Source organism: Paraburkholderia sp. CNPSo 3076 (genome assembly GCF_026343935.1).
GTDB lineage: Bacteria > Pseudomonadota > Gammaproteobacteria > Burkholderiales > Burkholderiaceae > Paraburkholderia > Paraburkholderia nodosa.
Genome location: NZ_JAPMAL010000001.1, coordinates 455,281 through 510,688, shown reverse-complemented (window position 1 = coordinate 510,688; position 55,408 = coordinate 455,281). Strand labels below are relative to the sequence as shown.

Below are 55,408 nucleotides of genomic sequence, written 5' to 3'. Positions count from 1 at the left end.
CGGCCGCCGCTGTCCTCTGGTGTGGTCGCAACCATGTCGAATTTGCGCCAACCCGCCTGGAAGCGTTTCCAGGCGGGTTTTTGCATTCCAGCAACCCCAACGTAATTCAGGTGAGTGATGAGTCTCAAAGACCAGATCAACGACGACATGAAAACCGCGATGCGCGCGCGCGAAAGCGAACGCCTCGCCACGATTCGTCTGCTGCTCGCCGCTATCAAGCAACGTGAAGTCGACGAACGCGTGACGCTCGACGACGCCGGCATCACGGCCGTCATCGACAAGATGATCAAGCAGCGCAAGGACTCGATCAGCCAGTTCGAGGCCGCGGGCCGCACCGATCTCGTCGACAAGGAAGCCGCCGAGCTGACCGTCCTGACCGCCTACATGCCCGCGCAGCTCTCGGACGCCGAGATCGCCGCCGAGGTGCAGGCCGCTGTCGCGCAGGTGGGCGCAGCCGGCCCGCAGGACATGGGCAAGGTGATGGGCGTGCTCAAGCCGAAGCTGGCCGGGCGCGCCGACATGACGGCCGTGTCCGGGCTCGTCAAAGCCGCGCTCTCGAAGTAAGCGCACCCGGCTCGCACACGGCGCCGGCCCGGCCCAAGGGCGACGCCGCGAGGCCCGTACGTCACGCGTATGTCACGTATCGGGCCGCGCGAGCCCCGGCTGCCCAAGCGCGCTCGCTTCGATGATTCCGCATTCGTTCCTGCAAGACCTGCTGAACCGCGTCGATATCGTCGACGTGGTGGGTCGCTACGTGCAGCTCAAGAAGGGCGGCGCGAACTTCATGGGCTTGTGTCCGTTCCATAACGAGAAGAGCCCTTCGTTCACGGTTAGTCCAACCAAGCAGTTCTATCACTGCTTCGGCTGTGGCGCGCACGGCACCGCCATCGGCTTCCTCATGGAGCACGCGGGGCTGACGTTCCCCGAGGCCGTCAACGAACTCGCCCAGTCGGTCGGCCTGACCGTGCCGCAAGAGCCTTCGCCCATGCGCGGTGGCGGCGGTGGGGCCGGCGCGGCGGGCGGCTATGCTCCGGCTGCCTCGAAGGCCGTTACCACCGCGCTTTCCGACGTCATGCAGACCGCCTGCGACTACTACCGCAAACAGCTGCGCAGCGCGACCAACGCCATCCAGTACCTCAAGAAGCGCGGCCTCACGGGCGAAATCGCCGCGCGCTTCGGCCTGGGCTACGCGCCCGATGGATGGCAAAACCTCGAAACGGCGTTTACCCACTATCGCGACGATGCGCTGGTCGAGGCGGGCCTCGTCATCGTCAGCGAAAAGCAGGACGCGCAAGGCCAGTCGCGCCGCTACGACCGTTTCCGCGACCGCGTGATGTTCCCGATCCGCAATGTCAAGGGCCAGGTCATCGGCTTTGGCGGCCGCGTGCTGGACGGCGGCGAGCCGAAGTATTTGAATTCCCCGGAAACGCCGCTATTTAACAAGGGCAGCGAACTGTACGGGTTGTTCGAGGCGCGCCTCGCGATCCGGGAACAGCGCTATGTGCTGGTGGTCGAGGGGTATATGGATGTCGTCGCGCTCGCGCAGCTGGGTTTCCAGAACGCCGTGGCGACGCTCGGCACCGCGTGCACGCCGATCCACGTGCAGAAGCTCATGCGTCAGACCGACACGGTGATCTTCAGCTTCGACGGCGACTCGGCGGGCCGCCGCGCCGCGCGCCGTGCGCTCGACGCGTGCCTGCCGCACGCGGCCGACAACCGCACGATCCGCTTCCTGTTCCTGCCAGAGGAGCACGACCCGGACAGCTACGTGCGCGAATTCGGCACCGAGGCGTTCTCGGAGCAGGTCGAGCGGGCCATGCCGCTGTCCCAGTTCATGCTCAACGAGGTGCTGGCGGACAAGGAGCTCGACCAGCCGGAAGGGCGCGCCCGGGCGCTGTTCGACGCGAAGCCGCTCCTGCAGGCGCTGCCGGCGAACGCCCTGCGGGCGCAGATCATGCACATGTTCGCGGACCGACTGGACGTGCCGTTCGAGGAAGTGGCCGCGCTGTGCGAAGTCGACGCGCGCATTGCCCAGGCGGCGCGTCAGGCGCCCGCACGCAGGGACCGGCACCTTGTGACCGGTATCGAGCGCAAGGCGCTGCGCAACCTCGTGATGCACCCGCGCATCGTGCTGCAACTGGACGACGAGGCCGAACAGGCGCTGATCGGACTGACGCGCCACGGCGAGTTGTTCGAGGAAGTGACCACTCACGCGCGGGCACTGGGCGACTCGGTGGAATTTCAGCTGCTTTCGGACCTGCTGAGAAATGGGGCCAATGCTCCAACCTTCGAGGAGATTTTTCGCGAAATTCTGGACTATGATGAAAACGTTCGGGATTTGCTGATGAAAAATCCGGAAGATGGCGCTGCGGTGGAGGAGCGCCGCGAGCAGGAGCGGCTCGTGAGCGAAGAATTGACGGCGGCAATCCTGAAAATGCGGTACGACGCCTGTTGCGATCGCCTGGACGCGCTTTCGCGGCAGTCGCGACATACGCCTGAGGAACTTGCCGAATTGATGTCACTGAATCAGACGCGGGCTGACATGAAACGTCAGCTCGGTTTGTAAGGGAAGGACCGCGCGGGGGGATTATTGCCCTGCGTGGTAAAATAACAGGTTTTCAGCGGTTTGTTTTTGTTTTTTCCGGGTGGGCATAATGGGTTGGGGTAATCCGTGAATGTCCAGTTTTCCAGCAAGGGGCGGAATGGCAATGGCAAAGACTACAGGCGGAAAAAAGGCAACAGGCAAGGGCTCGACGGAGCCGACCAGCGAGGTCACAGCGACCACAGTTGCCCGTTCTTCCGCCCGGTCGTCGGGCAGTGAGTCCACCAACCGTTCTGAGCCGGCTACCCGGAAGAGGTCGATGACTGTTTCGGCTGCGCGAGCAGCGCCTGTCCGTGCGGCGAAAGCCGCTACGCAGCCGGCAACGAAGCGGTCCGGTTCGAGAAGTGCAAGGGAAGTGCCTGCCGTCGAGGACGATGCGGCAGAGCGCGAGGCTCAAGCATCCACGGTTCAAGAGGCTGTTGTCCAGCAGCCGCGAGTCGAGACACTAGCCGGTACGGCGAACTCCATGACGAAAAAGCTGAATGAAGTACCCGTCGATGACGACGCAAACCAGAGCGAAGACAGCCCCCCCGCCGCGGGCAAGGTCGAAAAGACGACCCGTGCGCGCGACCGGCGAGCGAAGGAGAAGGCGCTGCTGAAAGACGCGTTCGCGTCGTCGCAGCCCGGCACCGTCGAGGAGCTCGAGGAGCGGCGCACGAAGCTGCGTGCGCTCATCAAGCTCGGCAAGGAGCGCGGCTTCCTCACCTATGCGGAAATCAACGATCACCTCCCGGACAACTTCACGGAAACCGAGGCGATCGAAGGCATCATCAGCACGTTCAACGACATGGGCGTGGCCGTCTATGAGCAGGCGCCCGACGCCGAAACGCTACTGCTCAACGACAACGCACCCAACGCTTCTTCGGACGACGAAGTGGAAGAGGAAGCGGAAGTCGCGCTGTCCACTGTCGACTCCGAATTTGGCCGCACGACCGACCCGGTGCGTATGTACATGCGCGAAATGGGCACGGTTGAGCTCCTCACGCGCGAAGGCGAAATCGAAATCGCCAAGCGCATCGAAGACGGCCTCAAGCACATGGTCATGGCGATCTCCGCCTGCCCGACCACTATTGCCGACATCCTCGCCATGGCCGAGCGCGTGGCGAACGACGAGATTCGCGTGGATGAACTCGTCGACGGCCTGATCGATCCCAACGCTGAAGACACCGACGGCTTCAACGCCAAGGAAGCGGAAGAGATCGAAAACGAGGACGAAGAGGAAGAAGCGGAAGAAGAAGAAGAGGAGGAGGAGGAGGAAGAGGACGACGGCGCGGCGCAGGCGACGGCCAACGCGGCGCAGCTCGAAGCCCTCAAGCGTGCCTCGCTCGAAAAGTTCGCCCTCATCAGCGAATGGTTCGACAAGATGCGCCGCGCGTTCGAGAAGGAAGGCTACAAGTCGAAGTCTTACCTCAAGGCGCAGGAAACCATCCAGAACGAGCTGATGTCGATCCGCTTCACGGCGCGTACCGTCGAGCGCCTGTGCGACACGCTGCGTGCGCAGGTGGACGAAGTGCGCCAGGTCGAACGCCAGATTCTTCACACGGTCGTGGACAAGTGCGGCATGCCGCGCTCGGAGTTCATCGCACGTTTCCCGGGCAATGAAACCGACCTCGAGTGGTCGGAAAAGATCGTCGACGAGAGCCATGCGTATAGCGGCATCCTCTCGCGCAACATTCCGGCCATCCGCGAACAGCAGCAGCGCCTGCTCGATTTGCAGGCGCGCGTGGTGCTGCCGCTCAAGGACCTGAAGGAAACCAACCGCCAGATGGCGGCCGGCGAACTCAAGGCGCGCCAGGCGAAGCGCGAGATGACCGAGGCGAACCTGCGTCTCGTGATCTCGATTGCGAAGAAGTACACGAACCGTGGCCTGCAGTTCCTCGACCTGATCCAGGAAGGCAACATCGGCCTGATGAAGGCGGTGGACAAGTTCGAATATCGGCGCGGCTACAAGTTCTCGACCTACGCGACGTGGTGGATCCGTCAGGCCATCACGCGTTCGATCGCGGACCAGGCGCGCACGATCCGCATTCCGGTTCACATGATCGAAACGATCAACAAGATGAACCGCATTTCGCGGCAGATCCTGCAGGAAACCGGTCTCGAGCCGGATCCGGCAACGCTCGCCGAGAAGATGGAAATGCCAGAGGACAAGATCCGCAAGATCATGAAGATCGCGAAGGAGCCGATCTCCATGGAAACGCCGATCGGCGACGACGACGATTCGCATCTGGGCGACTTTATCGAGGACAACAACACGGTGGCGCCTGCCGACGCCGCTTTGCACGCTTCGATGCGCGACGTCGTGAAGGATGTGCTCGACTCGCTCACGCCGCGCGAGGCGAAGGTGCTGCGCATGCGCTTCGGTATCGAGATGAGCACCGATCACACGCTCGAAGAAGTGGGCAAGCAGTTCGACGTGACGCGCGAACGCATTCGCCAGATCGAAGCGAAGGCGCTGCGCAAACTGCGCCACCCGAGCCGCTCGGACAAGCTCAAGTCGTTCCTCGAAGGGAATTGAGTCTGGTTAGATTTAATGCACGTAAGTCACGTGCACGATGACCAGGCCGACCCGCTTTCGTGTAGTATGTCGGCCTGTCGTCGAAAAGCCCGGCCTTTGGGTAGACCGGGCTTTTTTGTTGGCACGTCATCGTAGTTTCGTTTGTCGCTACGCTTCGTAGCTTCGTGGGCCGGACGCCGTGTTGGTTGCAGGCAGCGGACTCATAATCCGCCTCCGAAAGGACGTCGTGGGTTCGAACCCCACCCGGCCCACCAAGGGTTCAGCGATTACTGGATGCAGATCCTTCAGACTCTCGCTCCACACAACCCTGACCCTCCAGAATTCCTCTCATCTGGTCGGATCGACCTTTTCCCTCGCCTTTCCGTTTCTGCCTTGTTCTCCCCGGGCTCACCCCTGCAGCCGATAAAAGCCGGCAGGGCGACGGGCGTTGGCCATCCAGCACCAGGGACATTCCTGGGGCGGTTTTTTGGGATCCGCCTTGACCTCCAATATTCCTGTGTGTGAATATTCATTCACCGCAGTGAATTTAAAAGCGTACACTCGCGTTGAGCCGGTACACGACGTAACGGTTCTCCACTGCTGGATACCTGTCGGCTGTTTACCAGCCGGCCGCACCGGCATGGGTGATTGCGCGATTTCAGTTCCAATCAATCAGTAGTGCAGATAAAAATGGACATTCCTTCACTTTCAACGGCTGGATCGCTACACGGCTTGCGCGTCGTGGACCTGTCCCGTGTCCTCGGCGGCCCATACTGCACGCAGATTCTCGCCGACCATGGCGCGGAAGTGATCAAGATCGAGCCGCCTGGCGGCGATGAAACGCGCGGCTGGGGGCCGCCGTTCGATGGCGAGACCGCTTCGTACTTTCAGGGCGTCAATCGCAACAAGCTGGGCGTCGTGCTGGATCTCACACAGCCTGCGGAGCGCGAACGGCTGCTCGCACTGCTCGAAACGGCCGACGTCCTGGTCGAGAACTTCAAGATCGGCACACTCGAGCGATGGGGGCTCGGTTACGACACCGTGCTCGCCACGCGCTTTCCCCGTCTCGTGCATTGCCGCGTGTCCGGCTTCGGCGCGGACGGTCCGCTCGGCGCCTTGCCCGGCTACGACGCGGCGATCCAGGCGATGACCGGGCTCATGAGCGTCAACGGCGAGGCAGGCGGTGCGCCGCTACGTGTCGGCGTGCCGATCGTCGATCTCGTGACGGGTCTCAATGCGGCCCTCGGCGTCCTGATGGCGTTGCGCGAACGCGAGGTTAGCGGGCGGGGCCAGTTCGTCGAATCGACGCTGTTCGATTGCGCGCTCTCGATCCTCCACCCGCACACGCCCAATTACTTCTACTCGGGCAAGGAGCCGCAGCGCACCGGCAACGCCCATCCGAACATTACGCCTTACGACATGTTCCACACCGGCAGCGGCGACATCTTCCTCGCGGTCGGCAACAACACGCAGTTCGGGGCGCTCTGCCGGCTGATCGACGTAGCGCACCTCGCCGACGACCCACGCTTTGCCGACAATCGCTCGCGCAGCCAGCACCGCAACGAACTGCGCGCGGAACTCGAACAATGTTTCGCCGGCTGGGATGGCCCACAGCTTGCCGACCTGCTCGTGCGCCACGGCGTGCCATGTGCGCCGGTGCTTGGCGTGGGGGCGGCGCTCGCGCATCCCCACGTCGACCACCGCGCAATGAAGGTCGAGATGGGGACCTACCGCGGCATCGCATCGCCGATCAAGCTTGGCCGCACGCCGGCCACTTACCGGAGCAAGCCGCCGGCACTCGACGAACACGCGGCGCAGGTCTTCGGCGAGCGAACACGCGAGACCTAGCCAGCGCATCGACAGGCAGCCGGACATCACCACAACGGCGGCGCACGCAACGCCGCGCAGGAGACTGAAATGACACTTACCCACCAGGCAAGCAGCCTCACACACAGGGAGACCGGTTCATGCTCGCGCTAATCGGAACGCTCGCGATCATCGCCCTGTTCACGCTGATCATCACGAAGCGGCTCTCGCCGCTCGTCGCACTGATCGCCGTGCCCATCGTCGCCGCGCTCGCTGCGGGATTCGGGCTCTCCACCGCGAAGTTCATTGTTCACGGGGTGCAGAACATCGGTCCGGTTGCGGGCATGTTCGTCTTTGCGATTCTTTTCTTCGGCATCCTGACTGATGCGGGAATGCTCGACCCGATCATCAACGGCGTGCTGCGCGTGGTGGGCTGCCATCCTCCGCGCATTGTCATGGGTTCCGCACTGCTTGCGCTGCTTATCCACCTCGATGGGTCGGGTGCCGTCACGTTCCTCGTCACGCTGCCTGCGATGATGCCGCTCTATACCGGCCTCGGTCTCGACCGCCGGATTCTTGCGTGCATCGCCTCGATGGCCGCGGGCGTGAACTTCCTTCCCTGGGTCGGGCCCATGCTGCGCGCTTCCGCGGCCCTGCATATTCCGGGCACCGTGATCTTCTATCCGATGATTCCGGTGCAGATCGTCGGTCTGGTTTTCGTGTTCGGCACGGCCTACGTGCTCGGCAAGCGCGAGGAAAAGCGCCTTGGTCTCACACGCGAACATGCGGCCGGCATTGCCGCCACGCCGCGCGTGCTCACCCCGGAGGAACTCGCGCTGCGCCGGCCTGAGCGTTTCTGGATCAATCTGGTGCTGACACTGGTCGTGCTCGTGACGCTCGTGTCGGGCATCGTCGATCCCATGGTCATGTTCATGATCGGCACGGTGCTGGCGTTGGTCATCAACTATCCCGATGTGAACCAGCAGCGCGAACGCGTCGACGCGCATGCGAAGGCGGCCCTGATGATGGCGAGCGTGCTGCTTGCGGCGGGGGCTTTCACCGGCATCATGACCGGCACCGGCATGCTCAATGCCATGGCCGAAGTCGTCGTGCAGCATGTGCCCGCCGATCACGCCCGCCACATGCCATTCGTGCTGGGACTCGTTTCGATGCCGCTCAGCCTGCTTTTCGACCCCGATTCGTTTTACTTCGGCATCCTGCCGGTTCTGGCGAAGAGCGGGGAAATGCTGGGTGTGCCGTCCGTGCGGATGGCGCAGGCGGCGCTCCTCGGTCAGATGACCACCGGCTTTCCCGTCAGCCCGCTCACGCCGGCAACGTTCCTGATCGTCGGGTTGACGGGCGTGGAACTCGCCGAGCATCAGAAGTTCACGATTCCATTTCTGTTCGCCGCCACGGTGCTGATGGTGTTCACCGCGGTGCTGGTGGGCGTGTTCCCGCTCTAATACCGTTTTCGTTTATGCCTCGAGAGGAAGTCCGCATGAATTTCAACCTCAATGAAGACCAGCAGTCGATCGTCGCTGCAATCGAAAAGATCTGCGAGCGCTTCGACGACAGCTACTGGCTCGAACGCGACCGCGAAGGCGGCTTCCCGCACGACTTTCACCGCGCACTCGCCGATGCCGGCTGGCTTGGCATTGCGATGTCGCCGGACTACGGCGGCTCGGGGCTCGGCATGACCGAGGCGGCGCTGATGATGCGCACGATCAGCGCGTCCGGTGCGGGGCTTTCGGGCGCGTCGGCCGTGCATATGAACATCTTCGGACTCAATCCGGTGCAGGTGTTCGGCAGCGAAGCGCAGAAGCAGCGGTTTCTTCCGCCGCTCATCGAGGGCCGCGACAAAGCGTGTTTCGCTGTGACCGAGCCCGACGCCGGCCTCGACACGACGCACCTGAAAACGCAGGCGGTGCGCGACGGAGATCACTACGTCGTCACCGGCCGCAAGATCTGGATCTCGACGGCGCAGGTCGCGAACAAGATGCTCATCATCGCGCGCACGACGCCGCTGGATCAGGTGGCGAAGCCGACCGATGGTCTGAGCCTCTTCTATACCGACCTCGACCGTACGCGCGTCGAAGTCCGCGAGATCGAGAAGATGGGCCGCAAGGCCGTCGATTCGAACATGCTCTTCATCGACGGCCTGCGCGTGCCGGTGGACGACCGCATCGGGGAGGAGGGCAAGGGCTTCCACTATCTGCTGCATGGCCTGAATCCGGAGCGCATCCTGATCGCCTCGGAAGCGGTTGGGCTCGGCCAGGCGGCGTTGCGCCACGCAACGCAGTATGCGAAGGACCGTGTCGTGTTCGGACGTCCTATCGGGCAGAACCAGGCCATCCAGCATCCGCTCGCGCAGGCGTGGATGGCGCTCGAGGCCGCGAACCTGATGGTGATGAAGGCCGCCACGCTGTATGACGCGGGCGAGCCGTGCGGCGCCGAAGCCAACGCCGGAAAATACCTTGCCGCCGAAGCCGCGTTCCAGTCGTGCCAGACGGCCATTGCAACGCTGGGCGGCATGGGTTACGCGAAGGAATACCACGTCGAACGCTTTTTGCGGGAGTGTATGATTCCAAGGCTCGCGCCCGTCAGCCCGCAAATGATCATGTGCTTCATCGCGGAAAAGGTGCTCGGGCTGCCGAAGTCTTACTGAACAGTGCAAGGCGCATCGCGCCGCCTTGCGATCCAATGCCCGACCCACGCCCGACCCATGGACGTCAAACTCGTTGCCCGCACGCTCGACCTGTTCGAGCTCTTCGCCGCCGAACAGAGGCCGCTGGCCCTTGCCGAAATGGCGCGGCTTCTTGAGGTGCCGTCGTCGAGTTGCCTCGCGCTTGCCCGCACGCTCGTGAGCCGTGGCTATCTCTACGAAGTGCGCAAGCGGGGCGGCTACTATCCCACGCGGCGTCTGCAGCTGCTCGCCAACGCGATCAATGCCGTCGATCCGGTGGTGCAAATGCTGCATCCCCGGCTTGTCGAACTGCGCGACGCGACGGGAGAAACCATCGTGCTCGGCAAGATTCATGGCACGCAGGTCATCTATCTCGACGTGGTCGAATCGGAGAAGGCCGTGCGCTATGCATGCGCGCCAGGGTCACTGCGCTCGTTGCATGCAAACTCGATTGGCAAGGTGATTTGCGGCGAACTCGACGCGTCGACACGCGAAGCACTCTGCGCAAAGCTCCATTTCGAGCGATTCACGGCTGCCACGGTCGCCGACTGCGCCACGTTCATCGATCAGGTCAGTTCGGCGCACGAGCGAGGCTGGTACGCGAATATCGGCGAGAGTGCGCCCGAACTTTCGGCGGTGGCCGTTGCTCTCGATTTCGGCGGCGACCTGTACGGACTCTCGATCGGCGGCCCGACCGAACGGATCCGCGAGCAACTGAGCGAGCACGTGGCAACGCTGACCACCGCGAAGCAGCAGATTCTTTTGACCTGGCAAAAAAGCGAGGCGGACTGAGCGGCAGCGTTGTGACGCTGACGTACTGATCCAGTACCCAGGGAATCTGCGCGCTAGCCGTGCGTGTCGACCCACGCCTTTGCCCAGGCAATTCCCGCGTCCTGCGCGTCCTCCTCCGAATCGAACAGATCCAGGACGCCGGAAGTGCAGATGAGCTTGTTACCCTGGATGATGGTCCCGCCCCCCGCGTAGCGCTCTAGCGTCAGCAACTCTGCCTGTTGCGCGATGGCGTGACCCCACAAGTCGTAGCCTTTGTATGTCTCTCGTTCCATCTTTCTGGTGCCTGAAGAGGGGAGCCGTTGCCTATCTCGCTCTCATCTTAACTTCTCTCATGGACGATGGCGTGCCGTCAGCCGCCGCGGCGGCAGCGTGCGCTTTTAAATCGCCGGCCCGGCAAGGCTTTCGTCCTGTCGGCGTTGTTTAAGCTCGATTTAAGTGACGCTACGTACTCTTCGAAAGAATCCTTGAGTGGACAACGACTCCAGGCACCCCGGACAGAAAGAGGCGGAGATGGTGTACTTGATTACCGACCTGAAGATGGTCGAAAGCTACGGCCGCATCAAGGCTGACAGCGGCAAGGATGCGCTGGAGGCGTTTGCGCTCAGCGAGGGCTTCCTCAACCTGATGGAGTTCGCTTCGGCCCAGCCCACGTTCGTCAACGACTTGATGGCTGTTCAACTGCAATAAGGAATACTGACGTGGCCATGACTTTGGGGCAGGCCCTGGTGCACGCTGAGCAGCTGGAAGTCCACGGTGTGATTTCCAGAACGGCGCAGGCGCTCATCCGGCTGAAGCAGGAGTACCGCGAGGTAGTTGGCGCGGAAAAATACGAGCAGATTATCGAGGAAGCGGGCCTGGCGCATCCGGGAGCGCAGTGACCCTGGCGCCCCCGGCCGCTACTTTTGCGACTCGAGCATGTCGAGGTTGGCTTGCGCGGTCTCCTCGGGATGCTTCGAGCAGTAAGCGTCGAAGAGGGTCGAGCATAGTTGCGCGAGTGCCGCGAGATTCACAGCCTGGCCCGCATGTTCAACTTCCCCGGCGTTGAGAACGTCGTCAACGACGGGGGCGAGACGACGCAGTCGCCGGAAAGTCTCCGCATCGATTTCCATTGCACTTCTCGTGTTCAAGCGCCGGGGCGCACTCGACAAACTCTTACGGTAACACTTCACCGACGCGCGCGCAGAATGCGACTTCGGCAAGAGCTAACTACCAAACGCCGATATTACCCTTTGCGGTGACGTTGATGCGTTGCACAATAAAGACGATTGCCAGTCAGATTCGGCCGCGATGTCACCATGGGGCTCTGGCGCAAGACCTCCAGATATGGCACCGATAACGATGCAAAATCGAAGCTATGCATATTGCGTAGTCTATGGTGCGACGCACAGAAACAATGGCTTTTCAGCAATCGACAAAGGGAATACCCTTAGATAATTCCCCTATCGGAGGCTTGTGGTTGTGTCGACTCTTCTCGAGCAGGACGGGCTGGTAGCGACCTGGCGTCGGATGCACCCCAGCGCTGATTCCGGGGCGTGGGAATGCTGTGAACTCGATGGCCGCGGTGAAGCGGTGCCGCATCCTCAACCCTCGGCACGGCGCCAGATTGTTCTCACCGACGTGTACTGCCAGATCGCCGAGCAGATTGGTCACGTGGCCGCGATGTCGGTTGCCGTAGCGACACCGTCATTTGGCATCCGCGTACCTGACGTCGTCTGGATGCCGCCTGAAAAGTGGGAAGGGTTTGACCGGGACGATCCCGTTCCGTTTGTGCCGGATTTGTGCGTCGAGGTGCTCCTTGACCGCAAGTTTGCGCATGACATCGGCGCCCGGGTCAGGGCGTACCTGGAGGGCGGCGCCCAGGAGGTCATTGTTGTCGGCCAGCGCGGAGAGCTGCAATTCTGTGGCGCCAATGGACTGCGGCAAACTTCGCAGTTCGGCATAACGCTCGCACTCGAGCGCATGTACTTCGAAGCGTTCGCCCCGTCGTCGCACTGATCCAATGGTGAGCGTCAGTCGACGCTCACAACTCCACCAGCAGTACTGACTAGTCCAGCGCGAAATCCGCCGGGGCCTCCGGCTCCCTGGCGTAGCGGAACACGTTCAAATCTTCGTGCTCGATAGCGGGCTTTCTGCCTGAAATCAGGTCGGCGAGAAGCTGCGCCGAACCGCACGACATGGTCCACCCAAGCGTGCCATGGCCCGTGTTCAGGAAAAGGTTGGGCACGACGGTGCGGCCGACAATGGGCGTGCCGTCCGGTGTCATCGGCCGCAGCCCGGTCCAGAACGTCGCCTTCGACGTGTCGCCCCCGCCCGGGAACAGATCGTTCACGCACATTTCGAGTGTCTCGCGCCGAGCCTCGCGCAGGCGCTTGTCGAACCCCACGATTTCGGCCATGCCGCCCACGCGGATTCGTTTATCGAAACGCGTGATGGCGATCTTGTAGGTCTCGTCGAGGACAGTCGAAACCGGCGCGCGTGCCTCGTCCACGATAGGCGCCGTGATGGAATATCCCTTGAGCGGGTAGACCGGAATCTTGATGAGGCCGGACAGGAAACTCGTCGAATAGGCGCCAAACGCGACAACGAACGCGTCGGCATGGATGAGCCTGGTTCCGTGACGGACGCCAACGACCTTGCAGTCTTCGACGACGAGCGTATCGACGGTCGTGTCGTAGCGGAACGTCACACCGGCCTCTTCGGCGAGAGCGGCAAGCCGGGTCGTGAACAGCTGGCAGTCGCCTGTCTCGTCGCCGGGCAAGCGAAGACCGCCGGTCAGTTTATGCGAGGCCGCGGCGAGGGCCGGCTCGGCCCGCGAGAGTTCGCCTGCAGTGAGCAACTCGTAGGGAACGTTCGCCTCTTTCAGGACAGCGATGTCCTTTGCCGCGCCGTCGAATTGCTGCTGCGTCCGGAATACCTGCAGCGTGCCGCCGGTTCGTCCTTCGTACTGGATGCCCGTTTCCGCGCGCAGCGCCATCAGGCAATCGCGGCTGTACTGCGCGAGCCGCACCATCCGGTTCTTGTTGATGGCGTAGCGCTCCGCTGTGCAGTTCTGCAGCATCTGCCACATCCACTGAAGCTGGAATTGCTTGTCCGCGTCATCCGGGCGGATGGCGAGTGGAGCGTGCTTCTGGAACATCCACTTAACGGCTTTGAGCGGAACGCCGGGTGCCGCCCACGGCGCCGCGTATCCCGGAGAAATTTGCCCGGCGTTTGCGAAGCTTGTCTCAAGCGCAGGACCGTGCTCGCGGTCGATGACAGTGACTTCATGGCCGGCGCGCGCCAGATAGAACGCGCTCGTCACGCCGACGACCCCGCTACCCAATACCAGAACTCGCATATCCGTCGTCTCCCCAGGAGGCCGCCAATACCTGATAAACGCTGCCTGTATTCGATTTGGCAGTCGATGAATGAATGCTAGCGACATGCGAGCAGTTTTCAATAATGTTTAGTTGGCCCTTTCTGGTTGAAATAGCCATGCCGACTGGAGAGGGCGCCGAAGTTTCCAAACCACACGACTCTGTCGATTCCCGACCGTGTGGGGAAGCGACAAGGTTGCCGTGCGCCTTGGGCCGAGCGGGTCGTGGGGCGATATGTCGGATAGCGATCCTGTCGGCCTGTTCACGTATGTTGCGCGAGAACTCGCGAAGCTGAATCTCGCGTATCTGCACCTCATCGAGCCCCGCATTCTCGGCAATGTGGAAGACGAGGGCGCCGATCCGAATCCGGTTGCTGCGCAGCTCATTCGCAAGCACTATGCGGGCACCATCATCGCGGCCGGCGGTTTCGATGGTGATAAGGCCGAGGCTATCCTGCAGGCCGGCGATGCCGATCTGGTTGCATTCGGTCGCCACTTCATCGCGAACCCCGACCTTCCGGAGCGGCTGCGTCGCAAGCTGTCGCTCAATCCGTACGACCGCCCGACGTTCTTTGGCGGCACACACATCGGTTATACGGACTACCCGTTCTATCGGTCCGAAGCGCAAATGCTAGCCTGAACAGCGAGGCAGCCCAATTGCGCGAACTCGGCGCGATATTGGGCTCGTTTCGGGCAATTGTTTCGTCCCGTCTACGTCTACACTGTCTTTCATGGAGCGAGACGTTGGCTCCATCCCAGGATTCCCCTCCTGCGGTCGAGTTGGACCATACCGTGTACCCGTTGCAGAACAGCAGTCCAGCAGCAGTAGTCGTATGTGGCAGAGTTGATCGGTTAATGTCGAAGCAGCACGCTGTTGAATCAATGAGGAGTGCAGGGCAACTCGTAGTTGAAGTGCAGGGCAGCATGCAGTTGAAGAGCAGGGCATCACGCAGTTGAATCACGCAGTTGAAGTGCGGAGCAACACGCAGTTGAAGTACCGCGTCATCCAGGCATTATGCGATTGCAAGTCCAGGCCGCTTACATCGGAACGGGTGTAGGCGGCCGCCGTTCGTCTGCCGGGGTGTCGTGTACCGGGTGCGTGTTCCCGGCCGAGCATTGATTCGCTCGGCCATTAGCGCTACCTTTACGTTTGTCCTGTTCGTCGAGTGCTGGTCAACGAGGGGAGAATCGTTTCGTGAAAAGAGCGTGGGTTTTCCCTTGCGTCGTCGCCTTGAGCGCGATCCTTGGCGGTTGCGGCAAGGACAGTTCGCGAAACGTCACCGAGGCGTCGGGCGCATCCGCGAGCCAGGCGCCGGGTCAGCCAGCGCAGGGCGCAAGCGGCACACCTGCCGCATCAGGCGCGCAGGTTGCGGGCGCGCTGGGTACCGTCACCATGAAGCAGTTGCCGGGAGAAGCGGCCGAGACTCTGCGGTTGATCAAAGCGGGCGGCCCCTTTCCTTTTGCGGACGACGGCGTCTTGTTCCGTAACACCGCGCAATTACTGCCGAAGCATCCGCGCGGCTACTACCACACATACACGGTTCGCACCCCGGGCATGACGGATCGTGGGCAGCGCCGGGTCGTATGTGGTGGACCGCGCAAGCAGACCGGCGACTGCTACTACACCGACGACTACTACGTCAGTTTCAAGCGCATTGCCGAGTAAAGGCCAGATCGTCGTCGTGCCTGAGCGCACGCTCAGGCGCTAAATCAATAGCTCCAGGGTTTTGAACAAGGCGAGGTCTTCTTTCTTCGCCGAGCGCGCGTGCCGGCGTATCACCAGCAGCAAACTTTCGATGAAAGCAACGGCCGCGCGGCTCAGCGTGCTGTTGCGGCGCGTGACGATGCCCAGTTGTCGGGGTTCGAACGCCTCGCGCAACGGGAGCGAGCGCAGGCGGCCTCCGAACGGCGGCACGTGGCTCAGGATCGTCGGGCTCCACGTGCACATGTCGGCCTGCTCCACCATGGTTTGGAGCGTCGCTACCGACTGCGCGCGCACAATGCGGCGCTCGTCGATCTGCGCGCCGTGGCGCGTGAACAGATAGTCGACCAGGTCGCGTTTGCCGTCCGGTGCGAAATTCAGCACCCAGTCTTCATCGAGCAGTTCGTGGATCGAGCGCGCCCGCACTTTCCGGTGTCCTTCCCGCACCATCACCGACGATTCGTAAGTGAGTACAGCCTCACATGCGAACTCCTGCTCGCTCGCGCCGGGCTGCAACTGGCCGACGGCGAAATCCATGCTGCCGTCGCGCAGCAGCGGCTGGGCGACAGCCATCAATCCTTCGACCAGTTCCAGACGGATATCGGGCATACGCTCGCGAAACAGCCGTACGGCCTCGGCCAGAAAGGTCAGCGTAATCCACGGCGTGACGCCCACCGTGAGACTGCCTTCCACGCGGCCCCGCAGTCGCTCAAGGTCACTGTGCGCGTGTTCGAGTTGATTGAGCACGATGCGCGCGTGCGTGAGCAGCACCTTGCCGTGCTCGGTGAAGGTAATGCCTTCGGGCGCGCGGATCAGGAGCGGCAGGCGCTCGTTTGCCTCCAGTTCGCGCAGCGCGCGCGTGACAGCCGCCTGCGAGAGCCCAAGCGAACGGGCCGCGCCGCGAATACTGCCGGCGTCCGCGCTGGCGACCAGCGCTTCCAGTTGGTGCAGTTTCATGTCAGGGTGCGCGGCGAGAGGCGGGTGACAACGGTGGGTTGTCATCATAACAAAACGCTGGCTGTTCCCCGGAATTTGCGCTGCATACGATTCGCTCCACGATGTACGAATGGACTGAGGAGGCGAATTGAGCAGACAGTGGGTTTTGCCCGAGGTGGCGGCAATCGAAGCCAACATGATTGCGTTGCGCCGCCAGTTGCATGCGCAGCCCGAACTGGGCTTCGAAGAACATGTGACGAGCGCGCTTGTCGCCGAAAAGCTCGAAGCTTGGGGCTATCGCGTGACGCGGGGCGTGGGCGGCACGGGCGTGGTCGCCACGCTCGAGCGCGGCAAGGGGGGCAGCCTCGGCCTGCGCGCCGACATGGACGCGCTGCCCATACGCGAGGCGACGGGCCTTCCCTACGCCAGCGGCAACGAAGGCGTGATGCATGCCTGCGGTCATGACGGCCACACGGCGATACTGCTGGCAGCCGCACGATGCCTCGCGCAAACCGCACAGTGGCGCGGCACGCTGCACCTGATTTTTCAGCCGGCCGAAGAAGGCCTGGGCGGCGCGCGCAAGATGATCGAGGATGGCCTCTTCGAGCGCTTTCCTTGCGACGCCGTGTTCGCGATGCATAACGTACCTGGCTTTCCGGCAGGACGAATCGGCTTTCACAGCGGCGCCTTCATGGCCAGCGCGGACGAGGTGACGATCCGCGTGATCGGCCGCGGCGGCCATGCGGCCGCCCCGCAGCAGACGATCGACCCTGTCGTGGTCGGCGCCTCGATCGTCATGGCGCTGCAAAGCGTGGTGGCGCGCAACGTGGCGCCGCACGATCAGGCCGTCGTCAGCGTCGGCGCGCTCCATGCGGGGAGCGCCTCGAACGTCATTGCATCGCACGCCGATCTGCACCTGAGCGTGCGCGCGCTTTCTGCGCCGGTGCGCGAGCTGCTGGAGCGTCGCATCCGCGAAGTGGCGCAGGGGCAGGCCGCGAGTTACGGCGCGCGCGTGGAGATCGACTATCGCCACGACTACCCAGTGCTCGTCAACCACAGCGACGAGACCGAGATGGCGCGCCGCGTCGCGCTCGAATGGGGCGGCCCGGAGATGCTGATCGACGGCCTGCGCCCGCTGATGGCGAGCGAGGACTTCGCGTACATGCTGGAGCGCTGCCCCGGCAGCTACCTCTCGATCGGCAATGGTGACGGCGCGCAGCACTGCTCTCTGCACAACCCCGGCTACGACTTCAACGACGCGAGCCTTGCCATCGGCGCGAGCTACTGGGTCAAGCTCGCAGAGCACATTCTGCAATAGCACCACAGAAATCGCAGAAACCACCGAAGCAATTGAAGCAACCGAAATGACACGAAGGAGACAGGCAAATGAAGCAATGGACGATGGCGCTTTCGCTGGCGCTCGCTGCCGCGGCAACGGCGGGACAGGCGCACGCGGTGGACCTGAAGGGCCGGGAGATCCGGCTCGCGGTCGATCCCACTTACCCGCCGCTCGAATACAAAACGCCGGACGGCAAGCTTACTGGCTTTGGCGTGGACATTGCCAATGCGTTGTGCGCGCAACTGAACGCGCATTGTGTATGGGTGGAAACGAGCTTCGACGGCATGATTCCAGGCCTCATCGCGCGCAAGTTCGACGTCATCTCTTCGTCGATGACGATCACGCCCAAGCGCGCGGAGCAGATCGCCTTCACGAACAAGATCTCGAATGCGCCCGCGCGGCTCGTCGTGCGCCGCGGCTCGCCGCTCCTGCCCGATGCCGCCTCGCTCAAGGGAAAGCGCGTGGGCGTGGAGCAGGGCACGAGTCAGGAAGATTACGCGCGCGCGAAGTGGCAGCCCGCGGGCGTGGAGATCGTCCCCTATCAAAACCAGGACCAGGTCTATGCCGATCTGACGTCGGGCCGTCTGGACGCTGCGTTTCAGGCGTCGATCGCCGCAAGCGACGGCTTTCTGAAGCGCCCTGAAGGCAAGGACTTCACCTTCGCGGGCCAGGCCATCGACGACCCGAAGTTCTTTGGTCAGGGCGACGGTCTCGGCCTGCGCAAGCAGGATACCGAACTGCGCGAAGCCTTCAACGGCGCGCTCGCCGACATTCTTGCAAACGGCACCTACGCGCGTATCAACAAGAAGTACTTCGACTTCGATATCTACGGTTCGAAATAACGCCCGACGGGCCGCGCAATTGACCACAGCGGGCGCAAGGCGTGCGGTCCGCCATGGCGAGGACAAGAGGGCTGTGTATTCGGTTGATAGTTAGTATGGCTTATAAAAATGGAAGACATATGAGAAAGAGGAAGATCGTTTGCGTCATGGCGCTGTGCGGTGCGACGGCGCCAGCCTTTGCGCAAAGCAGCGTGACCCTGTACGGTCTGATCGACGAGGGTATTGACTATACGAACAACGTGGGCGGTCACGCCGTCTACGAAATGACGAGCGGCTACGCCCAAGGCAGCCGCTGGGGCCTGAAGGGCACTGAAGACCTGGGCGGCGGCAACAGCGCGGTCTTTCAGATCGAAAGTGGCTTCAATGCGAGCAACGGGGCGCTGGCACAAGGCGGCCGCGCCTTCGGACGCCAGGCGTATGTCGGTCTCGCCAATGAACGCTACGGCACGCTCACGCTCGGGCGTCAGTACGACGCCGTGGTGGACTATCTCGCGCAGACGACGGCGAACGGCAACTGGGGCGGCTACCTGTTCTCGCACCCCTACGACAACGACAATACCGACAACACCTTTCGCCTGAACAACACGATCAAATACGCGAGCCCGACGTTCGGCGGCTTCTCGTTCGGCGGCACGTACAGTTTCAGCAACGACACGAACTTCGCGAACAATCGCGCGGTGAGCGTGGGGGCGCAATACACGGTGGGCGGCTGGCTCATCGCCGCGGCCTACCTGAACGCCAGCAACCCCGCGCTGACCTCGGGCGGCGCGATTGCGGGCGCGAGCAGTACGAACGGCGCGGACGGCAATTTCGCTTCGTCGCGTCTGCAGATTTTTGGCGCTGGCGTGAGCTACACGGCTGGGTCGGCAACGGTCGGCTTCGCGTACACCAATACGTACATCGGCCAGCCTGTGGCGAACGTTGGGTATCTCACCGGCGACGAGACGATCCAGCCGGTGGCGGGGCCGCTCGCCGGCGGCCGGGTGACGTCGCTCAGGTATCAGAATTTCGAGGTGAACGGCAAGTATCAGCTGACGCCGGCTTTCTACGTCGGCGCCGACTATGTCTACACGCTCGAACACTATGTCGCGACGACAGGCAGCGTGAAGCCATCGATCCACTCCGTGGGTCTGATGGCCGACTACAACCTCTCGAAACGCACGGACGTGTATCTGCAGGGCGCATTCCAGCTCGTGGCGGGCGACAAAACCGGCTCATCGCTCGACCAGGCTTATGTGCCCGGCGCGCAGGATCTCTCGTCCACTTCCCGCCAGGTCGTGGTGCGTGCCGCCATTCGTCACAGCTTCTGACCTCGTAGCCTGCACGCGGCGCTCTGCACGGTCTGAGCGCCGCCCGCCGTGACTTTACGAAAGACTCAACACGTCGGCGTTTTAATTCAATAGCCCAAGTATTTACCCTGGTGTCGAATACTAACTTCGTCGCTGCAGCAAGCGCTGCGGCTAGCCTAAAGCTAGAAGTGTAAGAACATGAACTTGTCGATCAAAGCCGCTTTCGTCATCGCCGTCGCTCTGGTTCCGGCGCTCGCATTCGCGCAGTCGAACTTTTTGCCGCTAGATAGCGGGCGGCAGGCGGGGCATTAGCGTTTTCCCGCACGCGCCGCCATGCGCCCCCGCCGGCCGCCGAGCGGCTTTTTCCGGGATCCTCGGTGAGCTCCCGCCCGGGGCGTCTAAACCGTCGTGGTGAGGGTGCTTCGGAGATTGATCGGATAACTAAGCATTCCGGTGAATCGGCGTATGCCGCATTGCGGGAACGAAGCCGAATCGCCCCCGTTTTTTTTGCCAGCATTTCTGCGCCGTTCCCCTTAAAATTGCATGATCCTGCAGTACCGGAGCACTACCATGGAACGAAAGAAAGCTGAACACATCCTGCTCGAAGCCGACGAAATCGCCGGCCTGGTTCTCAACGGCTTCGACATGACGATGGAAACCAACGCCGGGCGCGCGCTCTACGATCGTACGTTTACCGCCTATATCCATAACGAAATCGGCGACTCGCCCGTTGGGGAGCTGTACGACGCCTTGAACGGCTCGCCCGAAGCCTTTACCGCCACCACGCCGCAGTAAGCCGGCGCCCTCCCAGAAAATCACCAACGAGCCACGCTGCGAAAGCGCAAGAAGTCGCAGCATGGCCTCATCTCGTCGTTACGCGTTCACTTCACGTCGAACGAGTAATGCCCGGTCGTACGATGCCCATCGGCGGCAACCGCGACCCACACCACCGAATACTTTCCCGGCGTCAACGCGTTCAGCGCAACCGACATGCGCTTGTTGTTGCCCGCATCGACCTTGGCCTTGTCGCGAATGACGGATTTGCCCTGTGTGTCGGTTACGTCGATGGAACTGAAGGTGGGTTCGAGCCCGTCGTCGAAGTCGATCACGACGGCGTTGAGCGTGGCCGGCGCGGTCGATCCAGCAGGCGGTTCCTGATGCTTCGGATAGGCGTGCGCCCACGCGAGGTGGGCGGCGAGCAGCGCGACCGAAGCGACGGCCGTGCGCAATGTAGCGAGTTTCATGGCGATATTCCTGTGTGAATGTGCGGGCTTACTGGAACAGCGGCTTGCCGATCGTGCGCGGCGCGACATCGTCGAAGAAGATGTGCACCTGCGCGAGGATGCCGACATGCGAGCCGCTTGCCCGGTTGATCGGGATCTGCGCTTCGATGCCGAGCTGGCCGTAACGGTTCATCCAGATGAAGCCGGGGTTGACGGTCCCGGTCATTTGTCCCTGGCTGCGCGAGAGGGGCACTTCGACCAGCGGGATGAGGCTGGAAAACGGCTGCGGCAAGCCGAGGTCGTGTACGTGCTGTTGCAGGTAGGGCAGGCTGTACTGGAACGTGAATCCATAGTCGAACGAGTTCGGCTGGCCGCCGCCGGTCGTGAACGACGGTCCCGCTTCGCCCGTGATGGCGATGGGCCGCAGCCATGCGAGCGAGTCGGGCAGATCGCCCATGCCCTTGCCGGCGAAGACCGTGGGCGAGATCGTCGAGAAGTTGGCGGCGATCGCGCGGCTGCCTGTGCCGCCGAGTTCGGCGTTCACGCCGACCGACGTCATGAATTCATGCGCGTCGTTCACGTAGAGCAGGTACTTGAGCCCCACGCCGAAGTTGTCGAAGCCGCGCGCGGTGGGGTTGTTCTGCATGACGTAGCTGCCGTCCACGGAGAAGGCGAGCCGCGGCGTGATGAGCTTGTCGTACTCGAAGCTGAAGGTGTTGATGCTTTGGTCGCCGGCGTCGCCCGGCACGCGCTGGTGCCCGAATTCGAGGTTGGCTTCGTCGCCGACGCCGGGGTCGTCGACGGAGAGCGTGGAGGGGAAAACGCGGTCGCCCGCGATGGCGTGAGCATGGGCCGCGCACGGTCCGAGCAGCAGCGCGCAGCCGATGAACCGGGTCAGCGCGCGAATGGGGGCAAGCACGCCCGGCGCCATGCGGCCGGACGGCGATTGGTCAGACATGAGTTGTCCTGTCGAGGAGCGAGGCACGCGCGCGAGCCAGGGCGGCGCGCGTGCAGGCCCGGCGACACGCTGGGCGCGTCGTCCGGGGTTGGCCGGATCGATCCAGTCAGGACAGGGGTGGGGCGCGTGCGTGGATGTGGCTCGCGGGCGCGACGAGGCGAACGCTTTCGAACTGCGCCGCGATGCGCGACTGCACGAGCCGGCCGACGACGAACAGCGCCACGGGTACGCCGGACACGACGGGCAGGTGCGCGAAGAAGCTGCAATAGCCGCAGTCCTGCATGTCGCCGGACGTCGCGTTCGTGGCGTGCGCGCCTGATGTGCCGCTCGTGCCGTGAACGTGGCGCTCCATCGAAGGCATGCCGCAGGGCGCGCGTTCCACCGTGCCGGGTGCCGTCTGCATGGCCTGGGCGGCAAGCAGGTGCGAAACCAAGGGCGCGAGCGTCGCCATGAGGAGCGCAAGCGTCCCCAGTAGACTGCCCAGCCTGAGATGGAATCGGCGCACGGCGTGAAGTGGCGGAAATAGTGCGGGAATTATGCCACGCGAGCCGCCACCCCCGCCGCGCCGCCTACGGCCGCGCCGCCCGTCAAAGCGTCGCCGCCGCGCACCTTGCGTGCGAGGCCGCGATCCAGCCCGCGCGAGGCGGGGCATGAAGCCGGCATGAAGCGGTCAGGCGCGCAGGCCGACCGTGTGCCGCAATTCCTGGTAGCTGCGCAAGCCCGCGACGCCCAGTTCGCGGCCGATGCCGCTCAGGCCGAAGCCGCCCCAGCACACTTGCGGAAAGATCAGTTGCGGGGTGTTGACCCAGACGAGCCCGGCGCGCAGCTGTGCCTTGTAGCGTCGCGCGGCCTTTTCGTCGCTCGTCACGACCGTGGCGACCAGTCCGTAACGCGTATCGTTGGCGAGGGTAATTGCTTCGTCATCCGAACGGAATGATTTCACGCACGCGACAGGACCGAAGATCTCGTCGGTCCAGAGCACGTTGTCCGCCGCGGGTTCCGCGATGACGACGGGCGCCATGAAGAAGCCATCGGCGCATGCGGGATCGAGCTGGCCGGCGAACGCGATCTGTGCGCCCGCCTCAACGCCTTGCGCCACGAGCGCGGCCACGCGCGCGTGCTGCGCCGCGCTGATGAGCGGTCCCATCGCTGCGTCCGCACCCTGAGGCGACGCGACCACGATGGCTCGCACCGCTGTCTCGAACGCGGCCATGAACTTGCGATACACGTTGTCGTGCACGAGGATGCGCGCGGTGGCCGAGCACATCTGCCCGGCGTTGGTGAACGCGCCGCCCACCGCGAGCGAGACGGCCTGCACCACGTCGGCGTCTTCGCGCACGATCAGCGCGGACTTGCCGCCCAGTTCGAGCGTGAGGCGCTTCATGTCCTGCGCGGCGGCCTGCATGACCTTGCGGCCCGACGCTGTGCTGCCGGTGAACGAGATCTTGTCGACGAGCGGATGCGTCGTCAGCCATGCGCCGACTTCGCCGCCGCCGTTGACCACGTTCACGACGCCATCCGGCACGCCCGCTTCGCTCACGATCGCGGCGAGCATGTGCTCGGAGGGCGAGGTGAGTTCCGAAGGCTTGATGACGACCGTGCAGCCCGCGGCCAACGCGGGTGCGAGTTTCCATGCCGTCGTGACCATCGGGAAATTCCACGGCACGATCAGCGCCGCGACGCCAACCGGTTCGTGCAAGCGTTCGGCCAGCAGCGCATCGTCCGGCAGCGCGACCGGTTCCGCGGCGAACACCGACGCGTCTTCGCACAGGCCAGCGTAGTAGTTGAACGTCGCGATGGCGTCGCTCACGTCGAGGTCCGCTTCGAACGGTGGCTTGCCGCTCACCTGCATCTGCATGGCAGCGAGGCGTGCGCGGTCGGCTTCCAGCAACTCGGCGATCTTGCGCAGCAGCCTGCCGCGCGCGGCGGGCGTCGTGTGCCGCCACGCGATGAGTGCATCGTGCGCGGCGTGCACGGCGCGATCGACCATCTCGGCCGTGGCGTGCTCCTGCCAGCCGATCGTTGCGCCCGTGGCCGCGTTGCAGATGCGCGAGCACACTTCGCTGTCCGCTGCGCGAAAAGTTGTGCCCGCAATCATTGCGGCGGGCAGCACAAAGGCCTCGCCGTCGATCTGACGTTCGGTATTCGTAGCCATGATGTGTCTCCTCGCGTCCTAACGGTAAGCCACGCCGGGCATGATGCAAAGCATTTCGAAGGCGAGATTCGCGCCTACGAGCGCGGTCGTGCCGGCCTGGTCGTACGGCGGCGAGACTTCGACGAGATCGGCGCCCACCACGTTGAGCCCCTTCATGCCGCGCACGATTTCGAGGCCCTGGTGCACGGTCAGTCCGCCCACCTCGGGCGTGCCGGTGCCGGGCGCGAAGGCGGGGTCGAGCCCGTCGATATCGAAGCTCAGGTACACGGGCGTGTCGCCCACGCGTGCGCGCACCTCTTCCATGAGCGGCGCGAGCGAGCGGTTCCAGCAGTCCTCGGCCTGCACGACGGTGAAACCCTGCTTGCGGCACCAGTCGAAATCTTCGGCGTGATAGCCGGTGCCGCGCAGGCCGATTTGCGTGACCTTGTCGCATTGCAGGAGGCCATCCTCGACGGCGCGGCGAAACGGCGTGCCGTGCGCGATCTTTTCGCCGAACATGGTGTCGTTCACGTCGGCGTGAGCGTCGATGTGGACGACGGCGACCTTGCCGTATTTCTTGTGCAGCGCGCGCAGGATCGGCCATGCGATCGTGTGGTCGCCGCCGAGCGTGATCGGGCGGCAACCCGTCTCGACGATGCGGTCGTACGCCGCTTCGATCAGACGAATCGAATCCTTCAGGTCGTACGGATTCGTTGCGACGTCACCGATATCGGCCACCTGCAGCGAATCGAACGGCGCCGCGCGCGTGGCCATGTTGTACGGCCGCAGCAGTACCGATTCCGAGCGGATCTGGCGCGGCCCGAAGCGCGTGCCGGAACGGTTCGAGGTGCCGATATCGAGCGGCACGCCCACGAAGCAGACGTCGAGGCCCTCGGTGGTCTCGGCCTGCGGCAGGCGCATCATGGTGGCGATGCCGCCGAACCTCGGCATCTCGTTGCCGCCCTGCGGCTGGTTGAACTGGCGCTCCATCTGGTGTGTCTCCGATCGTTAGAGTCAAATCGATCGGGCGATGGTAGGGGAGATCCCGCGCGGCCAAATATTTAAGTTGAGATGTTTACATCGATGGAAATCGATGTATGTGCGCTCTTAATTGACTAAGCAGCGTGGCTAACCACCGTGGCTAAACGGCGGCGTGGCCCCAGGCGATCAACTCGCGTTTGGTGCGCACGCCCAGTTTCGCGAAGGCGCGCTTCACGTACGATTCGGCAGTGGCCACCTGCACGCCGAGGATCTGCGCGGCTTCGGGCACAGTCTTGCCCGTGATGAGGTGCGCGCAGGTTTCGTATTCGCGTTTGGAAAGGCGCACGCTGTCTGCCGCAATGCGCGCGTCGAACTGCGCGAGCGGATGCATGAACGGAGCCGCATGGGCGATGCGCCGGGCCGCGCTCGTGGAGGCGTGCAGTTCGAGCAGCGGAAACAGAAACTCGCTCACGCTGCGAAAACGGTTCATTTCCATGAGCGTAAACGGCGGTTCGCGCAGCCCGCGTTCGAGCGCGATGGAATCCTGCGCGTGGCGCGTGCCGCGTGCGAGCACGCATTCGTGGGCAATGCGCGCCTCGTCGAAGAGCCGCTGGCGGAATTCGCCCGGCGGTATCGCGCCGATGTCGCGCACCACCAGCATCGTGCCGAGCTTGCCGCGAATGCCCGCGAACAGCGGATCGCTTTCGTAGAAGCGGTCGTAGTACAGGGTCATCACGTCCGAGATCGCACCCGAATCCATTCCGACCCCGCCACTGCCGATCCATTCGCAGCGAAAGCCCGTGGGCATCGTGCTGTCCGCGCGCGAACGCTCGATATGCACGACATTGACGGGCACGACCTCGTTGAGCAGCAGCGTAAGACGCGGCACGAAATCGGGCGTGCCGACGGCCTCGATTACATTGCCGAGGGTCTTGAACGAGAGCGGAAAGTTCGGTTGATCGCGGTTGAGCGGAGGGACGTTGAGCAGCATGGCGCGCCCATTCTTGATGGCTGATTCATTATAGCCGAAGGCTATTGGCTGCCAAAAACGCAAAATTGGGCAGCAAAACATCGCTTGCCCCCCCTGAGGGGGGGCATACCGCGGCCGCGCCAGTCGGTAACTTTGGCGTCACTCAATCAACCGGAAGCGACGCAAATGAGCAAACTGATTCAGGACATCGTGCCGCTGGGCGCTGGCATCGGCGAATTCACCAGGCTGGAGTACGGCATGGACGAAAGCGACTGGCGTGCCACGGTCGGCAAGAACAACAACTACGTGATCGGCTGGTGGGAAGGCAAGGTCGGCGCGGTGGATTTCCCGGCCACGACCGCCGACGAAGCGGTATGGCTCGTGGAAGGCAAGATCGCGTTGTCCGACGCGAACGGCGCTCGCAAGGAATTCACGGCTGGCCAGGGCTACCTCCTGCCCGCCGGCTTTGCAGGCCGCTGGGAAACCCTCGAGGACGCGAAGAAGTTCTACGTCGTGCTCGAACAGGACTAAGGACCATGGCGAGCCGCCTCCCACGGGAGGCGGCTTTGTTTCTCCCGTTTCGTGCAGTGAAGCCAATCATGAGTACCCCTGCAGAAGTTGAAGTCGAATCGCGCCCGCGTGTCACGCTCAGCGTGCAAGAGGCGCTTTCGCGCACACGGTTCTTTCCGTACTGGCTCGACAACCCCGCCGAGCCGCCGACCGAATCCAGGCTCACCGCCAACGTAGAGGCCGATCTGCTGATCGTCGGCGGCGGCTTTACGGGGCTCTGGGCCGCCGTGCAGGCCAGGGAGCAGATGCCGCATCTGAATGTCGTGCTGATCGAGGCGGGCAAGGTCGCGCACGGCGCGTCAGGCCGCGCGGGCGGCATCATCTCGACTTCGGTGATGCATGGCTTGCCCAATGCCGTGCGGGTATTCCCCAACGATATTGCGCAGCTTGAAGAATTTGGCCATCACAATCTCGACGGCTTCGAAGAAACGCTCAAGCGCTACAACATCGACGCCGACATCGAATGGAACGGCGAAATGACGGTGGCGGTCGATCCCGGGCACATCGAGCACTTGCGAGGCGACTATGAACTGCACACCCGCTACGGGCACGATGTCGTTCTGCTCGATGGCGATGCGACGCGCGCGCAACTCGATTCGACGCTGTTCGCCGGCGCGCTGTGGTCGCGCAATCGCAGCGGCATCGTGCATCCGGCCAAGCTTGCGTGGGGCCTCAAGCGCGCGGCGCTTTCGCTCGGCGTGAAGCTCCATGAGCACACGCCCCTCATCGATGTCATCGACGAAGGCCAGACTGTCTACGTGAAGACGCCCGAAGGCAGCGTGCGCGCGCCGCGCGTGGTGTTCGGCAGCGGTACGGCAAAGGTTGGCATTCCTGATATCAACCGGCGCGTGCTGCAGGTGCGCGACCACGTGCTGGCCACCGAGCCGCTCACCGAAGAACAGCTCGCGCGTATCGGCTGGAAGAATCGCCAGGGCATTTACGACACGCGTACGCAGCTCAATTACTTCCGCCTCACGAAGAACAACAACATCATCTTCGGCGGACTCGTGAGCTATCACTTCGACGGCGATCCGAATCCCCCGAAGGACCAGAAGGCGGAGACCTACTACCGGCTCGCGCAGGCGTTTTACCGCACCTTCCCGCAGCTTGCCGACGTGCGCTTCTCCCATGCGTGGGGTGGCCCGATCGACTACTGCTCGCGCGGCTCCGTGTTCGCGAAGCGCTATCTGAACGACAAGGCCGTTTTCGTGGCGGGCTACACGGGCTTTGGCGTCGCGGCAAGCCGCTTCGGCGCGTTCATGGGCCTGAATATCCTGTTCGACCGCAACAGCCCCGAGCGCGCGCTCGATATCGCCAACCAGAGCCCCACGTATATCCCGCCGGAGCCGGCGCGCTGGCTGGCCGCCAAGGTCACGTTCCATGCGTTCGACGGCGCCGACGCCGAAGGCGGCTGGAAGCGCGCGTGGATCAAGGGTATCAAGGCGATGGGCTTTCCGATGTGAGGGATAAGCGGCATGTTCTCCAATACCTCCGATCTCGACCTGCGGCTCATCCGCGTGTTTCTCGCCGTGGTGGACGCGCGCGGCATCACCGCGGCCGAAGCGACGCTAGGCGTGCGGCAGTCCACCATCAGCACGCAGCTCTCGGCGCTCGAGGCGCGCGTGGGCTTCAAGCTCTGCGAGCGCGGACGCGGCGGCTTTCGTCTCACGTCGAAGGGCGAACGCTTCGTGCCCTCGGCACGCGCGCTCGTTGCGGCCACCACCGAGTTCGTCGCGAGGGTGCGCGATATCGACCGAAAACTCGTCGGCACGCTCGGCATCGGCCTGATTGGCCAGGCTTCGCATGTCGAGAACGCGCGGCTCGCGGAAGCGATAGGCGCATTTCGCCAACGCGATCAGGCCGTGCGCTTCACGATGAAGGTCGCGGCGCCTCAGGAACTCGAGGAAAGCCTCGTCAACAACCAGCTCGACATTGCGATCGGTTACTTCTGGCATCTCGTGGCGGGCCTCGATTACACCGAGCTGTTCAGCGAGCGCCAGGTGCTGTGCTGCGGGCGCGGGCATGCGCTTTTCCATAGTGCGCCGCACGTCGACGTAGATGACCTGCGCGATCACGACTGGGTCTGGCGCAGCTATCCGATACCGGAGGAGCTTGCAGGAATCGGCGACCGGCAGGTGACGGCGATTGCCGACAGCATCGACGCCGCCACGGTCCTGATCCTGTCGGGCAGCCATATCGGCTATCTGCCCGCGCATCACGCCGAGCCGTTCGAGCAGCGTGGCCTGATCCGGGCGCTCGGACGCACGACGTTCGGCTTCGACGTGCCGATGCATCTGGCCGTCAAGCGCAGCGCTGCGGAAAAGCCCATCGTGCGCGCGTTCTGCGACGATCTGCTGGGCGTCTATGGGCAGCATGCGGCTGTGCCCGAAGCGCTGGTCGAATGAAGGAAGCGCTGCGCGCCATACATTGGCTGCGTAAGATGTAAACGTATGGAACGGTTGACAGGGAAGAACTGCTTCGAGCCATCCGCGATGCGCTGCGGCAAGATATAGGAGAGTCGAATTTTGAGGATAGCACCAGCGCATCCCGTATCAGGGCCGTGCTGCAGCCAGTGCGTCGACGCGGCATTGAGCGCCCCTTTCCTTGAGGGAATATAGAACGCAAGGACGAACAACGCCAATCTGACGCGCGCCGGATGCCTACACGCCCAGATAGCTCTGCAATTGGCTCATTTCCCGGCGCAATGCCGCCGAATCGCCTTGCCAGGCGACACGCCCTTTATCGACGACGTAATGGCGGTCGCCGAGCGCCAGCATCGGTGCGAGGTTCTTGTCGATGCACAGGATCGACAAGCCGCTCGCCTTGAGCTCGTTCAGGCAACTCCAGATTTCGCCGCGGATCAACGGCGCCAGGCCTTCTGTCGCCTCATCGAGGATAAGCAATTGCGGATTGGTCATCAAGGCGCGGCCGATCGCGACCATTTGCTGCTCGCCGCCCGACAGGTTGCACGCGAGGTGCTTCTCACGCTCCTGCAAGCGCGGGAACAGTGCGTAGATGCGCTGCAGCGTCCACGGCGTCTGCCTGCCATGGCCGCGAGCGGCCGTGGCAAGCAGATTTTCGCGCACCGACAAGCGGGGGAACACCTGGCGGCCCTCGGGCACGAGACCGAGTCCCGCTCTGGCAATGCGGTGCGATGGCAGCGTGTGCACCTCTTTGCCGTCGAACACGATCTCGCCTCTCGCAGCGCGTATCAGCCCCGTGATCGATTTGACGGTGGTGGACTTGCCCATGCCGTTGCGCCCGAGCAGGGTGACGAATGCGCCCCGCTCGATCTCGAGCGTCATGCCGAACAGCGCCTGGCTTGCTCCGTAAAATGCGTCCACGCCGCACAAGGACAACAGGGAATTCATTCGGTGGCTCCGGTCATTTCGTTGCGCGTCTCGTCGCCGAGATAGGCGTCGCGCACGTCGGCGTTGCAGCGGATCGCCTCGGCCGTCCCGCATGCGATCGCGCGGCCGGAGACGAGTACGGTGATGCGGTCCGCCAGCGCGAACACGGCGTCCATATCGTGTTCGACGAGCACCATCGCGTGTTCGCCTTTCAGGTCGGCGAGTAGTTGGGTCATCTGCTCCGACTCGGCCTGGCTCATGCCTGCCATGGGTTCGTCGAGCAGCAGTAGCCGTGGCTCGCCAGCGAGCGCCATCGCAAGCTCCAGTTGCCGGTGTTCGCCGTGTGCCAGCGCGGCGGCCGGAACCTGCATGCGGCGGGCGAGGCCCACGCGCGCGAGCACGGCTCTGGCCGGTTCGATCAGCGCGGTGTCGTTGGCCGCCGCGCGCCAGAAGCGAAAACTGTGGCCCTGCAACGCCTGGAACGCGAGAGCGACATTCTCGAGCGCCGTGAATTCGGGGAACACGGACGTGATCTGGTAAGAGCGCGCCAGACCCGTGTGAGCGCGCTGTTCGATCGACATCGAGGTAATGTCTCGCCCGCCGAAATGGATCGTGCCTTCGTCGGCCTTCGACTCGCCGGCGAGCAAGCCGATCAGCGTGCTCTTGCCAGCGCCGTTCGGGCCGATGATGGCGTGCAGTTCACCGGGCGCCACCTCGAGGCAGAAGTGATCCGTGGCGGTCAGGCCACCGTATCGTTTGACCAGGCGGTCCACACGCAACAGGCTCATACCTTGCTCTCCACTGCACGCGCATGGCGTGCGATCCGGACTTCGAGGTCTGTCAGTAATCCATATAGTCCACGGCGGGAGAGCAGCACGGCGACCACGATTAGTGGTCCAAAGATGATCATCCAGTGGTCCGTGTAGCCCTTGAGCAACTCCTCGACCGTCAGCATCACGGCGCTGCCGATCACCGGGCCGACGAGCGAGCCCAAGCCGCCCAGCACGACCATGGCGATCAGGTCGCCCGATGTCGTCCACGTCATATAGGCCGGCGAGACGAAGTGCGTCAGGTTGGCGTTCAGCATGCCGCTCACTCCGCATACCATCGCGCTGATGACATACGCAAAAAGCTTGTACTGCAGCGTTGCGAAGCCCAGCGCCCTCATGCGCCTGTCATTCTGGCGGCTACCGCGCAGGACCATGCCGAAGCGTGCGTTCACAATACGGCTGCCGGCCCACAGGCATGCGCACAGCACCGCGAAGGCGACGTAGTACAGCACGTTCGGGTCGTCGAGGGCGAGGCTGCCGAAATGGCTCCCCGAGGCGATCGACAGGCCGTCATCGCCGCCGTATTGCTTCAGGCCCACGGCGAGGAAGTAGAACATCTGCGCGAAGGCGAGGGTGATCATGATGAAGGCGATGCCTGACGTGCGCAGGGAAATCAGGCCGGTGATGACGCCCACTACCGCGCATAGCGCCAAAGTCACGGCAAGATGAACGAAGCCATTGTCGACGCCGTAATAGGCGAGGATGCCGACGACATACGCGCCGAGGCCGAAGAACAGGGCATGGCCGAAGCTCACCATGCCGCCATAGCCGATCAGCAGATCGAGTGAGACAGCCGCGATGGCGAAGATAACAATCCTGCCGAACAGGGCGAGATAGAAAGGTTGCTGCGCCAGATGGGCGTAGACCGGGACCAGCGCCAGTGCAGTGAGCAGCAGGACAGGCACGAGGGTACGCGGGGATATCTTCGTGTGCATCATCATTACCCGTGTTTGACCGGAAAGAGGCCCTGCGGGCGAATTGCCAGCACGGCCGCCATGAGCAGATAGATCGACATCGAGGCGAGCGCCGGGCCGGCCGTATCCGCCGTGCTCCGGTTGAGCATGCCGCGCAACAGCGCCGGCAGCAGCGTGCGGCCGATGGTGTCGGCCACCCCGACAATCAATGCGGCAAGAAATGCGCCGCGCACCGAGCCAATGCCGCCGATGACGATCACGACCATCGTCAGGATCAGGATCGGCTCGCCCATGCCCGGCTGTACCGAAAGGATCGGTCCGGCCATGAGTCCGGCGACGCCGGCGAGGAGCGCGCCGAGCCCGAACAGCAGCGAGTTCAGCAGCGTGATGTTCGCGCCGAGCGCACCGACCGTCGCTCGGTGCGTGGAGCCCGCGCGGATCAGCATGCCAAAGCGCGTCTTGTGAATCAGCAGATAGCACCCGCCGGCAACGGCGAGGCCAACCAGGACAATGGCGAAGCGGTAGGCCGGATACCGGATGCCGAACAGGTCGACGGTGCCCGAGAGCCACTGCGGCACTTCCATGTAATAGGGCGAGGCGCCCCAGATCATGCGGGCCAGTTCGTTGAAGAACAGGATCAACCCGAAGGTGGCGAGCACCTGGTCGAGGTGATCGCGCTCATAGAGCCTGCGCAGCGCGACGAACTCGACGACCATCCCGAGCAGCAGCATGGCCGGGACGGTCAGCAGAGCGGCGAGCGCGAACGACCCGGTGTGGCTATAGACGGAAGCCGCGATAAAGGCGCCCATCATGTAAAGCGAGCCGTGCGCGAGGTTCACGAAGTTCATGATGCCGAACACGAGCGTGAGGCCGGCGGCCATCAGGAACAACAGCACGCCCAGTTGCAATCCGTTCAGGCACTGCATGATGAAGAGTGCAGGTGTCATGCTGCCCCCAGGCTAGGTAGTGGGTTAAGGGTAAGCCGCGTTGTCGTTTGCTTGACCGGCGGGACGCAAGGGCGGTGCTTGTCGCAATCGTTCATGGTTGTTCATGGCGCAAGAGTCAGTGAGCCTCCGATGCCGGCATAGGCGTCGAGCGTGGACGCGGGGCGTACGGACAGCGTGTGCGCGTTGGGCGACCAAACGACCTGATCGATGCCGATTGGCGGTGCATCGGCAAGTTCGCCACCCGATGTCAGTGCCGCAAAGTACAGCGTTGCCGACGTGACACTGGCCGGGTCGATTGCGCCGTCAAATGGCAAGCTCAGCATGGGACGCAGGCTGAAGCCATCGAGCTGGTCGAGAATGGCCGTATCGTGGCAATCGTCGGGACGCTTGCTACAGTCGGGCATCGGCAGGTTGATCCTCAACCCCGTGAGTTGATGAGGATCGGCAACAGTGAACTGATTCGACGGAAACGGTCCGGATTGCATCTCGCCCGACACCCAGGCCAGTACGGCATCGTGCTGGCGCGCTTGCGGCGTCGCGCACGCGTTCAACACGACGCACATGCCAAGGGCCACGAGCCGGTCCACAGCTGGCGTTCGCATCACGAAATCCTTCCTGAAGGTGGCAGCGCCGGCGGGACAGGGCCGCCGGCCTCCGGCATTACCGTGCGGGCTTGATGTTCTGGTTACGATCGAAGTAGTTCTCCGGATCGTAGGTCGCCTTGATGCGCTGCAGCCGCTGATATTTCTTTTCGCCGAACGCCGCGCGAATGTCGGCGTTGGTGGTGTCGGACGCCATGTAGTTGGTATAGGCGCCGCCAGCGTTGAATGGCGCCAGTGCCGCTGCGAAGCGTTTGACCCAATCGTGGTTGACCTCGTCGTCGACGATGTCCTTCCATTCCCCCACGATCATCGCGTTATAGGGGGCATGGCGGAAATTGATGGCCGCGCTGTCCGCGTCGATGCGGCAAATCTGGCCGGCCAGCCGTTCGATCACGATCTTGCCCAGCGGCGAGGGGCTGGTTTCAACGAAGTGGACCACGGCTTCCACGACTTCGTCGTGCATGCCGTTGAGCGTCTGGGTCTTCCAGTAGTGACGATCGTCCCAGGGCGCCTTCGGGTCCAACAGGCGCTGCGCCTGGCAGTAGGGTAGTTCGACCGCCATGTCGGCAATCGGGTGACCACAGGCGCGAATCTGCTTGAGCGTCGGTTCCGCGGCCGCCATGTCGCCCATGAAGCGCACCATGATGCCCAGTTGCGTGCGGCCTTCCTTGTTGCGGCCGAAATTGAACTCGACGGCGCAGGCGTCGGGCAGCTCCGGCGCAATGCGGCGGAAATTGGCCAGCACCCGCACGGCCTCGTCGAACGCGAAGTAGATAGGCCCGGTAACGGTCTTGGTGCCGACCGGATGGACGTTGAATTCGAACGATGTGACGATGCCGAAATTGCTCGCCCCGCCATGCAGCGCCCAGAACAGATCCGGCTCGCGGGTCGAGTCGGCTGTGACGACGCTGCCGTCGGCCAGCACCACCTCGGCGGAACGCAGATTGTCGCAAGCCAGGCCGAACAGGCCGCGCAGCGCGCCAATGCCGCCGCCCAGCGTGAGGCCGGCCACGCCGGTTGAAGAGACGACGCCTCCGGGGCTTGCCAGGCCATGCAACTGGGTAGCCGCGTCATAGACACCCCAGGTCGTGCCCGGGCCGCAGCGCGTCACTTGACGCGCCGGGTCGACCTGCACCTCCTGCATCTGGCGCATGTCGAGCACGATACCGTCCTGACACAACGCGAAGCCGAAGGCATTGTGGCCACCGCCACGCACCGACAACGGCACGCCAACCGAGCGCGACGCCTTGATGGCAGCCACGACGTCCCGGGTGTTTTCACAGCGGATCACGCCAAGCGGCACCGGGTGTGCGGGCGCGGCGGAAAAGCCGTACAGGCGCGTTGCCTCGCGAAACGCCTCGCTGCCTGCCAGATGCAGCGGGCGGTGGGTGATCTGTTCGATTGCCTTAACAACACTGCTGTTCATTTTTATCCCTCGATGCGATGCGTGCGTGGACGCAATTCAGAAATTGGGGGTAGTGCCAGATATCTGCGGCGCCATGCGGCTTCAAACACGGCTTTTAGTTTCGCGGTGCTCCAAAATGCGGTTCACCCAGCGCCGGCGTGGTGAGCAGATAGATGCCCGTGTTGCCGAAGGCCCAGATGAGCTTGCGGTCCCATTCGATGAACACGTTTTCCATCGGCGTGGCGTATGAGTGGGTATTGGCAAAATCTCCCGTCATGCGCGGCACGAAGTACGCGGCGATGGTGGCGTGCGACGGATCGCGAATATCGAACACCTGAATGCCGGCGTTCATGAATGGGTAAATGGCGATGCCCGAGTGGGCATCTCCGGGCTGAAAGTAATAGCCGGGACGCTTGGGGCCGAACTTGCCGCGGCGTAGCACGAAGTCCGTGTAAGGCGCGTCAGCGGGCGGAACGGGACGCGGCAGCACGCCGACGAGGGTTGGGTGGGCCGGGTCTTTGACGTCGATTACGAAGATGTCCTTGTACGGCTCGTACCCGTCTTCATTCATCGGATAGCCGTTGACCAGCACGATCCTCAGATCGTGGGCGCGCGAAGCGTCGACGTTGTCCCCCTCCACGCCGCCCACGTTCAACGGCAGATCGAGGCTGCCTGCGGTAACCGGATTGGCGGGGTCCGCAAGGTCGACGACGTGAAAGCCCAGGCCGCCCATGACCGTGTAGCCATAACGGCCACCCTGTTCGAGCGGCGGGTTGACGGCAATCGGCATGCGTGCGCCGAGCCACGACGTATGGTTGCCGTACTGGCGCAGGGCCCGGTAGGCGCGATCCTCGCCGAGGCGCTGGCCCGGCACCCACCACGTGGAGACGAGCCGCGGATAGCACGGATCCTCCAGGTCATAAATCAAGTGTGCCGGAGAATAGACGTAATTCGGGTATTCCTGATTAACGAAGGTGTTGTCCGGCGCCGCGGCGATAAACGCGTACCGGCCCCCGTGATAAGTCGGCACATCCAGCGCGCCGGAGCCTTGCTGCACGCGGCCGTGCGGATGCAACGCGTCGGTGCTGACTTCCGCGAGCAGATGCCACTCGGTCGGGCTCGTCAGTTCGAAGACGCGAAAACCCCGAAACATCGGCTTGGCCATCAGACCGGCGACGCGCTCCGGTTCTGCATATTTGCCACCGTCGCCCATCGCGCCGAGCCCGCGTGGCACCTCGACCGACTGCAGCATGATCCACTTGCCGAGCTTCGCGTTGAACGCGATGGTGGACGCTCCGAACGATTCGCCGCCGGAAAACGTCTTGTCCACCAACACCTTCAGTTCACGCGGGTCGGTGATGTCATAGATGTTCAGGCGCGTCTTGAAGTAGTTGTACATATAGCGCCGGCCGGCCCAGTCGATGATCTGTTGCCAGCAGACCGACGGGCTGACCACGATGGGCCAATGGGCTTCGACGGTCATGTTGTGGCAGTACTGGCGATCCTCGAGATAGTCGAGGCTATCCGCGACGGGGCGCGCATGCGGATAGAAAGGAGCGGCTTGCGGGTGAATGAATTCTCCGGTCGCCGCGTCAATGCCATAGCTGGACAGTGACGCGTGCGACGGTTCGTTGGTGCCTCGAACATGAGCCGGTTCAGACATGTTGCTGCCTCCTCCATAGGGCTTGTCGATCTCTGCGGTGCACGACGCGCCGGGGCATCAAAGTACGGAAGTGTTTGGTTCTGCAATCGATTGCATTATCAATATTCAAACTGCGTCTGTCAAATAGTTTCATGAACTTCAATTCGAATGAACGAACCGCCCCAAACCGGCGTTTCCCCAATCCGAGTGAGCGTTGGGTGCCCCGAATTTATATCCGTCAAGCCTGTGATTCGGGTTTTCCCGGGCTTGGCCCGGTGGGCGGCCATGGTACGCGCGATGCACATGGCTAACAAATGCTTGACGCGATTTTTGCTGATGGATAGCATGCAATCGATTGCATTTTCCGGCGTGGCGGTGGTATGCGGTGCGGTACACGATCGCGCCTGCCTTCATGTCTTGCGGGCGCCAGACGGAACCCGGCGCGTGAGAATGCCGGGATGTCGACAACGATCGATCAACGAGCACTTACCTGGAGACAACTGTGGTCATGAAATTGCGAACGACGTGTACCAAGCTGGCGTTGCTCGGCGCCGTGTTTTGCGCTGCGAATGCGGGCGCACAAGTGAAGATTGGCTTTCTCGGCACGCTATCGGGCCCCGGCGGCGCGCTCGGACAGGATCAATACGACGCGTTCATGCTCGCCATGGCGCAAAAGGGCAACAAGCTCGGCGGCGTGCCGGTTCAGGTCATCAAGGCCGATGACGAACTGAGACCGGACATCGGCGTGCAGGCGGCACGCAAGCTGATCGAGGAAGACAAGGTCTCCATCATTACCGGCATGACTTTCGGCAACGTCATGATGGCCGTGGCCAAGCCGGTCACAGCTGCCGGCGTCGTGCTCATCAGCTCGAACGCAAGTCCTGCGCCGCTGGCCGGCAAGGATTGCGCACCGCTCATGTTCTCCGTCTCCTCGGGCACGATGGACCAGATCAACGAGTCAGGCGGCAACCTGATGCAAGTACTGGGCTACAAGCGTGTCTATGTCATGGCGCCGAACTATCAGGCCGGACGCGACGCAATTCAGGGTTTCAAGCACACGTACAAGCAACCACTGGTTGACGAAGTCTATACGCCGTTGAACCAGCTCGATTTTTCGGCTGAAATCGCGCAACTGCAAGCTGCCAACCCCGATGCGGTCTATGTTTTCTATCCGGGCAGCCAGGGGGTCAATTTTGTGAAGCAGTATCGCCAGGCGGGCCTCATGGGCAAGCTGCCGCTGGTTTCCGTGGCCACGGTGGACGGCACGACGCTGCCGGCGCTTCAGGAGGCGGCAGTGGGGGCAATTACCGCGTCCGCGTACTCGCCCGATCTGGACAATGCGCAGAACAAGCAATTTGTTGCAGCGTTCAAACAGAAGTACCGTCGCGCACCGTCGATGTATGCGGCGGCATCGTACGACGCCGCGCAATTGCTCGACGTCGCGCTGCGCAAGGTGGGCGGCAACGTTACGGACAAGAACGCGTTACGTGCCGCGATCAAGTCGTCGGAATTCGAGTCGGTGCGAGGCAATTTCAAATTCGATACCAATCAGTTTGGCCGCGTCGATTTTTATCGAGTCGATGTCGTCAAGGATGCAGCGGGTGTCGATTTTGCAACCCATTCGAAAATCAAAGTCAATTATCGCAATCGCCTGGTCGACGAGTGCTCGATGAAGTAAGCAGCCGCGAGGCTGCGGCAGACCAATACCCAGACAACCCCAAATTTTTCAAAGCGAGGCGGGATTCATGAACCGAAAAACAATCAATGTCATTGCCTTGTCGGGCAGCTTGCGCAAAGCCTCGACGAACACCGCGCTCCTGCGTGCCGCCCAGGAGGTCGCTCCAGAAGGCATGACGCTGGAGATCGTTGGCCTGGGCGATCTGCCGTTCTACAACGAAGACGTCGAGAAGGCCGGCATGCCAGTCGCGGTCGTTACGCTGAGCGAAAAAATCCGCCGCGCCGACGCCGTGCTGCTAGCCACGCCTGAGTATAATTTTTCGTTTTCCGGCGTACTGAAAAATGCCCTGGATTGGCTTTCACGTCCTCCCGGCGCATCCGCGCTCGCGGGCAAGCCGGCGGCGATCGTCGGCGCTGGCGCGGGTTTGGGGACGGCGCGCGCGCAGGCTCATCTGCGGCAGGTTTGTCAGGCGCTCGACATGTTGACGCTCAATAAGCCGGAGGTCCTGGTCACGCAAACCTGGACACGTTTTGACGCACAAGGCCAGTTGACCGATGCGCAAACGCGCGAGGTGCTGACCGGTTTCATGGCTCGATTCGGCGACTGGATCGAACGCCTGACTCAAGCAGATCAATTCACGGAGGTAGAAGCATGACGCATCAACGAAGCTATATCAAACGCGACAACGCGCAGGCGCGCGCCTACTCGCCAGCGGTCATTACGCAAGGCGGCCGCATTGTGTGGCTGGCCGGTCAGACCGTGGTGGCCGATTGTGAAGGGCGTTCGCTGGCGGGAAATTTCGAAGGGCAGGTGCGCGAGATATTTGCGCTGATCGGAGCCACGCTGGAGCAGGCCGGCGGCACATTGACGAATCTGGTCACCATGACAGTCTCCATCACCGACGCACGCTTTGGCGATACGTTCACGCAACTGCGCAAGGAAATCTTCGCTGACAATTTTCCCGCCAGTGCGTTGATTACCGTAGCAGGCCTTGCGAAACCGGAAATGCTGGTGGAAGTCCAGGGCATTGCGGTGCTTGACTGATTGCAGCAAGACGGGGCGGCACAGGACCGCCCCGGTTCGCAAACTTAGAAGTAGTGCCTCAAGCCCAACCGGAATGATGCCTGGTGGCTGGTTGCGGAGGGGGTAAGCCCGTCCAGCGAGGCCACCGCGGGCTGGTTCAGGGAGTCCGTACCGCTGGCGCTCTGGTAGACCGCAACGCCGTAGATGACGGTGGCCTTGGACAGCGCATAGCTGGCGCCCGCCGAATACTGGTTGTACGTAGCGCCGTTGTCGTAGTTGGCCCGGCTCAGGTGAGTGTAGTTATAGGAGGCGCCTAGCCGCAGTGCCGGGTTGACCTGATATTGAATATTAACTTCCGGACTGCTGAATATTGCCTCGCCGCTGTAGTGGTAGGGGTTCGGACCGGACGTTTCCGTATCGCCGAGATTGTCGAAGCGGGTATAGGTATAGTTCACGCCCAGCGTGAAATTGCCGATGTTATACGTCGTGGCCGCGCCGAAGATCTCCATGGTGTGCGCCGATGCGAAGCCGGCATAGACTGGATTGTATTGTGGCGACGCGGGACTTCCGGCCGATCCCATATTGTTGCTCGTGACGCTCGCCGATGCATTCGGGTTGGTGCCGAAATACGAGAAGTTCGGATTACGCGCGTTCAGGTAGGCGCCGCCGAAAGCAAATGCGCCATTCTCGTAGTTCAGCCCCAGTGACCATAGCTGATTGCGCCCGGGCGCACCCGCGATGCCTCCCATGCTGTACAAGCCGCCAAACGTGAGGCCATTGAACTTCGGGCTCGTGTATTTGATGGCGTTGTTCACACGCCGCGAGTTGGCCAGATTGTCCAGATCGTCGGGGCGGGCTCCTATGACGCCGCCCAACTGGGCGGTGGCAGTGTAACTCTGTACGAAGTCACGCACGGAGTCGTACTGGCGGCCGAACGTCAAGGTGCCGGGACTACCGGAAAGCCCTACAAAGGCCTGGCGGCCGAACATCGCGCCGCCCTGGCCGAGCGTACCATTGTTGAAGTTCAGGCCCGATTCGAGCTGAAACAGCGCTTTCCAGCCGCCCCCCAGGTCCTCTACACCCTTCAATCCCCACCGGCTGCCGCTCAGTCCACCCAGGCCGCCGTCGAGCATGGCGAATTGCGAGCCGCCGCGGGGGGAGCCGTTAGTGGCCCGCGAAGTTTGCACACTGGTGGTGTAATTCACGCCTGCGTCAATCAAGCCATATAGCGTGACGCTGCTTTGAGCGCGCGCGACGCCCGTGAATGCACACGTTCCCGCAACCGCAACAAGCATCTTCTTCATGACCTATCTCCTTGAGCCGGCACGCAACGCGTCTTGATGGGCGAAGTCGGGCCAATCGATATTTTTTATGCCGACCGCAAGCCTGATTCACGTAAAGCGACGGCTCAGACGGTCGACTACGTGATTGCGCTACTTGTCCAGGTCGCAACGCCTCGTGAGCAATAGACCGTTAGTGAGAGTTCATGCAATCGATTGCAAAATAAGGTGACGATATTTGCGCGTCAAGCTCTTTTTGGCGAGGGCCAGGCAAAAGGGCATGGGCGTCATGGTGCGAATTGGCCTGGAGTGCGACGATCAAGGCATGTAGCCTGGGTGCTCGCTATATCAGGCCCTGACGCGATCGTGACTGCAAACGGCGGTACTGATCGAACGGGGCGGTATGCCGATGCGTTTTCGCACGCCGATTATCACAATCGATTGCGGAAAATTTGTATCGACCTATTTATAATGTAGCCTTGGCCGTGACACGAGCGATCCGTTCGGGGAGGCGCGTGCCGTTCTGAAGTCGTTGGCCACGGTGAGGTCGTGATTGATCGAGACCTTCTATGTCAAAAGCGAAAAGGTAGAGCTGTCGTGAAAACAAACACGTCTCAAGCAGGCAATAACCGGCGAACTGTGACGATGAAGCAGGTCGCGGAGCTGGCTGGTGTGCACGTTTCGACAGTCTCGCGCGCCTTCAATCCAGAGACGCGCTCGATGGTGGTGCCCGAGTCGGTCGCACGCGTTATGAAGGCGGCCGAGGAACTGGGATACCGGCTCGACCCGGTTGCGGCCAGCCTTCGAACCGGTCGCTCCAAGCTTGTCGGCATTCTGGTTCCGGATATCGCAACCAATGTTTTCACGCCGATTCTGACCGGGGCGACCGAGCGTCTTTCCGAGCATGGCTATTCCGTTATCGTTGCCTATGTCGGAAGCGACAGCAACAAGCAGCTCGATCTGGCCCAGGGATTGATCGCCCGGCGCGTGGACGGGCTCATTCTGGCGACGGCGAGCCGCGACGATCCGCTGGTGTCGTTCTGTATCGAGCGGGGTGTCCCGAGCGTGCTGGTCAATCGTGCCGAGAAGGACACGAGGCTATCCGGGGTGGTGTCGGACGAGCTGCTCGGCGCACAGCTCGCAGTTGACCATCTGGTCGAACTGGGGCACAGCCACATCGCCCATCTTGGCGGACCGCGCGAACATTCCACCGGTTATTTGCGGCATCGCGGCTTTATCCACGCCATATCCGCCAATGGTCTCGATGCCGCCGCGGCCCCCTGCGAGTTCGCCGATACCTATACGCGCGAACAGGGCGCAGCAGTGGCACGGCGGCTATTGAGGGCGCGTCCGGATATCACCGCAATCGTCGCCGCGAATGACTTGCTGGCCCTCGGTGCGTACGATGCCATCCGCGAATCCGGATTGAATTGTCCTCGAGATATTTCAGTCGTCGGGCATAACGACATGCCGCTTGTCGACCTGGTCGAGCCGCCGCTGACGACGATCCGCATCAGTCACAAGGAGATGGGGCGCCAGGCTGCGGACCTGCTCGAGCAAGCCATCGAAGCGATCGATCATCCACCCCGCAACGTGGTATTGCCTCCGAAGCTCATCGTGCGCGGCTCGACGGCTGCGCCCCGCAAGGGCGCCGCACGGAAGCCGGCGAAGGCTTCTGCGTCGAGAAAAAAATAGCTGTCCATTTCGAATTTGATCCAGGCGCTGGACGGCTGGCGCTGAAAACAGCGTGAACCCCGGGTTGTGAGGAATCGCATCAGGGACCGGCGCCGCTGCCAGCCCCTGTAGTGCCACCGGCCAGCTTCATTGAACATCCAGCGGGGGTGCCCATGCCGTGGACGCGCGCGCTTCGTCGAGATACCGCCGGTCGACGCAAGGCCTGCGCGCCCGAGTGGCCCGCGCCGTCGCGTGTGCATCTCGAATGCGCATGACCAGGGCGAGCCCGGCGTCTTCAATTTCCATATCCCGGATCAAACCGTGTGTGGGGTGAACGAGGTCGTCGAGCACGGCGAGCGCGTCGGCGTCGGAAAGTTCCGGAAACTGGGCGCGCAGCAATGCACGGCAAGCCGCCGCATTGGCAGGGTCGAAAATCCAGTTCAATGCTTCCCGGTACGCAAGAATAAAGCCGATCAACCGCGCCCGGTTCGCGCTGGCCCATGACTCGCGCACCACACCGACCGTGCCGAGATAGTCCGGAAAGAGCGCTGCGCCCGTGGCCAGCGTGCTGAATCCCTGCCGCTCGGCGAGCCGTTCGAACGGCGTTCGCACCAGGGTTGCGTCGTGCTTGCCGGCTACCAGTGCACGATATCGATTGCCAGTGCCGCCGGCAGCATCGAACTTGACGCCATCGGCGGCAATGTCGTTGAGCAACAGAATCTCGCGCAAGACAAAGGCAAAGCCGGTCGTCAAGGCGTCGACGGCCAGCGTCTTGCCACTCAACTCGCGCACCGACGTCAGGCCCGGGCGCGCGACGAGCGACAGGAAGCCGTGATCTCCGCCCATGAACGCGACCAGATCGGGCGCGCTGCCATTCGCCGTTTCACCAAGACCATCGGTGTAGGCAAAAACGTTGTCCACGCTGGTCAACGCAATATGCGCGTCGCCCGCGTTCATTCTGTTGATCATGTCGATCGAGCCTTTCACGTATTCGAAACTCGTGCTCAGGCCATATTTCTCGAACAGGCGCTGGTCTTCCGCAACCCAAAACGGCAGGTTGAACGCACCTTCAAAGCCGAGAATCTTTAGCGTAGCAGAACTGGCGTGCAATCGTACCCCCTTGATTATTGCAATCGATTGCATGTTAAGGTGAGGCAGGTTTTTTTGTCAAGATTCGGGAGCGTGCAGTGTTTATCCCCACAATTGAGGCAAAAATGCGAGATGCACGTGGCATCGGCTCAAAAGGATCCTGCGGATCCGCTTTGACACTGCCTGCTTCCGCCGGTATGATGCAATCGATTGCATAGGAGATGAAACATGGACAGACCGGTGCAGTGCAGCAATATCGTGACTGACGCAACCTCGACAACGGCGGTCGTCCTTGCGGCGATGGAGAAGACGGCGGATCCGCGGCTCAAAGGAATTCTGAATGCGGTGGTCAGGCACGCCCACGCGTTCCTGAACGAGGTGAAGCTAACCGACGACGAGTTCGAGCGGGGACTGGACTTCATCAGGCGGGTCGGGCTGACCTGCACGGACAGTCATAACGAGATGGTGCTGCTGGCCGATGTGCTTGGGCTTTCGACGCTGGTGAAGGTGTTGAACAATGCCGCACATGAAGAGCGAACCGGCGGCGCATTGCTCGGCCCGTTTTATCGGGCGGGCTCACCGCGTTACGAGCAAGGCCACGCCATTGTGCAGGGCACGACCTTGGGCCCCCCGCTGTTCGTGAGTGGCCATGTGCTCGACACGAACCGGCAGCCGATACGCAATGCGCGCGTGGAGGTGTGGCAAGCGTCGCCGGTCGGCCTCTACGAGAATCAGGACCCGCAGCAGCCCGAGATGAATTTGCGTGGGCACTTCTTTACCGACGCGCAGGGCGCGGTCAAATTCAGAAGCGTGCGGCCAGCCGGCTATCCGGTCCCGACGCAGGGTCCCGTCGGCGATCTCTTGCGCCTTCAGAAGCGCCATCCCTATCGCCCGGCGCATCTTCACTTCGTTGTCGTAGCGCAGGGCTACGCGACGCTCATTTCGCAGATCTTCGCCGACGACGCGGAGTATCTGGATTCAGACGTCGTATTTGGCGTGACGCGCGATCTGGTCGGCGAGTTTGAACGCCATGAGGCAGGCACAGGGCCGCATCCGCAAACTCAGGAGCCTTATTACACGCTGGAATGCGTTTTCGTTCTTGGAGAGGGCGTTTCGACGTATCCGACGCCGCCCATCAAATGATCGAGGGAGACGAAATGTCCAACAACCTTCTTGAAGGCAACGTCGCCGTGGTGATCGGTGGCAGCGGCGGCATCGGAAAAGCGACGGCGAGGCGGCTGGCCTCGTCGGGCGCACGCGTCGTCGTGGTGGGAAACACCGATCTCAAGGCCGTTGAGGAGATCGCGCGAAACCTCCCGGGCGAAGGGCACATGGCAGCCCTCGCGTCGATTGCCGATAGCGCGACCTTGGCCACGCTCACGCAACTCGTTCGGGGCCGGTATGCAAAGGCCGATATTCTGGTGAACACCGCGGGCTTGACCAAGCCGGTGAACCACGCCGACCTCGAGGCGCTGACCGATGAGTTGATCGATGAAATGTTCAAGGTCAACTGGCGCGGGCAATTCGCCGCTATTCGCGCGTTCAGGGAGCTTCTGGCCGCGTCGGGCGATGGTCTCGTGGTCAACGTGTCGTCCATTTCGGCCACCACGGGTGTGGGCAGCAATATCGCCTACTGCGCCGCCAAAGCCGGGCTCGACCTCATGGCGGCGTCGCTCGGCCGTGCACTGGCGCCGCGTATCCGCGTCGTGAACGTGTCTCCGGGCGTTGTCGATACGACCTTCGTGCCTGGCCGTGGGGCCGATTTCAACCAGAAAGTCGCGAGCACCACGCCGCTCGGCCGGATCGGCACACCGGACGATATTGCCGCCGCAATCGAAGCGTGCGCGACCCACTTAAGCTTCGCCACCGGCACGACTCTCGTGGTCGACGGCGGCCGGCGGCTGAACTAGTAGAACCGGCGCAGAGGCAATCACATGCATGCACGAAAAACCATTCTCACCTGCGCGGTGACCGGGAACCTGACGAAGCCCGAACAGCACCCGGGGCTACCCATTACGCCGGAGCAGATCGCCACGGCGTCTCTCGACGCGGCGCGCGCGGGCGCCGCCGTCGTTCATATTCATGTGCGCGATCCCGCAACGGGTCGCCCTTCAATGGATATCGCGCTCTACGAGGACGTGATCAAGCGTATCCGCGCCGTGAACGGGGATCTCGTCATCAATCTGACTACCGGACCCGGGGGACGCTTCATTCCGAGCGACGACGATCCGCGTGTCGCGGCCCCCGGTACGACGCTGATGCGGCCGGAAGAGCGCGTCGAACACATCCTCCAGCTGCGTCCCGATATCTGCAGCCTCGACCTCAACACCATGAATTCCGGTGGCGAAGTCGTCATCAACACGCCGAAGAACGTCAAGCGGATGGTGGCGGTGATCCGCGCGGCAGGGGTCAAACCGGAGCTTGAGATTTTCGATTCCGGCGATATGCATCTCGCGCGCGATCTGATCGCTGAAGGCGTGCTGGATGGTCCAGGGCTGTGGACCTTCGTGACGGGAGTTAAGTACGGCTTCTGCGCGTCGCCGGAAACGCTGCTCTATGCGCGCAATCTGCTGCCGGGCGGGGCCACGTGGGCGGCGTTCGGCGTTGGCCGTTTCGCGTTTCCCATGGTCGCGCAGTCATGGCTCGCGGGCGGACACGTTCGCGTCGGGCTAGAGGACAACATCTACATGTCGAAAGGCGTGCTTGCGCAGAGCAATGCCGCACTGGTCGAGCGCGCACGAGGCATCGTGTGCTCGCTCGGCGGCGAACTGGCTACGGCAAACGAGGCGCGTGAATTGCTGGGGTTAAATCGATGAGGTCGAGGCATTTTCCTGCGCCGATCGAGCCTTCGGTCGCCCCCGATGCGTTTGTTGGAAGCGGCAGCCGGCTGATCGGCGAGGTGAGCGTCGGTGCGCAAAGCTCCATATGGTTCAACTGCGTGTTGCGGGCAGACGTGCAGAAGATCACGATCGGCGCCCGAACGAACATCCAGGACGGCACGATCATTCATGGCACGACAAACGGGCCGCCGGTCTCCATCGGCGATGACGTAACCGTAGGGCACGGCGCCATCCTGCACGCTTGCACGATCGAGGACGGCGGGTTTGTCGGCTTCGGCGCGCGGGTCCTGGACGCGGCCGTGGTGAGATCGGGCGGGATGCTTGCCGCAGGTTCACTGTTGTCTCCGGGCAAGGTAGTTGGCTCCGGCGAACTCTGGGCCGGGCATCCTGCTCGCCTCGTGCGCACGCTGACCGAGACGGAGCGCGCCGGGATGGCCGCCACGGGGGTGCGCTATGTAGCGCTAGCGGGTCGATACGCGCGCATGAATTTGATTGTCTTTAACTATCAGGAATGCAAACTATGAACGCAGTCTATGTTACCCGCCCGAGCGCCAGCCTGGACGCGCTCGAGCTCGATATCGTCAAGCAGCGCGCACTCGAATCCAGCTCGCCAGAATGGCGGGCGCAAAGGTGTTCGGCGTCGAGCGCAGCGCCGAGGCGTATGTCGCGCACGCCAGCGGCGACGTGATCATGATCGACGCGTCGTCGCAATCCATCGAGGAGGTCGTGCGCGAGAAAGCGGCTGGCCATGGCGCCGATATCGTCTACAACACGGTCGGAAGCCCGTACTTCGAGCAGGCCAACAAGGCGCTCGCGAAGCGCGGCACCCAGATCTTCAGTTCGACCATCGATCGAGCCGTGCCATTCGACATCTTTGCGTTCTATCGCGGCCAGCACACCTATGTCGGCATCGATACGCTCGCCATCGACAGCATCGAGGGCGCGACGATTCCCGACCAGCTATTGCCCTCATTCGAAAGTGGCGCATTGAAGCCGTTCCCGGTCAACCCGGACTATGTCTTCTTATTCGAAAACGCGGTGCCTGCGTATCAGGCCGTGCTGCGCGGTACGGCCAACCGGGTGCTGCGCAAGCCATGAACGTGACCCGCTACGATAGCGCGCCGCGGTATTTTCCGGCCCACCACTTTTCCATGCGTTGCGTGAGACTACAGGGGCACGAAGCCGGCCCCGCGGATTCGTTGTGGCTCGGCGTATCGACCATCGAGCCGGGCGGGTATACGACCCTGTCCGCGTCGGCGCTCGAGAAGCACTATGTCGTACTTGCCGGCGAGCTTACGGTGCAAACGGACGAAGGGGTCGTGGTGCTGCGCGCCCATGACTCGTGCAGATTGGCCCCGTTCGAGCGGCGCGCGCTAAAGAACCTGTCTTCCGAGCCCGTTTCGGTATTACTCGCGATGCCGTTTCCTCTGCCATGCACCCCAACGCTCTCACCCAGATTTCCCTCGTCCGCAAGCTGAAGTTCAATCAGCTGATGGTGTTCGAGCGCGTGCTTTGATTGGCCGGGCTGCCGGCACTCCCCTAGATTAGCGCCTGTTATTAGTGTGAACAGGCCCTAAGCCGAATCACTCGTCGCCCGCGCGGTTCGGCTGGCGGGCGCATTCGTGTTGGCGGCGGGGCTGTCGTGCGCCGGCAGCCCGCTCACCGCAGCCGTGAGCCCGCGCCCGCCCGGGTTGTTGCGCAGCGTGAACGTCAGGCCCTGACGCTGCGCGATGCGCGCCACGATCGAAAGACCGAGTCCGCTGCCCGTGCCCTGGGCGTGATCGCCGCGAAAGAAGCGGTCGAGCACGCGCTCGAGATCGGCTTCGGGAATCCCAGGCCCGTTATCGATGACTTCGAAGCCGAGCGTGTCCTGCGAACGCGTGAGCACGAGATCGATCTTGCCGCCTGCCGGGGTGTAGCGGATCGCGTTGTCGAGCAGGTTGTTCAGCAAGGTGTTCAGGCCGTGCGCGTCGGCGTTCACGTTGCAGACACACTCGGGCGTCACGGGCGGCCGCGACTCCAGGCCGAGGTCGATGCCTTTCTCCTCCGCGAGCAGCGAGAAGTCGCCGATGGCCTGCTCGCCCAGCCGCCGCAGGCTCACGACAGTGGCCGGCGTGCTCGCTTGCGCATCTTCGCGCGCGAGCGTGAGCAATTGCTGCACGAGGCGGATCGTGCGGTTCAGGCGTGTTTGCATGCGCTCGAGCGTGCGCGGCTCGCCGGTGAGCGTGCCGTCGTGGAGTGCCGCCTGCCATTGCAGCTTGAGCGCGGCGAGCGGCGAGCGCAGCTCGTGCGCCGCGTCGGCGATGAAGGTGCGCTGCGCCTGCGAGGCCGTATTCAGGCGGTCCAGCAGGTCGTTGAGCGCGACGACGAGCGGGCGCAGTTCGACGGGCACCGAGCCATCGAGGCGCAACGGCTCCAGCTCATGCACCGAGCGCGAAGCGAGCAGCGCCGACAACGCGCCCACCGGCGCGAGGCCGCGCGTCACCACGAACAGCAGCAGCACGATGGCCACCGGCACGAGCAGCGCGAGCGGCCACAACGTATGCAGCGCGAGGTGCAGCGCCAGCCCGTCGCGCACGGAAATGGGCTGCGCGACCTGAACGAAGCGGTCCGGTTGCGCGAGGCCGTACACGCGCCAATGCACCTCGTCGTGCTCGATCGTGCGAAAGCCCGTGGCCTGGCGCGGCAGCACGGGCGTTTCCTGCGAGCGGTAAACCAGTTTGCCGTCGTGATCCCAGATCTGGATGAGAATGCGGTCGTCCGCGATCTCGTCGAGGCCGGCGCCGGACTGCTCGACCTGGCGTGCCGTCGCGGCGTTCGCGGGCATGGAAAGCGCCACGGCATGCAGCTCGTAATCGAACAGCTCGCCCGCTTCTTCGCGCGCGCTGTGAAAAATGCCGAAGCCCGCCACCACGGAAGCGGCCGCGAACCCGCAGATGAGCCAGCCCAGCAGGCGGCGGCGGATGGAATTCATTCCGATCTCTTGAGCCGGTAGCCCACGCCGCGCACAGTCACGATCTGGTCGGTGCCGATCTTGCGGCGCAAGCTGTGCACATGCACCTCGATCGCGTTGCTGCCGACTTCCTCGCCCCAGCCGTACATGCGCTCTTCGAGTTCGGCCTTCGTGAACACGCGCGCGGGCTGCTCGATGAGCACGCGCAGCAGCGCGAATTCGCGCGGCACGAGCGCGACGCTTTCGCCGTCTTTCGTCACCTCGTGCGCGGCGGGGTCGAGCGCGAGGCCGCTGTGCGTGTAGACCGGCTGTTTCTGGCCCGTGCGGCGGCGGAGCATGGCGCGCGTGCGGGCGGCCAGCTCGTCGAGATCGAACGGTTTGATCAGGTAGTCGTCGGCGCCGGCGTCGAGCCCTGCGATGCGGTCCGTCACCGAGTCGCGCGCGGTCAGGATCAGCACGGCCGCTTCGCCGCCTTTGCGGCGGTAGCCGTTGAGCACCTCGATCCCGTCCTTCTTCGGCAGCCCGAGGTCGAGCAGCACGAGGTCGTACACGTCGTTGTCGAGCGAAAGCTCCGCTTCGCGCCCGTCGCGCGCCCAGTCGACGGCATGACCCTCGCGGCGCATCGAGTCGAGCACCGTTTCGGCAATCATTTCGTCGTCTTCCACCAGCAACAGGCGCATCGCTCGCTCCCCTAATTTCAGCCTTATATTGTCGCTCATCCCGGCTTAACCGGTGCTTAAGCGGCACGCCTAAGGGAGCCTGGCAATCAGTCGAGGAGTTTCAGCACATCGTCGTAGAGCGCGCGCGGCACCTTCACGCCATCGCGTTCGCTGCGCGCGCGTGCCTCGAAACGGCGCTGCGACGGCAAGCGCGCGCCCTGGGCGGTGATGGCGGCGAACATCCGCTCGGCGCGCGCTTGCCCGGCTGCGTAGCCGTCGCCGCCGAAGCGCCGGGGATCGATGGCGATGACGAGTTCGCCATGGCAAGGGCTCGCGCCCGCGCCGCCGTCGAAGGCCTGCGACTCCATGCTGGTGAGGTCGCCGATCAGCGCGCCCGCGAGCAGCTCGATCATGGCCGCGAGCGCCGAGCCCTTGTGGCCGCCGAACGTCTGCATTGCGCCGTCCAGCGCGGCGCGGGCGTCGGTGGTGGGCTGGCCGTCGCAGTCGACTGCCCAATGCGGCGGAATGGGCTTGCCCTCGCGCGCATGCAGTTCGATGTCGCCGCGCGCAATCGCGCTCGTGGCGAAGTCGAACACGAACGGCAGGCCGCCTTCGCGCGGCCACGCGAACGCGAGCGGATTCGTGCCGAACACGCCGCGCGTGCCGCCCGCCGGCGCGACCCAGCTATGGCTCGGATTCATGGCGATGCCCACGAGCCCTTGCGCCGCGATGGCTTCGACCTCGGGCCACAGCGCCGAAAAATGAAAGCAGCGGTTGATGGCCATCGCCGCGATGCCCTGGCTGCGTGCTTTCTGGGCGAGCAAGGGCAGGCCGGTTTCGAAGGCGAGCAGCGAAAAGCCATAGTGCGCGTCCACGGCCAGCACGCCGGGCGCGATATCGCGCAGCGTGGGCTCGGCGCGCGCATCGACTTTGCCGCTCTTGAGCGAGCGTGCGCAGACGAGCAGGCGATAGATGCCATGCGAATGGCATTCGTCGCGCTGGCCTTGCGTGATCACGCGCGCGATCGCATCGGCGTGCGCCTCGGACATGCCGTGCCGCAGCAGCACGTTGCGCGAGAGCGTGAAGACTTCGTCGAGCGTGAGGACGATGGTGGTGGACATGGCATCCCGTGTAAAAAAACAAACCGGGCCAACTTGGCCCGGTTTCGGTGATTCGAATGAAGATTGGGAGAGAGGCGCGCTGAGTTCGTAACGCTTACAGACCGACGTCCGGCAGCGCGGGGCGCGTGGCGAGCGCCTTCTCGACCACGGCCTTCACATGCGCGAGCGCTTCGCCTTCGAGCGCCAGACGCGGCGGGCGTGTGATCGCGCTGCCGCGGCCCACCAGCTCCTCGCACAGCTTGATGCATTGCACGAGGTCGGGGCGCGCGTCGAGGTGCAGCAGCGGCATGAACCAGCGGTAGAGCGCGAGCGCTTCGTCAAAGCGCTTTTGCTTCGCGAGACGGAAGAGCGTTTCGCCTTCCTTCGGGAACACGTTCGACATGCCCGAGACCCAGCCTTGCGCGCCCACGGCCACGCTTTCGACCACGACGTCGTCGAGGCCCGCGAACAGCACGAAGCGGTCGCCCACGGCGTTGCGCAGATCGATGAAGCGGCGCGTATCGCCCGACGAATCCTTGAAGCAGACGATATTTTCGCAATCCTGAAGAGCGATCAGGATGTCGGGCGTCACGTCGTTCTTGTAGATCGGCGGATTGTTGTAGACCATCACCGGCACGTCGGTGCTGGACGCCACGGCGCGAAAATGCGCGGCCGTTTCGTGTGGCTTCGAGGAATACACGAGCGCCGGCATGACCATCACGCCGTCCACGCCTACGCGCGCCGCTGCTTTCACGGTTTGGCGCGCGAACTCGGTGGTGAATTCGGCGATGCCCGCGATCACCGGCACCTTGCCGCCTGCCGCGTCGCGCGCGGCCTCGATCACCGCAATCTTTTCATGCGTCGCGAGCGACGTGTTCTCGCCGACGGTGCCGCACACCACGAGGCCAGACACGCCGTCCTTGACGAGATTGCTCACCACCCGGTGCGTGGCATCGATATCGACCGAGAAGTCCGCCTTGAACTGCGTGCTGACGGCGGGAAACACCCCGCTCCACTGGATAGCGCTCACTGTGACTCACTCCTTGAATGCGTAGCGGCTCGCGCCGGTACCTGTTGAATATGAGTGAAGTATCGCTGTCCAGATCGTTTGACGCTTGGGGCCTTTCGCGCCTCGGAAAGACGAAATCTGCATAGTCCACCGCGCTCTTAACGCAGCCCAGGGACAACCCTGAGCGCGCTGGCGCGAGGCTCAGGCGCCGGACGTCTGTGCGCTTTCGGGCGTTTGCAGCAGCGCGCGATACTGGCTTGGCGTGACGCCCACCGTGGCCTTGAATTGCCGCGTGAATGCGCTGTGATCGTTATAGCCGCACTGCGTGGCGATGTCGGTGATGCTCAGGTCGCTCGCGAGCAGCACCGAGGCCGCGTCCAGACGCGTTTTCAGCAGCATCTGGCGGGGCGTGAGGTGAAAGATCTTGTGGAAGTAGCGCTCGATCTGCGCCACCGACATGTTGATGAGCTTCGCCAGGTGCGCGAGCTTGAGCGGTTGCGCATAGTTGTCCTGGATGTACTTCGCGGCGACCGCGAGCCGCTGGTAAGCGGGATGCGTGCCTTCGGCGGCCTGCAGGTCGCGCGAAATGCCCGCCACGCCCAGCACGCGGCCGCGTGCGTCGTGCAACGGGACTTTCGAGGTGAGACACCAGCCCGGCTGCCGGCCCGGATACAGATGCAGTTCGAGCTGGTCGATGAGACTGCTGTCGAGCCGCACCACGGCCTGGTCCTGCGCGGTATAGCTGTGGCCGAAGCGCGAGGGAAAGACCTGCTCGGCCGTCTTGCCGAGCAGCGCGCGCTTTTCCTTGAAGCCGCAGCGCGCGGCGAGTGTGGTGTTGGCGATCACGTAGCGCGCCTCATGGTCCTTCACGAAGAACACCACGTCGGGCATGGCGTCGAACAGCGGTTCGAGCATGGTGAAATGCGCGACCATCTGCGCAAACGTGGCGATTTCGAGGGCGGCGGGCAGGACCAGTTCGGGCATCGCGAGGCGCGTGGGGCGGGATCGGCGGAAACCACCATTGTGCCGATTTGCGCACGCGCGCGCATCTGCAACAAAAAACGCGTGTGGCGCTATTCCGTCGTTTCCGCGTGCAGCAAGGTGTTGATGCGCGCGGGCGAGAACGGCGGGCGCTGGCCGTTTTGCGGCCAGCCGAAACAGAACGCGGCCGCGTCGCCGCAAATCTTGCCCTGGCAGGGGCCCATGCCGCAGCGCGTCTGCAGCTTGGCGTCGCGCCATGACGCGTGGCGTGCAACGTCGCGAAAGGCGACGTCCTCGCAACGACAGAACACGGTGTCGGGCTGCGGGAGCGCCCGCAATGCGGGTGCGAGTTCGAACGCTGCGTGCAGGCGCGTGGCGAAACGGCGGTAACGCTCGCGTTCGGCGAACAGGTGCCGGGCGTTCGCGTGGTCGCCGAGCGCGGCGTATGCCGCGATGCGTCCTTCCACCGCCGCGAGTTCCATGCCGCCCACGCCCGTGCATTCGCCGGCCGCGTAAGCGGCTTCGGCGGAGGTCTGTTGCCATTCGTTCGCGGCGATGGCCGAAGAACCCGCATGGGCTTCGAGGCGGCAACCCAGCGCCGCGCCGAGGCCCGTATTCGGCACGAGGCCATAGGCGCACGCGATCCGGTCGCAATCGACCAGCACGTCGTCGTTGCCGCGCCGCACACGCGCCTGCGTCACGCGCGTCGTGCCGATCGCTTCGGCAACGTACGCATCGCACCAGTAAGGCGTCGCGCGCAGATCGAAGCGCATGCGCAGCGCCTGGGCGAGTTTCGCTGGCGTATGGACGAGGCCCGTCGCGAAGCGGCGCACCGCCTGGGGCGGCGCCTGCTCGACGATCGCGGCGATCGTCGAGCCATGCTGGCGCGCGGTCACGGCGGCGGCCCAAAGCAACGGCCCGCTGCCCGCGATGACGATGCGTTCGCCGCGCACGGGCATGCCGCCCTTGATGAGCGCCTGCAAGCCTCCCGCGCCTGTGATGCCGGGCAAGGTCCAGCCGGGATAGGGCAGGAAGCGCTCGCGCGCGCCCGAGGCGACGATGAGCTTGCCGTAAGCGAGCGTGAGCGCGCGGTCGGGGCTCTGCGCGAGCAGTTGCCGTCCAGGCAACGCCTGCACGATGCGGGTTGCGCTTAGCAGCGTGACGTTGGTGCGCGCCGCGAGGGCGTCGAGCACGGCGCGCGCGGGGCCAGTGGCGCGATGGCCGGGACCCTGACGCCAGATCTGGCCGCCAGGCAGCGCATTGTCATCGACGAGGCCGACGCTCGCACCCGCCTGTGCGGCGATGCGCGCGGCGTTCAATCCGGCTGGTCCGGCGCCGATGATCAGGATATCGAACTTCATGGCGCTGCATTCCCGGTAACGACCCTCATGCCCGCGACGCAAACCGTCTGGCAGGCAAGCCGATGCGGCACGCCGTCGATGGTGACGCGGCATTCCTGGCAGATGCCCATGCCGCACAAAGGCCCGCGCAGCGCGCCGCTCACCGAACGCCGCGTAACGGGCGCCGCGTGCTCTTCATGCGCGGCAATGGCGATGGCGGCTGCAACCGAGCTGCCCGGCGCGACGCCCACTTTGCGCCCATCGATCGTCAACGTCGTATTCGATTCAGGCATGCACGGCCCCCTGGGCAGCGAAGCGCGCGGGGAGATACGGCGTCGCGTCGATCTCGGCGGCGCGTCCGAGCATCTGCGCGGCAATCAGCCTGGCGGTGCCGAGCGCCGTGGTGACGCCGAGACCCTCGTGTCCGGTGGCGAGCCACGTGGACGGATGGCTGTCGTCATCGGCGAACGAGGCCGCGGGGCCGATCAGCGGCATGCCGTCGCTCGATGCCGGGCGAAAGCCCGTCCATGCGCGAATCGCGTTGAGCGCGGGCAATTGCGGCAGGTATTCGGCAGCGCGGCGCAGCATGCGAGCGAGAATCGCCGGCTCGACGGCGGGGTCCGTGCTGTCGAACTGGCGCGACGAGCCGATCAGCAATTGCCCGGTCGGCCGCGGCTGGACGTTGAACGCCACCGAGGTGCCGCTCGCGTTGTGCGCGCTCTTGCTATAGCCGAGTTCGAGAATCTGGTGCCGAATCGTGCCGGGATAGCGGTCGGTAATGAGCAGGTGTCCCTTCTTCGCCTGCAGCGGCAGGCGTGGCAGCAAATCGAGCGCCTGGAGGCCGTTCGCGATCAAGACCGCGCCCGCGCCGACGACCTCGCCGTCGGCGAGGTGCACGCCTGTGCGGTCGAGATGCGCGACCTGCGTTTGCGTGCGGCAAGTCAGGCGGCCGCTAACTGGTTGTTCGAGCAACCATGCTGCTACGGCAGGCGCGTAGACCACAGCGTCGTTGTCGACGATCATTCCGCCTGCGAGGCCATTGCTCAGACCCGGTTCCGCTTCGCGCAACTGGCGCGCGTCGAGCGTCGAGCACGCCACGCCCTGGTGTTGCAGCGCCTGCTGACGTGTTTGCGCGAGCGCCAGCTCTTCTTCGTCGGCGGCGACCCAGAGCGTGCCGCAGCGCAAGAACGCATGGCGCTCGTCGAGACGCGGCGCAAGGGCGTGCCACAGTGCCAACGACCACGCGCTCAGCGCGAATTCGGCGGCCGTGTCGTCCATCACGACGAGGTGGCCCATACCGGCGGCCGTCACGCCGCCGCCTACGCCGGCTCGCTCGATGACGAGTACATTCAAACCCTGCGCCGCGAGTTCATGCGCGCATGCTGCGCCCACGATGCCCGCGCCAATCACGAC

57 protein-coding genes and 1 tRNA gene (1 of these 58 cut by a window edge) are annotated in these 55,408 nt (G+C 63.4%); 30 read left to right on the top strand and 28 right to left on the bottom strand.

What is annotated here, in order from left to right; translation table 11 throughout:
* Positions 1 to 117 precede the first annotated feature (117 nt).
* Positions 118 to 564 (top strand): GatB/YqeY domain-containing protein, encoded by a 447-nt coding sequence (locus M3A49_RS02300; RefSeq protein WP_254354095.1) that lies wholly within the window; start codon positions 118 to 120, stop codon positions 562 to 564.
* A gap of 121 nt (positions 565 to 685) precedes the next feature.
* Positions 686 to 2,566: a DNA primase gene (gene dnaG / locus M3A49_RS02295; protein ID WP_266227323.1), complete on the top strand. Its 1,881-nt coding sequence runs from the start codon at positions 686 to 688 to the stop codon at positions 2,564 to 2,566.
* A gap of 21 nt (positions 2,567 to 2,587) precedes the next feature.
* Here the strand turns inward: dnaG and M3A49_RS02290 are convergent, their stop codons facing one another.
* Positions 2,588 to 2,827, bottom strand: a complete 240-nt coding sequence (locus M3A49_RS02290) for a hypothetical protein (protein ID WP_169739095.1) — start codon at positions 2,825 to 2,827, stop codon at positions 2,588 to 2,590.
* On the opposite strand from M3A49_RS02290, the gene rpoD reads away from it, so the two are divergent.
* The 6 genes from rpoD to M3A49_RS02260 all read left to right on the top strand — a co-directional run bounded on the left by rpoD (position 2,709) and on the right by M3A49_RS02260 (position 10,380).
* Positions 2,709 to 5,120, top strand: coding sequence for an RNA polymerase sigma factor RpoD (gene rpoD / locus M3A49_RS02285; protein WP_266227322.1), 2,412 nt, complete (start codon positions 2,709 to 2,711; stop codon positions 5,118 to 5,120). The genes M3A49_RS02290 and rpoD overlap by 119 nt on opposite strands.
* A gap of 166 nt (positions 5,121 to 5,286) precedes the next feature.
* Positions 5,287 to 5,374 (top strand) — tRNA-Ile (locus M3A49_RS02280).
* Between the two features lie 415 nt (positions 5,375 to 5,789).
* Positions 5,790 to 6,947, top strand: a complete 1,158-nt coding sequence (locus M3A49_RS02275) for a CaiB/BaiF CoA transferase family protein (protein ID WP_266227321.1) — start codon at positions 5,790 to 5,792, stop codon at positions 6,945 to 6,947.
* 119 nt (positions 6,948 to 7,066) lie between these two features.
* Positions 7,067 to 8,368 carry a CitMHS family transporter gene (locus tag M3A49_RS02270; RefSeq protein WP_266227320.1) on the top strand — a complete coding sequence of 434 codons (1,302 nt, stop codon included), beginning with the start codon at positions 7,067 to 7,069 and terminating at the stop codon, positions 8,366 to 8,368.
* Positions 8,369 to 8,403: 35 nt separating this feature from the next.
* Positions 8,404 to 9,570: an acyl-CoA dehydrogenase family protein gene (locus M3A49_RS02265; protein ID WP_254354087.1), complete on the top strand. Its 1,167-nt coding sequence runs from the start codon at positions 8,404 to 8,406 to the stop codon at positions 9,568 to 9,570.
* A gap of 57 nt (positions 9,571 to 9,627) precedes the next feature.
* Positions 9,628 to 10,380 carry an IclR family transcriptional regulator gene (locus M3A49_RS02260; protein ID WP_266227319.1) on the top strand — a complete coding sequence of 251 codons (753 nt, stop codon included), beginning with the start codon at positions 9,628 to 9,630 and terminating at the stop codon, positions 10,378 to 10,380.
* Positions 10,381 to 10,433: 53 nt separating this feature from the next.
* Here M3A49_RS02260 and M3A49_RS02255 read toward each other — a convergent pair whose 3' ends face one another.
* A complete protein-coding gene (locus M3A49_RS02255; protein ID WP_266227318.1) occupies positions 10,434 to 10,652 on the bottom strand; it encodes a hypothetical protein in 219 nt (72 codons plus the stop codon).
* Positions 10,653 to 10,848: 196 nt separating this feature from the next.
* Between M3A49_RS02255 and M3A49_RS02250 the strand changes: the two genes are divergently transcribed.
* Together M3A49_RS02250 and M3A49_RS02245 are read left to right on the top strand one after the other, a co-directional pair.
* Positions 10,849 to 11,067 (top strand): hypothetical protein, encoded by a 219-nt coding sequence (locus M3A49_RS02250; protein ID WP_266227317.1) that lies wholly within the window; start codon positions 10,849 to 10,851, stop codon positions 11,065 to 11,067.
* Positions 11,068 to 11,078: 11 nt separating this feature from the next.
* Positions 11,079 to 11,258, top strand: coding sequence for a hypothetical protein (locus tag M3A49_RS02245; protein ID WP_266227345.1), 180 nt, complete (start codon positions 11,079 to 11,081; stop codon positions 11,256 to 11,258).
* Between the two features lie 18 nt (positions 11,259 to 11,276).
* Here M3A49_RS02245 and M3A49_RS02240 read toward each other — a convergent pair whose 3' ends face one another.
* Entirely contained in the window at positions 11,277 to 11,489 is a 213-nt protein-coding gene (locus M3A49_RS02240; protein ID WP_254354082.1) for a hypothetical protein, read from the bottom strand.
* A gap of 349 nt (positions 11,490 to 11,838) precedes the next feature.
* Here M3A49_RS02240 and M3A49_RS02235 point away from each other — a divergent pair, with 349 nt between their 5' ends.
* Positions 11,839 to 12,375 (top strand): Uma2 family endonuclease, encoded by a 537-nt coding sequence (locus tag M3A49_RS02235; RefSeq protein ID WP_028202987.1) that lies wholly within the window; start codon positions 11,839 to 11,841, stop codon positions 12,373 to 12,375.
* Between the two features lie 49 nt (positions 12,376 to 12,424).
* Here M3A49_RS02235 and M3A49_RS02230 read toward each other — a convergent pair whose 3' ends face one another.
* Positions 12,425 to 13,717 carry a D-amino acid dehydrogenase gene (locus tag M3A49_RS02230; protein WP_266227316.1) on the bottom strand — a complete coding sequence of 431 codons (1,293 nt, stop codon included), beginning with the start codon at positions 13,715 to 13,717 and terminating at the stop codon, positions 12,425 to 12,427.
* 196 nt (positions 13,718 to 13,913) lie between these two features.
* Here M3A49_RS02230 and M3A49_RS02225 point away from each other — a divergent pair, with 196 nt between their 5' ends.
* Positions 13,914 to 14,375 carry a hypothetical protein gene (locus M3A49_RS02225; protein ID WP_254354081.1) on the top strand — a complete coding sequence of 154 codons (462 nt, stop codon included), beginning with the start codon at positions 13,914 to 13,916 and terminating at the stop codon, positions 14,373 to 14,375.
* Between the two features lie 555 nt (positions 14,376 to 14,930).
* Positions 14,931 to 15,401 (top strand): ribonuclease, encoded by a 471-nt coding sequence (locus M3A49_RS02220; RefSeq protein ID WP_254354079.1) that lies wholly within the window; start codon positions 14,931 to 14,933, stop codon positions 15,399 to 15,401.
* 39 nt (positions 15,402 to 15,440) lie between these two features.
* Here the strand turns inward: M3A49_RS02220 and M3A49_RS02215 are convergent, their stop codons facing one another.
* Positions 15,441 to 16,394: a LysR substrate-binding domain-containing protein gene (locus M3A49_RS02215; protein ID WP_266227315.1), complete on the bottom strand. Its 954-nt coding sequence runs from the start codon at positions 16,392 to 16,394 to the stop codon at positions 15,441 to 15,443.
* A 175-nt stretch (positions 16,395 to 16,569) separates the two neighbouring features.
* On the opposite strand from M3A49_RS02215, the gene M3A49_RS02210 reads away from it, so the two are divergent.
* From M3A49_RS02210 to M3A49_RS02195, 4 genes are all read left to right on the top strand, one after another.
* The gene (locus M3A49_RS02210; RefSeq protein ID WP_154677882.1) at positions 16,570 to 17,691 is read left to right on the top strand and encodes a M20 aminoacylase family protein; all 1,122 of its coding nucleotides are present in this window, start codon (positions 16,570 to 16,572) and stop codon (positions 17,689 to 17,691) included.
* A 68-nt stretch (positions 17,692 to 17,759) separates the two neighbouring features.
* Positions 17,760 to 18,554 (top strand): ABC transporter substrate-binding protein, encoded by a 795-nt coding sequence (locus M3A49_RS02205; RefSeq protein ID WP_266227313.1) that lies wholly within the window; start codon positions 17,760 to 17,762, stop codon positions 18,552 to 18,554.
* Between the two features lie 119 nt (positions 18,555 to 18,673).
* Entirely contained in the window at positions 18,674 to 19,864 is a 1,191-nt protein-coding gene (locus M3A49_RS02200) for a porin (RefSeq protein ID WP_266227312.1), read from the top strand.
* A 549-nt stretch (positions 19,865 to 20,413) separates the two neighbouring features.
* Positions 20,414 to 20,638: a hypothetical protein gene (locus tag M3A49_RS02195; protein ID WP_266227311.1), complete on the top strand. Its 225-nt coding sequence runs from the start codon at positions 20,414 to 20,416 to the stop codon at positions 20,636 to 20,638.
* 86 nt (positions 20,639 to 20,724) lie between these two features.
* On the opposite strand, the gene M3A49_RS02190 is transcribed toward M3A49_RS02195, so the two are convergent.
* From M3A49_RS02190 to M3A49_RS02165, 6 genes are all read right to left on the bottom strand, one after another.
* Positions 20,725 to 21,087 carry a copper resistance protein CopC gene (locus tag M3A49_RS02190; RefSeq protein WP_266227310.1) on the bottom strand — a complete coding sequence of 121 codons (363 nt, stop codon included), beginning with the start codon at positions 21,085 to 21,087 and terminating at the stop codon, positions 20,725 to 20,727.
* Positions 21,088 to 21,115: 28 nt separating this feature from the next.
* Entirely contained in the window at positions 21,116 to 21,997 is an 882-nt protein-coding gene (locus M3A49_RS02185; protein WP_266227344.1) for a hypothetical protein, read from the bottom strand.
* 133 nt (positions 21,998 to 22,130) lie between these two features.
* On the bottom strand, positions 22,131 to 22,676 hold the full coding sequence (locus tag M3A49_RS02180; RefSeq protein ID WP_266227309.1) for a DUF2946 domain-containing protein: 546 nt from the start codon (positions 22,674 to 22,676) through the stop codon (positions 22,131 to 22,133).
* Positions 22,677 to 22,694: 18 nt separating this feature from the next.
* Positions 22,695 to 24,179: an aldehyde dehydrogenase family protein gene (locus M3A49_RS02175; protein ID WP_416338901.1), complete on the bottom strand. Its 1,485-nt coding sequence runs from the start codon at positions 24,177 to 24,179 to the stop codon at positions 22,695 to 22,697.
* An 18-nt stretch (positions 24,180 to 24,197) separates the two neighbouring features.
* Entirely contained in the window at positions 24,198 to 25,148 is a 951-nt protein-coding gene (gene speB / locus M3A49_RS02170; RefSeq protein WP_266227308.1) for an agmatinase, read from the bottom strand.
* 151 nt (positions 25,149 to 25,299) lie between these two features.
* Entirely contained in the window at positions 25,300 to 26,130 is an 831-nt protein-coding gene (locus tag M3A49_RS02165; RefSeq protein WP_254354068.1) for a helix-turn-helix transcriptional regulator, read from the bottom strand.
* A 165-nt stretch (positions 26,131 to 26,295) separates the two neighbouring features.
* On the opposite strand from M3A49_RS02165, the gene M3A49_RS02160 reads away from it, so the two are divergent.
* The 3 genes from M3A49_RS02160 (at position 26,296) to M3A49_RS02150 (ending at position 29,084) form a co-directional block, all read left to right on the top strand.
* The gene (locus M3A49_RS02160) at positions 26,296 to 26,640 is read left to right on the top strand and encodes a cupin domain-containing protein (protein ID WP_266227307.1); all 345 of its coding nucleotides are present in this window, start codon (positions 26,296 to 26,298) and stop codon (positions 26,638 to 26,640) included.
* Positions 26,641 to 26,708: 68 nt separating this feature from the next.
* Positions 26,709 to 28,142 (top strand): NAD(P)/FAD-dependent oxidoreductase, encoded by a 1,434-nt coding sequence (locus tag M3A49_RS02155; RefSeq protein WP_266227306.1) that lies wholly within the window; start codon positions 26,709 to 26,711, stop codon positions 28,140 to 28,142.
* Positions 28,143 to 28,154: 12 nt separating this feature from the next.
* Positions 28,155 to 29,084, top strand: coding sequence for a LysR family transcriptional regulator (locus M3A49_RS02150; RefSeq protein ID WP_266227305.1), 930 nt, complete (start codon positions 28,155 to 28,157; stop codon positions 29,082 to 29,084).
* A 255-nt stretch (positions 29,085 to 29,339) separates the two neighbouring features.
* Here M3A49_RS02150 and M3A49_RS02145 read toward each other — a convergent pair whose 3' ends face one another.
* The 7 genes from M3A49_RS02145 to M3A49_RS02115 all read right to left on the bottom strand — a co-directional run bounded on the left by M3A49_RS02145 (position 29,340) and on the right by M3A49_RS02115 (position 36,390).
* Positions 29,340 to 30,050 (bottom strand): ABC transporter ATP-binding protein, encoded by a 711-nt coding sequence (locus M3A49_RS02145; protein ID WP_266227304.1) that lies wholly within the window; start codon positions 30,048 to 30,050, stop codon positions 29,340 to 29,342.
* Entirely contained in the window at positions 30,047 to 30,817 is a 771-nt protein-coding gene (locus M3A49_RS02140) for an ABC transporter ATP-binding protein (RefSeq protein WP_266227303.1), read from the bottom strand. The genes M3A49_RS02145 and M3A49_RS02140 overlap by 4 nt, the downstream gene beginning before the upstream one ends.
* Positions 30,814 to 31,764: a branched-chain amino acid ABC transporter permease gene (locus M3A49_RS02135; RefSeq protein WP_266227302.1), complete on the bottom strand. Its 951-nt coding sequence runs from the start codon at positions 31,762 to 31,764 to the stop codon at positions 30,814 to 30,816. The genes M3A49_RS02140 and M3A49_RS02135 overlap by 4 nt, the downstream gene beginning before the upstream one ends.
* A 35-nt stretch (positions 31,765 to 31,799) precedes the next feature.
* Positions 31,800 to 32,720, bottom strand: coding sequence for a branched-chain amino acid ABC transporter permease (locus M3A49_RS02130; RefSeq protein WP_266227301.1), 921 nt, complete (start codon positions 32,718 to 32,720; stop codon positions 31,800 to 31,802).
* A 101-nt stretch (positions 32,721 to 32,821) separates the two neighbouring features.
* The gene (locus tag M3A49_RS02125; RefSeq protein WP_266227300.1) at positions 32,822 to 33,322 is read right to left on the bottom strand and encodes a hypothetical protein; all 501 of its coding nucleotides are present in this window, start codon (positions 33,320 to 33,322) and stop codon (positions 32,822 to 32,824) included.
* Positions 33,323 to 33,380: 58 nt separating this feature from the next.
* Complete coding sequence (locus M3A49_RS02120; RefSeq protein ID WP_266227299.1) at positions 33,381 to 34,748, bottom strand: FAD-binding oxidoreductase; 1,368 nt, start codon at positions 34,746 to 34,748, stop codon at positions 33,381 to 33,383.
* Positions 34,749 to 34,842: 94 nt separating this feature from the next.
* Complete coding sequence (locus M3A49_RS02115; RefSeq protein WP_266227298.1) at positions 34,843 to 36,390, bottom strand: LVIVD repeat-containing protein; 1,548 nt, start codon at positions 36,388 to 36,390, stop codon at positions 34,843 to 34,845.
* Positions 36,391 to 36,877: 487 nt separating this feature from the next.
* Between M3A49_RS02115 and M3A49_RS02110 the strand changes: the two genes are divergently transcribed.
* From M3A49_RS02110 to M3A49_RS02100, 3 genes are all read left to right on the top strand, one after another.
* The gene (locus M3A49_RS02110) at positions 36,878 to 38,047 is read left to right on the top strand and encodes an ABC transporter substrate-binding protein (RefSeq protein WP_266227297.1); all 1,170 of its coding nucleotides are present in this window, start codon (positions 36,878 to 36,880) and stop codon (positions 38,045 to 38,047) included.
* Positions 38,048 to 38,114: 67 nt separating this feature from the next.
* Positions 38,115 to 38,702 (top strand): NADPH-dependent FMN reductase, encoded by a 588-nt coding sequence (locus tag M3A49_RS02105; protein WP_266227296.1) that lies wholly within the window; start codon positions 38,115 to 38,117, stop codon positions 38,700 to 38,702.
* The gene (locus M3A49_RS02100; RefSeq protein WP_254341916.1) at positions 38,699 to 39,091 is read left to right on the top strand and encodes a RidA family protein; all 393 of its coding nucleotides are present in this window, start codon (positions 38,699 to 38,701) and stop codon (positions 39,089 to 39,091) included. Before M3A49_RS02105 ends, M3A49_RS02100 begins: the two co-directional genes overlap by 4 nt.
* Before the next feature lie 44 nt (positions 39,092 to 39,135).
* On the opposite strand, the gene M3A49_RS02095 is transcribed toward M3A49_RS02100, so the two are convergent.
* Complete coding sequence (locus M3A49_RS02095; protein WP_266227295.1) at positions 39,136 to 40,374, bottom strand: porin; 1,239 nt, start codon at positions 40,372 to 40,374, stop codon at positions 39,136 to 39,138.
* Positions 40,375 to 40,947: 573 nt separating this feature from the next.
* Here M3A49_RS02095 and M3A49_RS02090 point away from each other — a divergent pair.
* Positions 40,948 to 42,045, top strand: a complete 1,098-nt coding sequence (locus M3A49_RS02090) for a LacI family DNA-binding transcriptional regulator (protein WP_266227294.1) — start codon at positions 40,948 to 40,950, stop codon at positions 42,043 to 42,045.
* Between the two features lie 126 nt (positions 42,046 to 42,171).
* On the opposite strand, the gene M3A49_RS02085 is transcribed toward M3A49_RS02090, so the two are convergent.
* A complete protein-coding gene (locus M3A49_RS02085; protein WP_266227293.1) occupies positions 42,172 to 43,134 on the bottom strand; it encodes an ABC transporter substrate-binding protein in 963 nt (320 codons plus the stop codon).
* Positions 43,135 to 43,341: 207 nt separating this feature from the next.
* Between M3A49_RS02085 and M3A49_RS02080 the strand changes: the two genes are divergently transcribed.
* From M3A49_RS02080 to M3A49_RS02055, 6 genes are read left to right on the top strand one after another with little or no spacing between them, the layout of a single operon-like run.
* Positions 43,342 to 44,256 carry a dioxygenase gene (locus M3A49_RS02080; protein WP_266227292.1) on the top strand — a complete coding sequence of 305 codons (915 nt, stop codon included), beginning with the start codon at positions 43,342 to 43,344 and terminating at the stop codon, positions 44,254 to 44,256.
* Positions 44,257 to 44,270: 14 nt separating this feature from the next.
* Positions 44,271 to 45,023, top strand: coding sequence for an SDR family NAD(P)-dependent oxidoreductase (locus M3A49_RS02075; protein ID WP_266227291.1), 753 nt, complete (start codon positions 44,271 to 44,273; stop codon positions 45,021 to 45,023).
* A 24-nt stretch (positions 45,024 to 45,047) separates the two neighbouring features.
* Positions 45,048 to 45,929, top strand: coding sequence for a 3-keto-5-aminohexanoate cleavage protein (locus M3A49_RS02070; protein WP_266227290.1), 882 nt, complete (start codon positions 45,048 to 45,050; stop codon positions 45,927 to 45,929).
* Positions 45,926 to 46,477 carry a gamma carbonic anhydrase family protein gene (locus tag M3A49_RS02065; protein WP_266227289.1) on the top strand — a complete coding sequence of 184 codons (552 nt, stop codon included), beginning with the start codon at positions 45,926 to 45,928 and terminating at the stop codon, positions 46,475 to 46,477. Before M3A49_RS02070 ends, M3A49_RS02065 begins: the two co-directional genes overlap by 4 nt.
* Positions 46,446 to 47,051 (top strand): zinc-binding dehydrogenase, encoded by a 606-nt coding sequence (locus M3A49_RS02060; protein ID WP_416338900.1) that lies wholly within the window; start codon positions 46,446 to 46,448, stop codon positions 47,049 to 47,051. The genes M3A49_RS02065 and M3A49_RS02060 overlap by 32 nt, the downstream gene beginning before the upstream one ends.
* Complete coding sequence (locus M3A49_RS02055) at positions 47,048 to 47,431, top strand: cupin domain-containing protein (protein ID WP_266227288.1); 384 nt, start codon at positions 47,048 to 47,050, stop codon at positions 47,429 to 47,431. Before M3A49_RS02060 ends, M3A49_RS02055 begins: the two co-directional genes overlap by 4 nt.
* A 95-nt stretch (positions 47,432 to 47,526) precedes the next feature.
* Here M3A49_RS02055 and M3A49_RS02050 read toward each other — a convergent pair whose 3' ends face one another.
* The 8 genes from M3A49_RS02050 to M3A49_RS02015 form a co-directional block, all read right to left on the bottom strand.
* Positions 47,527 to 48,927 (bottom strand): ATP-binding protein, encoded by a 1,401-nt coding sequence (locus tag M3A49_RS02050; RefSeq protein ID WP_266227287.1) that lies wholly within the window; start codon positions 48,925 to 48,927, stop codon positions 47,527 to 47,529.
* On the bottom strand, positions 48,924 to 49,586 hold the full coding sequence (locus M3A49_RS02045; protein WP_028203032.1) for a response regulator: 663 nt from the start codon (positions 49,584 to 49,586) through the stop codon (positions 48,924 to 48,926). The genes M3A49_RS02050 and M3A49_RS02045 overlap by 4 nt, the downstream gene beginning before the upstream one ends.
* 86 nt (positions 49,587 to 49,672) lie before the next feature.
* The gene (locus tag M3A49_RS02040) at positions 49,673 to 50,686 is read right to left on the bottom strand and encodes an Ldh family oxidoreductase (protein WP_266227286.1); all 1,014 of its coding nucleotides are present in this window, start codon (positions 50,684 to 50,686) and stop codon (positions 49,673 to 49,675) included.
* 94 nt (positions 50,687 to 50,780) lie between these two features.
* Positions 50,781 to 51,695: a dihydrodipicolinate synthase family protein gene (locus tag M3A49_RS02035; RefSeq protein ID WP_266227285.1), complete on the bottom strand. Its 915-nt coding sequence runs from the start codon at positions 51,693 to 51,695 to the stop codon at positions 50,781 to 50,783.
* Between the two features lie 180 nt (positions 51,696 to 51,875).
* Positions 51,876 to 52,658, bottom strand: coding sequence for an AraC family transcriptional regulator (locus tag M3A49_RS02030; RefSeq protein ID WP_266227284.1), 783 nt, complete (start codon positions 52,656 to 52,658; stop codon positions 51,876 to 51,878).
* 89 nt (positions 52,659 to 52,747) lie between these two features.
* The gene (locus M3A49_RS02025) at positions 52,748 to 54,016 is read right to left on the bottom strand and encodes an FAD-dependent oxidoreductase (RefSeq protein WP_266227283.1); all 1,269 of its coding nucleotides are present in this window, start codon (positions 54,014 to 54,016) and stop codon (positions 52,748 to 52,750) included.
* Positions 54,013 to 54,288: a 2Fe-2S iron-sulfur cluster-binding protein gene (locus M3A49_RS02020; protein WP_254354030.1), complete on the bottom strand. Its 276-nt coding sequence runs from the start codon at positions 54,286 to 54,288 to the stop codon at positions 54,013 to 54,015. The genes M3A49_RS02025 and M3A49_RS02020 overlap by 4 nt, the downstream gene beginning before the upstream one ends.
* Positions 54,281 to 55,408, bottom strand: the 3' portion of a protein-coding gene (locus M3A49_RS02015) for an FAD-dependent oxidoreductase (RefSeq protein WP_323182925.1). It continues 33 nt past the right edge of the window; 1,128 of the gene's 1,161 nt are visible here — the last part of the coding sequence; the start codon falls outside the window, past its right edge; the stop codon is at positions 54,281 to 54,283. The genes M3A49_RS02020 and M3A49_RS02015 overlap by 8 nt, the downstream gene beginning before the upstream one ends.

Bases quoted from the DNA above. Each gene is read 5' to 3' on its own strand.
- M3A49_RS02300 (WP_254354095.1), top strand. From the start codon at position 118: ATGAGTCTCAAAGACCAGATCAACGACGACATGAAAACCGCGATGCGC.
- dnaG (WP_266227323.1), top strand. From the start codon at position 686: ATGATTCCGCATTCGTTCCTGCAAGACCTGCTGAACCGCGTCGATATC.
- rpoD (WP_266227322.1), top strand. From the start codon at position 2,709: ATGGCAAAGACTACAGGCGGAAAAAAGGCAACAGGCAAGGGCTCGACG.
- M3A49_RS02275 (WP_266227321.1), top strand. From the start codon at position 5,790: ATGGACATTCCTTCACTTTCAACGGCTGGATCGCTACACGGCTTGCGC.
- M3A49_RS02270 (WP_266227320.1), top strand. From the start codon at position 7,067: ATGCTCGCGCTAATCGGAACGCTCGCGATCATCGCCCTGTTCACGCTG.
- M3A49_RS02265 (WP_254354087.1), top strand. From the start codon at position 8,404: ATGAATTTCAACCTCAATGAAGACCAGCAGTCGATCGTCGCTGCAATC.
- M3A49_RS02260 (WP_266227319.1), top strand. From the start codon at position 9,628: ATGGACGTCAAACTCGTTGCCCGCACGCTCGACCTGTTCGAGCTCTTC.
- M3A49_RS02255 (WP_266227318.1), bottom strand. From the start codon at position 10,652: ATGGAACGAGAGACATACAAAGGCTACGACTTGTGGGGTCACGCCATC.
- M3A49_RS02240 (WP_254354082.1), bottom strand. From the start codon at position 11,489: ATGGAAATCGATGCGGAGACTTTCCGGCGACTGCGTCGTCTCGCCCCC.
- M3A49_RS02230 (WP_266227316.1), bottom strand. From the start codon at position 13,717: ATGCGAGTTCTGGTATTGGGTAGCGGGGTCGTCGGCGTGACGAGCGCG.
- M3A49_RS02215 (WP_266227315.1), bottom strand. From the start codon at position 16,394: ATGAAACTGCACCAACTGGAAGCGCTGGTCGCCAGCGCGGACGCCGGC.
- M3A49_RS02210 (WP_154677882.1), top strand. From the start codon at position 16,570: ATGATTGCGTTGCGCCGCCAGTTGCATGCGCAGCCCGAACTGGGCTTC.
- M3A49_RS02205 (WP_266227313.1), top strand. From the start codon at position 17,760: ATGAAGCAATGGACGATGGCGCTTTCGCTGGCGCTCGCTGCCGCGGCA.
- M3A49_RS02200 (WP_266227312.1), top strand. From the start codon at position 18,674: ATGAGAAAGAGGAAGATCGTTTGCGTCATGGCGCTGTGCGGTGCGACG.
- M3A49_RS02195 (WP_266227311.1), top strand. From the start codon at position 20,414: ATGGAACGAAAGAAAGCTGAACACATCCTGCTCGAAGCCGACGAAATC.
- M3A49_RS02190 (WP_266227310.1), bottom strand. From the start codon at position 21,087: ATGAAACTCGCTACATTGCGCACGGCCGTCGCTTCGGTCGCGCTGCTC.
- M3A49_RS02185 (WP_266227344.1), bottom strand. From the start codon at position 21,997: ATGGCGCCGGGCGTGCTTGCCCCCATTCGCGCGCTGACCCGGTTCATC.
- M3A49_RS02180 (WP_266227309.1), bottom strand. From the start codon at position 22,676: ATGCCCCGCCTCGCGCGGGCTGGATCGCGGCCTCGCACGCAAGGTGCG.
- M3A49_RS02175 (WP_416338901.1), bottom strand. From the start codon at position 24,179: ATGGCTACGAATACCGAACGTCAGATCGACGGCGAGGCCTTTGTGCTG.
- speB (WP_266227308.1), bottom strand. From the start codon at position 25,148: ATGGAGCGCCAGTTCAACCAGCCGCAGGGCGGCAACGAGATGCCGAGG.
- M3A49_RS02165 (WP_254354068.1), bottom strand. From the start codon at position 26,130: ATGCTGCTCAACGTCCCTCCGCTCAACCGCGATCAACCGAACTTTCCG.
- M3A49_RS02160 (WP_266227307.1), top strand. From the start codon at position 26,296: ATGAGCAAACTGATTCAGGACATCGTGCCGCTGGGCGCTGGCATCGGC.
- M3A49_RS02155 (WP_266227306.1), top strand. From the start codon at position 26,709: ATGAGTACCCCTGCAGAAGTTGAAGTCGAATCGCGCCCGCGTGTCACG.
- M3A49_RS02150 (WP_266227305.1), top strand. From the start codon at position 28,155: ATGTTCTCCAATACCTCCGATCTCGACCTGCGGCTCATCCGCGTGTTT.
- M3A49_RS02145 (WP_266227304.1), bottom strand. From the start codon at position 30,050: ATGAATTCCCTGTTGTCCTTGTGCGGCGTGGACGCATTTTACGGAGCA.
- M3A49_RS02140 (WP_266227303.1), bottom strand. From the start codon at position 30,817: ATGAGCCTGTTGCGTGTGGACCGCCTGGTCAAACGATACGGTGGCCTG.
- M3A49_RS02130 (WP_266227301.1), bottom strand. From the start codon at position 32,720: ATGACACCTGCACTCTTCATCATGCAGTGCCTGAACGGATTGCAACTG.
- M3A49_RS02125 (WP_266227300.1), bottom strand. From the start codon at position 33,322: ATGCGAACGCCAGCTGTGGACCGGCTCGTGGCCCTTGGCATGTGCGTC.
- M3A49_RS02120 (WP_266227299.1), bottom strand. From the start codon at position 34,748: ATGAACAGCAGTGTTGTTAAGGCAATCGAACAGATCACCCACCGCCCG.
- M3A49_RS02115 (WP_266227298.1), bottom strand. From the start codon at position 36,390: ATGTCTGAACCGGCTCATGTTCGAGGCACCAACGAACCGTCGCACGCG.
- M3A49_RS02110 (WP_266227297.1), top strand. From the start codon at position 36,878: ATGAAATTGCGAACGACGTGTACCAAGCTGGCGTTGCTCGGCGCCGTG.
- M3A49_RS02105 (WP_266227296.1), top strand. From the start codon at position 38,115: ATGAACCGAAAAACAATCAATGTCATTGCCTTGTCGGGCAGCTTGCGC.
- M3A49_RS02100 (WP_254341916.1), top strand. From the start codon at position 38,699: ATGACGCATCAACGAAGCTATATCAAACGCGACAACGCGCAGGCGCGC.
- M3A49_RS02095 (WP_266227295.1), bottom strand. From the start codon at position 40,374: ATGAAGAAGATGCTTGTTGCGGTTGCGGGAACGTGTGCATTCACGGGC.
- M3A49_RS02080 (WP_266227292.1), top strand. From the start codon at position 43,342: ATGGACAGACCGGTGCAGTGCAGCAATATCGTGACTGACGCAACCTCG.
- M3A49_RS02075 (WP_266227291.1), top strand. From the start codon at position 44,271: ATGTCCAACAACCTTCTTGAAGGCAACGTCGCCGTGGTGATCGGTGGC.
- M3A49_RS02070 (WP_266227290.1), top strand. From the start codon at position 45,048: ATGCATGCACGAAAAACCATTCTCACCTGCGCGGTGACCGGGAACCTG.
- M3A49_RS02065 (WP_266227289.1), top strand. From the start codon at position 45,926: ATGAGGTCGAGGCATTTTCCTGCGCCGATCGAGCCTTCGGTCGCCCCC.
- M3A49_RS02055 (WP_266227288.1), top strand. From the start codon at position 47,048: ATGAACGTGACCCGCTACGATAGCGCGCCGCGGTATTTTCCGGCCCAC.
- M3A49_RS02050 (WP_266227287.1), bottom strand. From the start codon at position 48,927: ATGAATTCCATCCGCCGCCGCCTGCTGGGCTGGCTCATCTGCGGGTTC.
- M3A49_RS02045 (WP_028203032.1), bottom strand. From the start codon at position 49,586: ATGCGCCTGTTGCTGGTGGAAGACGACGAAATGATTGCCGAAACGGTG.
- M3A49_RS02040 (WP_266227286.1), bottom strand. From the start codon at position 50,686: ATGTCCACCACCATCGTCCTCACGCTCGACGAAGTCTTCACGCTCTCG.
- M3A49_RS02030 (WP_266227284.1), bottom strand. From the start codon at position 52,658: ATGCCCGAACTGGTCCTGCCCGCCGCCCTCGAAATCGCCACGTTTGCG.
- M3A49_RS02025 (WP_266227283.1), bottom strand. From the start codon at position 54,016: ATGAAGTTCGATATCCTGATCATCGGCGCCGGACCAGCCGGATTGAAC.
- M3A49_RS02020 (WP_254354030.1), bottom strand. From the start codon at position 54,288: ATGCCTGAATCGAATACGACGTTGACGATCGATGGGCGCAAAGTGGGC.